The sequence below is a fragment of the Thalassococcus profundi genome (genome assembly GCF_003344785.1).
Classification (GTDB): domain Bacteria; phylum Pseudomonadota; class Alphaproteobacteria; order Rhodobacterales; family Rhodobacteraceae; genus Puniceibacterium; species Puniceibacterium profundi.
In genome coordinates this window covers 55,615-109,703 of the sequence record NZ_QPMK01000017.1, presented here as the reverse complement: position 1 = coordinate 109,703, position 54,089 = coordinate 55,615, and the positions used below count along the sequence as shown (strand labels likewise).

The window sequence follows — 54,089 nt, the reverse complement described above, 5'->3', positions numbered from 1 at the left end:
TGACGAGGCGGCCGAGGTGGCGGGGCTCAGCCGCGCCGAGGCGATCCGCACCCTGTCGGAATCGCGCGTGCGGGCGCTGGCCATCGGATTTGCCCCCGGTCAGCCCTACCTGGGCGAACTGCCCGAAGCCTGGGACATCCCGCGCCAGCAGAACCTGACCCCTACGGTACCCAAGGGCGCGCTGGTGGTGGCGATCCGGCAGCTGGTGCTGTTTTCCGTGACCACGCCCACCGGCTGGCGGCACGTGGGCCAGACCGCGTTCCGCCTGTTCCGTCCCGACAGCGACACGCCTTTCGTGCTGCGCCCCGGCGACGAGGTGCAATTCGTCGAAACGCCGCCCGAGCAGATGGCCAACATGGAGAAGGACCCCGATGGCGGCGCGGAATGGGAGAGAATCCCGTGAGCGCCGAGCTGATCGTCCAAGAGGCGGGACCGAGCCTTACCGTGCAGGACCGGGGCCGGACCGGATATCTCGCCATGGGTCTGTCCCGCGGCGGGGCGGCGGACACGCTGGCGCTGGCCGAGGGCGCGGCGCTGTTACGGCAGTCGCCCGATCTAGCGGTCATCGAGATGGCCGGGATGGGCGGGCGGTTCGAGGCAACCGAGGACATCCGCATCGCGCTCACCGGCGCGCCCATGCGGGCCAGCATCGACGGGGCGCCGCTGCGCTGGAACGCCAGCCACCTGTTGCCGCGCGGGGCGGAGCTGAAGATCGGCGCGGTGACACGGGGCGCTTACGGCTACCTGCATCTGGGCGGCGGCGTGGACCTGCCTGAACGGCTGGCCGCGCGGGCGACGCAGATGACCGCCGGGTTGGGGGAACCGCTGGACGCCGGCACGCGGCTGCCGGTGGGCGAGGACCCGCGCGACGACACCGGCTGGCTGCTGCCGGTGGACGACCGCTGCGCCGGCGGGCGGCTGCGCGTGGTGCCCAGCCTGCAGACCGAGCTTTTTCCGAAGGACCAGCTCGACCGCTTTGAAAACGTGGAATTTTCTCGCGATGCCCGCGCCAACCGCATGGGGGTGAAGGTCACGCAGGACGGCCCGGGATTTGCGGTGGACGGGGGTCTCAGCGTGCTGTCGGAGGTGATCCTCCCCGGTGATATCCAGGTCACCGGCGACGGCGCGCCCTTCATCCTGATGGCCGAATGCCAGACCACTGGCGGCTATCCCCGCATCGGCACCGTCATCCCCGCCGATCTACCGCGCGTGGCACAGGCGCCGCAGGGCGCGCCGCTGCGGTTCAGCTTCGTCACGTTGGACGAGGCGGTGGCGGCGCAACGGGCCTATCTGAAACATTGCGCGGCGCTGGGCAAACGCCTGCAGCCGCTGGTGCGCGATCCCGCCGACATCCCCGACCTGCTGTCCTACCAGCTGATCGGCGGCGTCACGGCAGGCCGCGATCTTGACACGGAAAAGGAGAGACCATGAGCGATACCGTCGATCTGAACGCCGACATGGGCGAAAGCTTCGGCCCCTGGGTGATGGGGCAGGACGCAGAGTTGCTCGAAGTCATCACCTCGGCGAATGTCGCCTGTGGCTTTCACGCCAGCGATCCGGACGTGATGGCGCGGACGATGCGGCTGGCGGTGGACCACGGCACCGGCATCGGCGCCCATCCCGGCTTTCCCGATCTGCAGGGGTTCGGCCGCCGCCGGATGGACCTGACCCGCGACAGCCTCCGCAACCTGGTGATGTACCAGCTGGGCGCGGCCCGGGCGATGGCGGCGGCGGCGGGCGGCACGGTACGGCACCTGAAACTGCACGGCGCGCTGGCCAACATGGCCTCTGAGGATGCGGAGATGGCGCGCGCCTGCTACGAGGGCGCGCTGGCGGTCGATCCCGAGATCATCGTCATGGTCCTTGCAGCCACCGCGCAGCAAGAGGCGGTCGAGGCACTGGGCTGCCGCTGGGCCGGAGAGATCTTCGCTGACCGCGCCTATAACGACGACGCGACGCTTGTGGACCGCAGCCTGCCGGGGGCGGTGATCCACGATCCGGAGCTGGCAGGCAAGCGCATGGTCGAGATGGTAAAGGCCGGGGCGATCATCACCGAAAGCGGACAGCACATTCCCGCCGCAGTAGACACGATCTGCCTGCATGGCGACGGCAAGACCGCGCTTGAAATCGCCCGGTCCGTGCGCGATGCGCTGACCGGCGCGGGCGTGGCGCTGAAACGGTTCGCGGGCCGTCAGGGCCGGATCAGCAGCACCTGAACGTCCGCCACGTTGGTGCCGGTCGCTTCGGTCAAGAGCAGGTCGCCGGCGGCCGCGAGCGCGGCATAGCTGTCGTTGTTCTCCAGCAACGCCTGCGCATCCTGCCCGGCGGCGGCGATGCGCGCGGCGGTGCCCGCGTCGACCACACCGCCCGCCGCGTCGGTCGGCCCGTCGCGCCCGTCGGTGCCACCTGAGAGGAACAGCCAGTCCTGTGCGGTTTCGGGCGCCCCGAGCGCCACGCGCAGCGCCATTTCCTGGTTCCGTCCGCCGCGGCCCGAGCCGCGGATGGTGACCGTGGTTTCGCCCCCGAAGAGCAGTGCTGCGGGCGCGTCCACGGGGCCCAGGTTGGCCAGCACCTCTGCCGCGGCCTCGGCCACGTCCCCGACAAGCCGGTCGCTGACGATCTCGGCCGCCCAGCCCGCATCTTCGGCCGCCTTCCGCATCGCTTCGAGGCTCTGGCCGTTCGATCCGATCAGCACATTGGTGGCCTCGGGCAGGGGGGCGCCGTCGGTGGCGGTCTCAAGGTGCCGGCGCGCGGCTTCGGGCAGACGATCCCAGAGACCATGCTCGCGCAGCAGGGCGCGGGCGTCCTCGACGCTGCCGATGGGACCGACCGTGGGGCCGGAGGCGATGGCGCGCAGGTCGTCGCCGATCACGTCCGAAAGGATGAAAGCGGTCACCGGGGCGGGGGCGGCATGATGCAGGAACCCGCCGCCCTTGAGCCGCGACAGGTGCTGGCGGACGAGGTTCATCCGCGTGATATCCAGCCCGCCGGCCAGCAGCAGGCGGTTGACTTCTGCCTTGTCCTCGAGCGTCAGCCCGTCCACCGGCGCAGGCACCAGCGCCGACCCGCCACCCGAAATGAGCGCGATCACCCGGTCCTGCGGCCCGGCCTCCTGCAGCAGCGCGATCACCGCCTCTGCCGCGCGCGCGCCCGCAGCGTCGGGCACCGGGTGCCCGGCGCGCAGGACCTCGGCGCCCTCCACGTCCATCGGGTTCTCGTGATGCGTCACCGCCAGCGCGCGCACCGGCTGGGGCAGGTGGCGCAAGGCTTCGGCCAGCATCCTGGGCGCGGCCTTGCCGATGGCGATGACGTAGGTTGTGCCGCCCTCCAGCGGTGCGAGCTCCGTCATGTGCGGGCGCAGCGCCAAGGCCGGGTCGGCGGCGGCCACGGCCGCATCGAAAAGTTGCCGCGCCGTGTTGCGCAGGCTGTTGGTTTCGGTCATCCGCCCCTCCGCTGTGCGTGCGCAAAGAAGGCACCCGGAAGGGATGGTGTCAAGCAGACCTTCGGCTGTGTGGCGCCCGCACTGGCGATCTATCTGTCGTCAAGATCGCGGTCCGGGCGGGGCACGAGCCCGACGCAGGTCGTGCCCTCGGCTCCGGGACCGATGTGACCGGGATAAGCATCTGACAGAAAAGGGGAAAGTGGTGGGCGACCTAGGAATCGAACCTAGCGTGCGTCTCCGCGAGGGAGTTACAGTCCCCTGCCACACCTTGCGGCCTGTCGCCCACTGGCTGCGCGGACGTCCCGCGCGGCGTGAGGGGGTGATTACAAGCGCCCTTTTGCCTCGTCAACCGGAAAATCCCTTGAAGCGGCGGGTCTGCGCGCGCATGGATAGGCGCGTCGCAAAGAGGGGCGGGACATGGTGAAAAAACCCAAATGGGTGGTCGAGAAAGAGCAGGCGCGCCGCGCCGCCGCCGCCGAAACCGTCTGGCTTTTCGGCCTGCACGCGGTGCGCGATGCGCTGGTCAATCCGCGCCGCGAAAAGCTGCGGCTGGTGGTGACGCAGAACGCCGAGGCAAAGTTGTCGGACGCCATCGCCGCCGCCGGGATCACGCCCGAGATCAGCGACCCGCGCAAGTTCGCTGCCCCTCTCGATCCGCAATCGGTGCACCAGGGCGCGGCGCTCGAAGTCAAGCCGCTGAACTGGGGGCGGCTCGAGGATGTGGCGCTGGGCGACGGCAGCGGTGCGCCGCGCATGGTGCTGCTGGACCGGGTGACCGACCCGCACAACGTCGGCGCCATCCTGCGCTCGGCCGAGGTCTTCGGCGCGCAGGCGGTCGTCGGCACGCTGCACCACTCCGCGCCCGAGACCGGCGCGCTGGCCAAGACCGCGAGCGGCGCGCTGGAGCGCCAACCGTACCTGCGCGAACGCAACCTTGCCGACACTATGGAACGGCTGCGGGCCATGGGCTACCTGCTGCTGGGCCTCGACGGCGAGGCTGAGCAGGACATCGAGGCGGCGCTGACAGGCCGCCGCGACCGGGCGGTGGCGCTGGTTCTGGGGGCCGAGGGGCCGGGCCTGCGGCAAAAGACCAAGGAGACCTGCGACGCGCTGGTGCGCATCGACTTTGCCCGCGATTTCGGCTCGCTCAACGTCAGCAACGCCGCCGCCGTAGCGCTTTACGCCGCGCGCGGGACCTAGACCTGACCCGGCGGCCCGGGATCGGCCAGCGACGGAAAGAACCGACCCTTGACCAGCCAGGCCAGCGCAAAGGCCCAGAGCGCCAGGGTCTCGACGATGAAAGTCGGATTCCAGTCGTCGATCGCGCAAGGGCCGAGGCCCTGGCAGAGCGCGAACTTGCCGCCGATGGCGAGGATCGCGGCAAAGATCGTCACCCCGCAGCACCGGTAGATCAGGTTGCGCAGGCGCTTGCGGCGGATGCGTTCGGGATCGGCGGCGGCGCTGCCGGGGGTGTCGGCATGGTCGCGCGTCTGGTCGCGGGTGAAGACGAAAAGCGCGAAATACCCCAGCGTGGCGAACATCACCGCCGCGCCCACCGCGTGCAGGTCCAGCCCGAAGGGCACCTGCCAGCCGGTCACGGCGATGAAGTCGAAGGCGACCTGCGCCTGCTCCAGCGTCTCGATCCCGCCGTCGGTATAGAAGGGCGTGTCGCCGATCAGGAGGTAGGCGCGCATCACGTCGTTCTGCAACACGCAACCGGACCGCGCGGTGGGCACGAAGGCGATCAGGAAGGCCGCGATCCCGGCAAAGCGGGTGAGCCAGATCTCCCACCATTTGAAATTTGCGTATTCCTCGACCTGGTTCACGGCTAGTTCGCGCCCGGACCCGTCCGGCACGTTGAAGAAGAAGGCCAGCAGCACTCCGATGACGCTGAGCGTCGCGATGAACAGGCTGCCGCTGAGCGGGGCGTAGAAATAGTGGCTGATGGAATCGAGAAACCAGTTCTGTTCGCAGGTCTGCAGGAACAGCCCGGTGCCTGCCACGAGGATCGGCAGCGAAAAGGCCGCTAGGCCCACGCCCAGGTTGACGCGGCGCAGGCTGACGGTAAAGGGCAGGTCGTCCAGGCGTGGACGGTCTCTGGAAGGGCGGGGGGGCTGCGCCATGGGAAATACCTCGTGATCAAAATATCTGGCACAACCATAGCAAGAACGCGGGCGACTGCCTACGGCGGATGCCTTGCCCCTCGCCGCCGCCATGCCAATATTGCGGCAAAGGAGAGCCGATGCACCCGACCAACAAGATCGCCACCTGCTGCTATTGCGGCACCCGCGCCGCGCTGGTTCTGACCGGCGAGGTGCGGCACGAACTGGCCTGCGCCTCTTGCGGCGCGCCGCTGCACGACATGAAGATGATGCCCGGGCCCGAGGCCAGCCATGGCCGCGCCAGCCGCGCCCCCGCCCGGCAGCCGCGGCCCGAGGTCCACGCGACGCCGCTGCCGCTTTGGGAACGCGAGCGCAGCCAGAAGAAAACCCGCAAGAAGAAGAAAAAGAGCAAGAGTCTCGGTCGGAAGTTCCTGAAAGAGGCGTTCGATGTGCTCGACGACATCTTTGACTGACGGCGCGCCAAGGCCGCGCGGGACAGAGTGTCGCGCCGCTACGCGCGTCACGTTCCTCTGGTCAATCGCCGTTGCGTCCTCTATCTGGCGGCCAACAGTCCAGGAGGCTTTATGGCGGAATATGAAACCCCCGGTCCGGTCGAGGATAACTGGAAAGATGCCATCTCTTCGGTCGAAGAGATCATCGAGGACGCGCGCAACGGGCGCATGTTCATCCTGGTCGATCACGAGGACCGAGAGAACGAGGGCGACCTGGTCATCCCCGCGCAATGGGCGACACCGGACGCGGTGAATTTCATGGCCATGTACGGCCGCGGCCTGATCTGCCTCGCGATGCCCGCCAAGCGGATCGAGCAGCTGGGCCTCAGCCTGATGTCGACCAACAATTCCTCGCGCCACGAGACCGCCTTCACCATCTCGATCGAGGCGCGTGAAGGCGTGACCACGGGCATTTCCGCCGCCGACCGGGCGCGGACCATCGCCGTGGCCATCGACGCCTCCAAGGGCGCGCAGGACATCGCCACGCCGGGCCATGTCTTTCCGCTGCGCGCCCGCGAGGGCGGCGTGCTGGTGCGCGCGGGCCATACCGAGGCGGCCGTGGACGTGAGCCGTCTGGCCGGGCTGAACCCCGCCGGGGTGATCTGCGAGATCATGAACGAGGACGGCACCATGGCCCGGCTGCCGGAACTGGTGGCCTTTGCCCAGCGACACGGGCTCAAGATCGGCACGATCAGCGACCTGATTTCCTACCGCCGCCGCAACGACAACCTCGTGCGCGTGCGCAAGGAAGAGGTGGTGGAAAGCGAATTCGGCGGCGACTGGAACATGCGGATCTACACCGACGAAACGCATGGGGACGAGCATATCGTGCTGACCAAGGGCGACCTCTCGGGCGACGACCCGGTGCTGGTGCGAATGCACGCCATGGACCCGATGCTCGACGTGGTGGGGACAGGCCCGAAGGGCCGTGCGGCGGAATTTCACAACGCCATGCTCGAGGTGGCCCGCGAAGGCCGCGGCGTGGTCGTGTTGCTGCGCGACACCTCGATGAAGCTCGACGTGCATGACGAGGTCAGCCCCAAGACCCTGCGCCAATACGGCCTTGGCGCGCAGATCCTGTCGTCGCTGGGCCTGTCGAAACTGGAACTACTGACGAATTCTCCGACGCCACGGATCGTCGGACTCGATGCCTACGGGCTCGAGATCGTCGGCACCCGCAAGATACCGGAGCATGACTGATGGCTTCCAACGAGACCCATTACACGCTGCCGCGGGCGGAATTCGACCGCCCCGTGAAGCTGCTGATCGTGGTGGCGCCCTATTACCGCGACATCGCGGACCAGCTGATCGCAGGCGCCCGCGCCGAGATCGAGGCGGCGGGCGGCACGCATGAGACCGTCGAGGTGCCCGGCGCGCTCGAAGTGCCCACGGCCATCGGCATCGCCGAACGGCTGAGCAATTTCGACGGCTACGTGGCACTGGGCTGCGTGATCCGGGGCGAGACGACCCATTACGAAACGGTGTGCAACGACAGTTCGCGCGGCATCACGTTGCTGGGGTTGCAGGGGCTCTGCATCGGCAACGGCATCCTCACGGTCGAAAACATGGCCCAGGCCCAGGCGCGGGCCGAGCTGGCAGGCCAGAACAAGGGCGGCGGCGCCGCTGCGGCGGCCTTGCATCTGATCGCTTTGGCCCGTAACTGGGGCGGTTCGCGCAAGGGGGTGGGATTCCAGCCCGCACGCGACGAATACCAGATCGCCGGCGGCGGCAAGGATCCAAGCACAGCATGACCGATGCACCCAATGCCCTGTCGGGCAACCAGAAACGCAAGATGAAATCCGCCTCGCGGCTCTATGCCGTGCAGGCGCTGTTCCAGATGGAGCATTCGTCGCACTCGCTCGACCAGGTGCGGCGCGAATTCCTCGATTTCCGCTTTGGCGCGGAGGTCGAAGAGGGCGAAGAGATGATCGACGGCGACATCGACCTCTTTGCCCGGCTGCTGGAAGAGGCGGTGCGCTGGCAGGCGAAGATCGACAAGATGACCGACCGCGCGCTGGTGGCGAAATGGCCCATCGACCGGATCGACCCGACCCTGCGCGCGCTCTTCCGCGCCGCCGGGGCGGAGCTCGTGGCCTTCGACACCCCGCCGAAGGTGGTGATCGTCGAATACGTCGATATCGCCCGGGCGTTCTTTCCCGAGACGAAAGAACCGAAATTCGTCAACGCCGTGCTCGACCACATGGCGCGCGAGGCCCGGCCCGAGGCGTTCTGAGCGGCATCTTTGCCGCTTTGCCGGGAGTCTGGGCTCGGCTTGGGACGCTGGGAAAGTGGGGGGCCAGCCCCCCACACCCCCCGGAGGTTTATTGGCAAGATGAAGCTGGGACGTGGCGCGCAGCGGGTGCCGCGTTTGGCGGATTGCGGTCGGCGCGGCGCTGGTTACAGCGGCGTGATCTCTCCGAGAGCCAGCACGTCACCCGTGGGTGCGCCGGTGGGCGAACCGCCGGTCGGTTCGTCCGAGATCGCCAGCGTCAGGCTGGTCGCCGGGTAGGCCAGCAGCGGGTCGGGCACCTGCACGGAGGCGGTCGGATCTTCGGGCAGCACGCCCAGCGAGACCGGTGCGCTGCCGTCGGGCGGAATGCCCCAGAGCTGGAAGACGCGGCCCGGCGCCGGGTCGCCCGCGGTGCGGGTCAGCTGGATCACATGGGTCGAGGGAATGACCACCGCGAGCACGCGCAAGCTGTCGTCCTCGGCGGCGATCTCGCTCACGAGGCCCGGGGCCAGCGAAGGCTGCATCGCCTGGAAGCCGAGGAAGCCGGCCAGCACCAGCGAGGCGAAGCTGACGCTCTGCCACAGGCCGGCGCGCTGCCAGAAGGAGGGCTTTGAGTCGGTGCCGAACAGACGCTGCATGAGTTCGCGGCGCACTGCGGACCGCGGCTTGACCGGATCGATGTGGATATTCAGCCCGGAGAGGCGGTTGGCCCAGTAGGTCACCCGCTCGGACAGCGTCGGGTCGCCGGCGGCGCGGGCCTCGAAGGCGCGCTCTTCGTCGGCGGGCAGAAGGCGCAGCACGTATTCGGCGGCGCGGATGTCGTCTTCGGGTCCGTCGGTTGTGGCGGTCATCGTTCCATGCACTCCCTCAGGCTGATCAGGCTGCGCCGCAGCCAGGTGCGCATCGTGTTGAGCGGCACGCTGAATATCTCGGCCAGTTCGGCGTAGGTCAGGCCCTGCAGGTAGGCGCCGCGCACGGCGCCGGCCTTGTCGGTGTCAAGTTCGTCGAGGCAGGCGGTGATCCGCGACGCCTCTCCCGCGGCGATGGCCGATTGCTCGGGCGTCGGACCGGTCGAGACCAGACGGTCGGCCATGTCATCCACATCCGCCGTGCTGTCGCGGGTCGCGCGCAGCCGGTCGATGGCGCTGTTGCGCGCGATGGTGATGAGCCATGTCATGGGAGACAATCCGTTCGATGTGTAGCGGTCGGCATGGCGCCAGATCTTCATGTAACTTTCCTGCAAGACGTCTTCGGCGCTGGCCCGGTTGTTCAACACACGCAGGATCACGCCGAAGAGTTTCGCCGATGTCGCATCGTAAAGCTGCGAGAAGGCCTTGCGGTCGCCCAGGGCCACGCGCGCAATCATCTCTTCGATCTCGGAAATCTGGGCCAAATCGTACTCCTCCGGCGTTGAAAGGCGCAGGTTCAGAGGCGCCTGCCGCCAGGAACATGTCCGTTGAAGCCCTTGATAGCGTCATTTTCCGTCAGTTTGAAAACAGATTGTCGCGAGGAGGATCGCAAGGCGCGACTGTCGCCAAGGTGCCGCAGTGGGCGCGCTTTGGGTTCGGCGGCGGCGCTGTCATGCGCCGGGACGGGCCGGAAAGATATGCGGCGGGAACCACCGCAACCGTGTGGTTCTCTCATTCCCGAGGACCTGTATGTACAGGTGGGCGTCAGGTAACCGGACCACGGCCCGGACAGAGCCAACTCCCTCGGAATTGCTTAAGGCCACCGGAATGCAACCGTTCACGAGAAGGGCAGAACCCGCCTGAGCGACAGATAAGACGGAGGTGATCGCCGGGCAAGGGGAGCGGTCGAAAATTGGTGCACGCGATTCATGATCGCGTGGGCGCGCGATACGAGAGACGTCGCCCATCGGGCTTGAACCGATGGCGCCGCAACGGGCAGATCTCTCGTGCTCTCTGAGGTATTTTCAAAAACCGAAGAAGAGGCGGGCCTTGCTTTTGTTCATCTTTTGTTCATAAGATCGGAGCATGAAGGACGTGTTGCAGCCTGGACAGCTTCTGGCCCGCGGGGTGTGCCGCCACCTTGCCAGCCATGGCTTTGCGGTGGTCGAGGAAATGGTGCCGGACCGTGGCAAGCGGGTCGACGTGATGGCCCTGGGTCCCAAGGGCGAGATCTGGGTGGTGGAGTGCAAGTCGAGCCGCGCCGATTTCCTGTCGGACGGGAAGTGGCAGGGATATCTCGACTGGTGCGACCGGTTTTTCTGGGCGGTTGACCAGGAGTTTCCGACCGACCTCTTGCCCGAGGGCACGGGGTTGATCATTGCCGATGCCTATGACGCGGAAATCCTGCGCATGGCACCCGAAGACAAGCTGGCGCCTGCACGGCGTACGGCGATGCTGCGCCGCTTCGCCTTTCACGCGGCCCGAAGGCTGCAGGGTTTGCGGGATCCGGAGGGTCTGATCGGGCTGATCTGAGGCGATCCGTTTCGGCGTCGTGCCGCGCGCGCAGGTGTTCAGTGCCGCAGGAGTATTGGCGAGGCTTTCGCGAGCTGCCCTTGTGGCCGCGGTCGTGCTGGCCGAGGCGGCGCGAAGATCGCTTTTGTCTTGCGTCACGTCGATGACTGGCGGTCGGCGCGATCTGTTGCGACGGCCGCGTCTGAGAAGGTGCGCTAGATTGCGTGTCGGGCGGACGGGCAGCGGCGGTTGGACACTGGGCGTCGGGCGACCGGCAGCCTCGGGAGCGGTGGTCGAGGAAGGAGGCGAAGGCCGGCACCCTGCGCCATTGTCATGCCCGCGCCGTGCCGATGACGGCGCTGCGTCAGCGCGGTTTGACCTTGCGCGCGGCGGCGGCGGCGGCGCGGATTTCCTCGGCGATGTCGTCGGCTTCTTCGGGGTCGAAATCCATCGGGATCTCGATCTTGTCCGCCAGCACGAAGAGCCGCACCATGCCCTGGTCGGTCGGGCCGATCTGGAGGTTGGCCTCGATGTCGCGTTCGGTGTTGATGCCCATGACGTCTCTCCGGCGTGGCTGGTGGATCGCTGCGGTCTACGCAAGGGGCAGGCGCTTTGCAAGCGGGCGCCGATCTGCTTGAGTGCGGCCATGGATATCGTGCTGCGCGACTTCATCCCCGAAGATGTGCCCTGGCTGGTCGACCAGCACGGGACGCATTATGCTCAGGCCGAGGGGTTCGACGCCAGTTTCGGCGCTTTGGTGGCGGAGATCCTCGCGGCCTACCGGCGCGACCGGGACCCGTCCTGCGAGCGGGCCTTCATCGCGCAGCGCGGCGACGAACGGCTGGGCAGCATCTTTTGCGTGCGCCAGGATGCCGAAACCGCCAAGCTGCGGCTGTTCCTGCTGGTGCCCGAGGCGCGCGGGCAGGGTCTGGGGCAGCGGCTGCTTGACGCCTGTATGGATTACGCGCGCGAGACAGGTTATTCGCGCATGGTGCTCTGGACTCACGAGAGCCATAGAGCAGCCTGCGCCCTCTATGCCAAGAACGGCTGGACGCTGGAGGGTGCCAGGCCGGTGCGGTCTTTCGGGGTCGACCTGGTCGAACAGCACTGGTCCATCGGGCTGCGCTAGGCGGGGATTCGGGCTTGCAATGGCCTTCAGACGGCGTTATTTCGCGCCAACGTGCCGACTTAGCTCAGTAGGTTAGAGCGCTTGATTGTGGATCAAGAGGTCCCCCGTTCGAGCCGGGGAGTCGGTACCACCTTTCCTCACATGCCACTCCGCTCACGGCAGGATGTCGATCTCCTGCCGCAGCGCGCCGGTCGCCCGGTCGAAGATCAGGATACGGTCGTCCGTAGTCACGACCGCGTACCAATCGCGGCCTTGCGTGTAGGCGGTGGCCACCGCGCCCGAGGGCAGGGTGATGCTGTCGGGCAGCGGTGCGCTCTGGTCGCGGTAGCGGATGACAATCAGTGTCACGATGACTACAAGCCCGATGATCATCGTGGCGGTCAGGATCGTGACCAGCAGCCGCAGGAATTTCAGGTTGGCCGGTTCTTCGGGGGGTTCCGGAGACGGCGGGGGAGTGTCGGCCATGGCATCCACAGTGTTGCAGGTGACGATCGGGGCGGCACCGCCGCCGCGCCTTGATAAGGCCTTGGCGCGGGATGTGCCAGACGCGGCGGCCCTGTCGCGTACGCGACTGGCCCGGCTCATTGCCGAGGGTCACGTGCTGCGCGGGTCGGAACCGCTGACCGACCCCAAGGCGCGGGTTGCCGAGGGCGAGGTGCTGCGGATCACCGTGCCTGAGGCCGAGGACAGCCATATCGGGCCTGAGGACATCCCGCTCGAAATCGTGTTCGAGGATGCGGATCTGGTGGTGGTCAACAAGCCCGCGGGCATGGTGGTGCATCCGGCGCCGGGCAGTCCGGGGGGCACGCTGGTCAACGCGCTGCTGCATCATTTCGGCGGCGATCTCTCCGGCGTCGGCGGGGCGAAGCGGCCGGGCATCGTGCACCGGATCGACAAGGACACCAGCGGGCTGCTGGTGGTGGCGAAATCCGACCGCGCGCATCACGGCCTTGCGGCGCAGTTCGAGAAACACACCGCGGCGCGGTCCTATCGGGCGCTGTGTTACGGCGTGCCGGACACCGGCGATCCGCGGCTGCGCGGTATCCGCGGTGTGTCGGCGGAGCCGGGAGCGGTGATCTGCGTGACCACGCAGCTGGCGCGGCACAAGACGGACCGGCAGCGGCAGGCGGTGTTCTTTGGCCCCGGGCGCCACGCGGTGACGCGGGCGCGGGTATTGGAGCGCTTCGGCACGCCGCCCGCGCTGGCGCTTCTGGAGTGCCGGCTGGAAACCGGGCGCACGCACCAGATCCGGGTGCACATGGCGCATATCGGCCACGGGCTGGTGGGTGATCCGGTCTATGGCGGGCGGCGCAAGCTCGCTGCGACGGCGGTGTCGACGGATGCGGCAGAGGCCGTTCGGGGTTTCGGCCGGCAGGCGCTGCACGCGGCGGAACTCGGCTTTGCACATCCCGTCAGCGGCGACTGGATGGCTTTCGAGGCCGATCTGCCCGGGGACATGGCCGCATTGCTGGACACCCTGCGCGCTTAGGCGTTCTTGGGGCGCCCGGATGGGACGCACTGCCTCTCCATTCAGCCACGAAACCGTGCGCGCCGCATCTCCGCAGAGCACATGCGCGTGAAAGCACTGACATAGGCAAACATTTCGCCGGCTCATGCGTTAATCTCTTGAGAAGGAATTGCGTCTTATGACGCTTGCAACCCCTCGGGCCTGACACCATATGAATGTTAAGCCCCTATACATTGGAGGGAGAGGGATGGCCAATTACGCGAATCTTCCGGCCCCGACGCCGGAAGGCGGCCTGAGCCGCTACTTGCAGGAAATCCGGAAGTTTCCGCTTCTGGAGCCGGAAGAAGAATACATGCTCGCCAAGCGCTGGGTCGAGGAGCAAGACACCGAGGCGGCGCACAAGATGGTCACGAGCCATCTGCGCCTGGCTGCGAAGATCGCCATGGGCTACCGCGGCTATGGTCTGCCCCAGGCCGAGGTGATTTCCGAGGCCAATGTCGGTCTGATGCAGGCGGTCAAGCGCTTCGATCCCGAAAAGGGCTTTCGCCTGGCGACCTATGCCATGTGGTGGATCCGCGCCTCGATCCAGGAATACATCCTGCGGTCCTGGAGCCTCGTGAAACTGGGCACGACCAGCGGTCAGAAGAAGTTGTTCTTCAACCTGCGCAAGGCCAAGAGCCGCATCGGCGCGCTCGAGGACGGCGATCTGCGGCCCGAACATGTCGAGAAGATCGCCACCGATCTCGGCGTAACCGAGGACGAGGTGATCAGCATGAACCGCCGGATGTCCGGCAGCGACGCCTCTCTCAATGCCACCGTCGGCAGCGAGGGCGAGGGCACGATGCAGTGGCAGGACTGGCTCGAGGACGAGGGTGCCGACCAGGCCGGCGACTACGCCGAGCGCGACGAGCTCGAAGCGCGCCGCGCGCTGTTGGCGGAGGCCATGGACGTGCTCAACGACCGCGAGAAGGACATTTTGAGCCAGCGGCGCTTGAGCGAACAGACCGTGACGCTGGAGGATCTGAGCGCTCAATACGATGTCAGCCGTGAACGCATCCGCCAGATCGAGGTGCGGGCCTTCGAGAAGCTGCAGAAGCGGATGCGCGATCTGGCGAAGGACCAGGGAATGCTGGCCAGCGCCTGATCGGGTGGTTACGGAAAGACAGGGCGGCTCCGGTTGGAGCCGCCTTTTTTCGTGATTTTCGGCTCTGAAATGCCTGCGGCATACGAGAGACGCTGTCTCTCGTGCTCTCTGGAGTTTATCGGCAAGATGAAGGAGTGGGTCACCGCTTTTGCGCTTGGACGGATTGGGTTAGCGTCGCGGCAAAACCGAAGGAGGCACAGATGAGCGCGCATTTGAACTGGGGTATTCTGGGGGCGTCGCATTTCGCGCTGAACCAGATGGGGCCGGCGATCCACCGGGCCACGGGCGGCCGGTTGGCGGCGCTGGCGACGTCGTCGGCGAAGAAGGCAGAGCCCTTCCAGGCCTGGGCGCCCGATCTGCGGGTGCATGAGAGTTACGACGCGCTGCTGGCCGATCCGGAGGTCGACGCGGTCTATATTCCGCTGCCGAATCACCTGCACGTCGAATGGACCAGGAAGGCGGCGCGGGCGGGAAAGCACGTGCTGTGCGAAAAGCCGATCGCGCTCGAGGCGCGGGAGATCGACGAGTTGATCGCGCTGCGCGACGAGACCGGGCTGCTGATCGCCGAGGCCTTCATGATCGTGCATCATCCGCAGTGGCAGAAGGCCAGGGAGATCTACGAAAGCGGCGTGCTGGGCACGCTCAAGCGGGTCGATTGCGATTTCAGCTACAACAATCCCGATCCCGGGAATGTCCGCAACATGCGCGGTATGGGCGGCGGCGGTCTGCGCGACATCGGTGTCTACATCTTCGGGTCGACACGGTTCGTCACCGGCGAGGAGCCTCAGGAGATACTGTCGGCGGACCTCGACTGGCTGGAGGATTTCGACACCACGGCGGTGATGACCGCGCGCTTTCCGTCCTTCCGGTATTCCGGAATGGTGTCGATGCGCATGGCGCCATGGCAGGAAGTGACATTCCACGGAGAGGAGGCGGTGATGCGGCTCACCGCGCCGTTCAATGCGCAGGTCTACGGCGAGGCGCGCGTCGGGCTGTACCGTCCGGGCGGGCAGATGCAGGAGTGGCGGTTTCCCGCGGACAATCACTATGTCCTGCAGGTCGAAGCCTTCAACCGCGCGGTGCAGACCGGCGCGGCCTATGCCTGCCCGCTGGAATTCTCGCAAGGCACGCAAGCCATGATCGACATGGTCTTCGATGCGGCACGGTAAGTCGGCGCGCATAGGGTCGCGGCGCACAGACAAACGCCCCAGCAGATGGCTGCGGGGGCGTTTTTCGTGGTGCTGCAGGACGTGTCAGGCGACGTTGCTGTTGGCGGCCTTTGCCGCGGTCTTGGCGCCGGCCTTGGCTGGGTTGCCATCCGTCGCCTTGCGCGTCGCGCCGGAGTTCTGGTCGATGAAGTCGAGCACCAGCGGCCGGATGTTGTTGCGCCAGCTCTTGCCCGCGAAGATACCGTAGTGACCGGCGCCCGGCTCCACGTGGCTGGCCTTCATGCTGTCGGGCAGGCCGGTGCACAGGTCGAGCGCCGCGATGCACTGTCCGGGGGCCGAGATGTCGTCGTTGGCACCTTCGACGGTCTTGACCGCGACCTTGGTGATCTTGCCGATGTCGACGGGCTTGCCTTCGACGGTAAAGGCGTTGCGGGCGATCTCGCCGTCCTTGAAGATGCGTTCGACCGTGGAGAGGTAGAATTCCGCCGGCATGTCCATCACCGCGAGATATTCGTCGTAGAAGCGGTTATGGGCATCGTGATCCGAGGCCTGGCCCTTGCTGACCTTGAGGATCTGCTCCTGGAACGCCTTGCTGTGCCGGTCGAGGTTCATCGACACGAAGGACGCAAGTTGCAGCAGGCCGGGATAGACCATGCGCCCGACGCCGGGATACTTGAATCCGACGCGCTGGATCATCGTCTCTTCGAGCTGGCCCATGGTCACGCGGTGACCGAAATCGGTCACCTCGGTCGCGTTGGCATTGGGGTCGATCGGGCCGCCGATGAGGGTCAGCGAGCGCGGCTGCGCATCCGGATCCTCGCCGGCGAGGTAGGCGGTGGCGGCGAGCGTCAGCGGCGCGGGCTGGCAGACGGCGATGACATGGGTGTCGGGGCCCAGGTGACGCATGAAGTCGACGAGGTAGAGGGTGTAATCCTCCACGTCGAACTTGCCGGCGCTGACCGGGATGTCGCGTGCATTGTGCCAGTCGGTCACGTAGACTTCGCAGTTGACCATGAGCGACTTCACGGTCGAGCGGAGGAGCGTCGCATAGTGACCGGACATCGGGGCCACCAGCAGGATCTTGCGGGGCTGTTCCTCGCGTTCCTGCACGTTGAAGTGCAACAGGTCGCCGAACGGTTTCTCGACGACGGTGTCGATGCTGACCAGGTGATCCTTGCCGTCCTCGCAGGTCAGGGTTCGGATGCCCCAGTCGGGTTTGACCACCATGCGCTCGAAAGTGCGTTCCGTCACTTCGCCCCAGGCCGCCATCCATTGCAGGCCCGGGTTGGTCATCAGGGAAAAAGCCGGGTAGGATGCCATCGTGCGCGCGGTTGCGCCGAGCCAGGCATTGGTGTTGCGAAGGGTCTCCATCAGGTCGTAAGTGGCCATGTAGCGCATGTCGCGTCTCCTTTCGCCGGGGCGCGAACGGCGCCTCGAACCGAATGCGTCGCTTTGCCTCCCGACGGTGGCGACGGTATTCTGCACAGCAGCAAATCTAGGGGGGAATTGCCGAGATGACAACCAGGACCATCGCAGAAGGTCACGATCTGAAACAGATGGAAGCGAATCTGGAACGGGTCGAGGAACTCACGCAGCGTCTCTTGTCGGCCATGGGTCAGAAGAAGCCGATCAACAATGCGCTGCACGGCCCCGACCAGGAGCTGTATGCCGAGGCGCTGACCGGCTACTGGCAGGAATGGCTCAAGAATCCCGCCAAGATCATCGAGCACCAGATCGGATACTGGGGCAAGTCGGTGACCCATTTCGTCGAAGCCCAGCAGGCGCTGGCGCGCGGCAAGCTGGAACCGCCCGAGGACACCGGGCCCAAGGACAAGCGGTTCTCGAACCCGCTTTGGGACAGCCATCCGTATTTCAACTTCATCAAGCAGCAGTATCTGATCAACGCCGAGGCGATCCGCACCGCCGTCGAGGACGTCGAGAACATGGATCCCAAGGAAAAGCGGCGGCTGCGCTACTTTGCCCAGCAGATCGTCGACATGATGGCGCCGACGAATTTCTTCTCGACCAACCCCGACGCGCTGCAGAAGGCGGTCGAGACCGAGGGCGCGAGCCTCGTCCAGGGTTTGGAAAACCTGGTCCGCGACCTCGAGGCCAACAACGGCGAACTGGTGGTACGGCTCGCGGATGAAGAGGCGTTCCAGATCGGCGAGAACATCGCCACCGCGAAGGGCGAGGTGGTTTACCGCAACCGGATGATGGAAATCATCCAGTACCATCCCACCACCGAGAAGGTGCGCGAGACCCCCATCGTGCTCTTCCCGCCCTGGATCAACAAGTTCTACATCCTCGACCTCAAGCCCGAGAATTCGCTGATCCGCTGGATCGTGGACCAGGGCTACACCCTGTTCGTTGTGTCCTGGGTGAACCCGGACGAAAGCTACCGCGACGTGGGCCTCGATACCTATATCGAAGAGGGTTACCTGACCGCGATCCGCGAGGTGAAGGCGATCGCCGGGGTCGAGAAGATCAACGCCGTGGGCTACTGCATCGCTGGCACCACGCTGAGCCTCACCCTGTCGCTGCTCAAGCAGCAGGGCGACAAGTCGATCAAGTCGGCGACCTTCTTTACAACCCTCACGGATTTCAGCGACCAAGGCGAATTCACGCCCTTCCTGCAGAACGATTTCATCGACGGGATCGAGGAGGAAATCGGCGACCGCGGGCTGCTCAAGTCCTTCATCATGGCGCGGACGTTTTCCTTCCTGCGCTCGAACGACCTGATCTACGGCCCGGCGATCAAGAGCTACATGATGGGTGAAACCCCGCCCGCCTTCGACCTGCTCTACTGGAACGGCGACGGCGCCAACCTGCCCGGGCGCATGGCGATGCAGTACCTGCGCAAGCTCTGCCAGGACAACCGGTTCGCCGAGGACGGTGTCGAGATGCTGGATCATACGCTCAACATCCGCGACGTGGATGTGCCGCTGATCTCGATCGCCTGCGAGACCGATCACATCGCCGCCTGGAAGGACTGCTATCGCGGCGTCCAGAAGATGGGATCGAAGCAGAAGACCTTCGTCGTTTCCGAGTCCGGCCACATCGCCGGGATCGTGAACCCGCCGACGAAAAAGAAGTACGGCCATTACGTGAACGACGAATTCGGCGAGGATGCGGACCACTGGCGCGAGGCCGCGACCTTCCACGAAGGGTCATGGTGGCCGCTGTGGGAAAAGTGGTTGGCCAAGCGGTCAGGCCGCTGGATCAAGGCCCGCGAACCCGGCGATTCGGACCATCCGTCGCTGGAGCCGGCGCCCGGAAGCTATGTGAAGATCAAAGCAAATCAGGCGGATCAATGAGTTAGGAATTTTTTGCTGCACCGCAGCGAAAACCCTTGAAATGCCGCGGTGCAGCATGCATATTCCTGACAGCTGCAATGAAACGGCGGGGTGGGCCCGCCAAGCAGAAAAAAGGATGATGACAATGGCTGCTAAAGCACAAGACATGACCGCAATGATGAAAGACATGATGGGCGCATTCCCCGTCGATACCAAGGCGATGGACGACGCGTTCAAGACCACCGCGACCCTGAACGAAAAGCTGTCGGGCGTGGCTCTGGAAGCGGCCGAGAAGTCGACCGAAATCTCCGCCAAGTGGACCAAGGACACCCTGACCAAGCTGGCAGAAATGTCCAAAGCCAAGGCAGAGCCGGCCGACTACGCCAAGTCGATGACCGAATTCGCCTCCGCTCAGGCCGAAGTGACCGCCGAGAACATGGCCGCTTTCGCCGAGATCGCGAAGAAGGTCCAGATGGACACCGTCGAGCTGATGATGGCCGCAGGCAAGGACTTCTCCGAAGACGCCACGGCCGCTGTCAAGAAGGCGACCAACGACGCGACCGCCGCTGCCAAGAAAGCATCGACCGCAGCTGCGAAGTAAGCGACCGGATTACGGCAGCTCTTTCCTCCCGAAGAGCGCTGAATCCTGGGCGGGCCCTGACGGGTCCGCCCTTTTTCGTGTCTGCATGGCGGTTTGCCGGCGCGCAGATGGCCGCCCCGGATCACTCTGCGTTGCGGCGAAAGGCCGGCGCGGCCGGGCAGGGCTTGCCGCGGCTGCATCTGAAAACGGACTTTCCTTTTGATCCGCAAGGCCATAGGCTTTTCTGCACCGCTGCATTTTCCGGAGGTTCCTCGTGGCCGACAAAGACAAGCCCCTTCTGATCAAGCGCTACGCCAGCCGCAGGCTCTACAACACCGAGACCAGCGACTACGTGACGCTCGAGGATATCGCGGGCTTCATCCGTGAGGGCCGCGAGGTCAAGATCGTCGACCTCAAGTCCGGCGACGACCTGACCCGGCAATACCTGCTGCAGATCGTGGCCGAGCATGAAAGCAAGGGCGAGTCGGTCCTGCCGATCAACGTGCTGACCGATCTCGTGCGCAGCTACACCACCCAGGCGACCAGCGTTGTGCCGCAGTTCCTCGCCGCCAGTTTCGAGATGTTCCGCGACAGCCAGTCGAAATGGGTGGAATCCATGGGCCAGGTCAACCCGATGGCGAAAATGCCCGGTTTCGAGGCGATGCAGGCGCAGCAAGAGGCGTTTCTCAAGGCAATGACCGGCAACATGCCAGCCGGCATGAGCGGCCCCGCCGCCGAAGCGGAGAATGACGGCGAAGACCTCGACGCGATCAAGAAAGAGCTGGCCGCCCTTCAGGCCAAGCTGAACAAGCTCAACAAGTGATCACGTGCCATAGGCGCGCTCTAGACCCATCACCGCGTGGATGGCCCCGAGCAGCGCGTCGGCAACCAGGTCGCAGTCGGCTTCGGTCAGCCGCGCGGGCAGCCGGGTGTCGCAGGCGCGCATGAGCATCGCGCGGGTCTGCGGCAGCTCAGGCAGGTCGGGCACGAATTGCCAGTTCCAGAAGGCGCGGGCATTGTCCGCACTCATCCCGAAGACCTGAACCTTGACGCCCGCCGCCTCGGCGGCGGCGGCGAAGGTGTGTACCTCTGAATCGCTGAGCCCCACGAGATTGAACTGCAGGCTGTCGGGCGCGCGAACCTCGCCGGGCAGGGGGGGGGGCACCTCGATCCACGGCGCGGCGCCAATGGCGGCGGCGACCCGGTCGTGGTTGCGCCGCCCGTCGGCCACGCGCCGGGGAAGCTCCGGCAGTTGCGCGCGGATCAGCGCCGCCGACAGGTTCGACAGGCGCAGATTGTAAAGCGGCAGGCGGTTCTGCCAGCGCGCGCAGGCCTCTCCGATGCCGGGATGCTTGCGCCAGGCATGCTCGTAAGCGCCCGACATCAGGATCGCGCGCGCCGCAAGGTCGGTGTCGTCGGTGATCAGGATGCCGCCTTCGCCGGCGTTGAGCATCTTGTAGCTCTGGAAGCTGAAGCAGCCGATGCGCCCCAGCGTACCGATGTTGCGCCCCTGCCAGGTGGTGCCCAGCGAATGCGCCGCATCCTCGATCACCGGCACCCCGCGCGCATCGCAAAGCGCCAGGATCGCGTCCATGTCCGAGGTGTGCCCGCGCATGTGGCTGACGATCACCGCTTGTACACCGTCCAGCTTGGCCTCGAAATCCGTCATGTCGATGCGGTAATCCGCGCCGACTTCGCACAGCACCGGCAGGCAATCCGCATGCACAACGGCCGAGGGCACGGCGGCGAAGGTGAAGCCCGGGATGAGCACCCGCGCATCCCGCGGCAGGTCCAGCGCCTTGAGCGACAGGAACAGCGCCGCCGAACAGCTGCTGACCGCCAGGGCGTAGCGCGCGCCCATGAGGTCCGCGAATTCCGTCTCCAGCAGGCTTACCGGCGCGTCCTTGGCAGCGGTGTAGCGGAACAGGTCGCCGCTCTGTATCAGCCGGTCGATCTCGGCCCTGGCGGCGGCGGGGATCGGTTCGGCGTCGTGCATGTTGGGCATCTCGGTCATTTTCAAAATCCTGAATCCGGCTTTTCGAAAATGTAAAACAATCCGCCGCGCGCGCCTAGTGACAATCCGGTGACGCCCGCGCGGTGTGTCCTGTCAGATCCCCAGCCGGTCGCGCATCGCAAACCAGGTCATCGCCAATGCCAGCAGCGGCGACCGCAGCCCGGCGCCGCCCGGAAACCGCGGCGCCGGGACCGAGGCCATGAGGTCGAAGCCCTCCGCCTGTCCCTGTATCGCCTGCGCCATCAGCTTGCCCGCATGCACCGCCGTGCCGACCCCGTGGCCGGAATAGCCCGAGGCCGACAGCATGTTGGGCGCCAGCCGCGCGAGGTAGGGCATCCGCTTCATGGTAATCGCCAGCGTGCCGCCCCAGGCATAGTCGAGCGGCACGTCCCGCAGGTGCGGAAACACCCGCAGCATCGGTTTCGAGACCACCGCCCGGATGTCGTCCGGGAAGCGGTAGCCGTAGCTTTCGCCGCCGCCGAAGAGCAGCCGCTTGTCGTGGCTGAGGCGGAAGTAGTTGACCACGAACCGGCCGTCCGCCACCGCCACGTCGCGGGTCAGCACCTCCGCCGCGCGATCGCCCAGCGGCTCGGTCGCGACGATGAAATTGTTGATCGGCATGACGCGGGACGCCACGCCGCCGTCCAGCCCGCCGAGGTAGCCGTTCGCGGCCAGGATCACGTGATCGGCCCGCACCCGCCCCGCGTCGGTCTGCACCACCGCCGGAGCGCCCCGTTCGATGTGATGCACATGGCTGGTCTCAAAAATCCGCGCCCCGGCCTTCTGCGCCGCCTGCGCCAGCCCCAGGGCAAAGCGCAGCGGATGCAGGTGACCCGCCCCCATGTCGAGCATTCCGCCCTTGTAGTCCGGCGAGGGGCAGAGCGCGTGGCAGGCCGCCGCATCCAGCGTTTCGATCTCGTCATAGCCGTAGCGGTCCGACAGATGCGCCGCGTAACGGTGCAACTCGTCGACCTCGCCGCGGCTCGATCCGGTCCAGGCCACGCCCGGTTTCAGATGGCAGTCGATGCCGTGCCGCGCCACCAGGTCACGCACCAGCGCCTTGGCCTCCTCGGCGAGGTCCCAGAGCTGTCGGGCGGTATCGTCGCCCATGAGCTTTTCCAGCCCGACCTGGTCCATGCGCTGGCCCGACCCCAGCTGCCCGCCGTTGCGCCCCGAGGCGCCGAAGCCCACGCGATGCGCCTCGAGCAGCACCACGTCCAGACCGGCCTCGGCAAGATGCAGCGCCGCCGACAGCCCCGTGTAGCCGCCGCCCACGACGCAGACATCCGCCCGCGTCTCGCCTTTGAGCGGCGCGAAGGGCGGCAGGGGATCGCAGGTCGCCGCGTACCAGCTCTCCGGATAAACCCCGCGTTTGTCGTTCGAGAACAGCAGGTCCATCGCAGATCCCCAGCTTCATCTTGCAAATTAAATCTCCGGGGTCCGGGGCAGAGCCCCGGTCCGGCATAAGCCCAACCGCGAGAACGTCGATCCACAAGTCGTCAACCTTCGCGGAGGGCGTCCCGCTCAGACGTTGAGCAGCAGGTGCTCGCGCTCCCAGGGCGAAATCACCTGCAGGAACTCCTCGTATTCAGTAGCCTTGACGATCGAATAGACCCGCGCGAATTCCGGCCCCAGCACCTCGTGCAGCTCGGTCGCCGCGTCGAACATGTCCAGCGCCTGGCCCAGGGTGCGGGGAATATCGCCGTCGCCTTCATAGGCATCGCCCTTGAACTGCTTGGTTGGCCGCAGCTCCTTCATCAGCCCGAGGTAGCCGCAGGCCAGCGACGCCGCGATGCCGAGGTAGGGGTTGCAGTCCATACCCGCCAGACGGTTCTCCACCCGCCGCGCCTCGGGTCCCGACAGGGGAATGCGGATGCCGGTGGTGCGGTTGTCGCGGCCCCATTCGAGGTTGATGGGCGCGGCATGGTCCTTGACGTAGCGCCGGTAGCTGTTGACGTAGGGCGCCAGCACCGCGATCGCCGCCGGCATGTGCTGCTGCAGCCCGCCGATGAAGTTGAAGAAGGCGTCGGTCTCACCGCCCGCAGGACCGGTGAAGATGTTCTTGCCGGTCTCCAGGTCCAGCACCGAATGGTGCACGTGCATGGCGCTGCCCGGCTCGTCGGCGATGGGCTTGGCCATGAAGGTGGCGAAGCAGTCGTGGCGCAGCGCCGCCTCGCGAATGAGCCGCTTGAAGTAGAACACCTCGTCGGCGAGCTTGATCGGGTCGCCGTGGCGCAGGTTGATCTCGAGTTGGCCCGCGCCGCCTTCCTGGGTGATGCCGTCGATCTCGAAGCCCTGGGCCTCGGCGAAATCGTAGATGTCGTCGATCACCGGGCCGAATTCGTCCACGGCGGTCATCGAATAGGCCTGCCGCGCGGCGGCGGGGCGACCCGAGCGGCCCATCATCGGCTCGATGTTCTTGGCCGGGTCGATGTTGCGCGCGACGAGGAAAAATTCCATCTCCGGCGCCACCACCGGTTTCCAGCCCTGCTTGCGATACAGCTCACAGACCCGCCGCAGGACATTGCGCGGGGCGTAAGGCACGGGTCGGTCCTTGCGGTCGAAGGCGTCGTGGATCACCTGCAGCGTCCAGTCGCCGGTCCAGGGCGCGGCGGTGGCGGTGGCCATGTCCGGGCGCAGGATCATGTCACGCTCGATGAAGCCTTCGCGCTCGTCCGCGGCTTCGCCCCAGTCGCCGGTGATGGTCTGGAAAAAGATCGAGTCGGGCAGGTGGAAATACTGCTGGCGGGCGAATTTCGAGGCGGGCACCGCCTTGCCGCGGGCGATGCCGGGCAGGTCCGAGATGATGCATTCGACCTCGTCGAGGCGGCGGTTCTCGAGAAACGCGCGGGCGGCCTCGGGCAGGCTGTCTGTCCAGTCGGTCATGCGAGTTCTTTCGTCTTGAAGAAATGGGCGAATTGCGCGGCCATGGCAGCGCGGTCGAGCGGCGTGCCAAGCGCGCCGGTCGCAGCGTTCAGCTGTTCGTCGGGCACGACGCCGCGGCCGCGAAAGTCGATCAGCCCCTTGATGAAGCCGTCGTCATATTCGGGATGCGGCTGCACGCTGATCGCGCGGCCGGGGTAATGCAGCGCGGCGAAGGGGCAGAAATCGCTGTGGCCGATGACCTTGGCGCCGGGCGGCAGTTCGGTCACCTGGTCCTGGTGCCAGGCATTGAGTGTCACGGTGTCGGTGCCGAACGTGTAGTGCGTCGGCCCCACGGACCAGCCGCCCTTGAACTTCTCGACCTTCCCGCCCAGGGCCTGCGCCATGATCTGGTGGCCGAAACAGACCCCGACCAGCGGGCGTTCCTGGGCGACGATGCCGCGGATCAGCTCTTCGAGCGGGGCGATCCACGGCAGATCGTCATAGGCGCCGTGGCGCGATCCGGTGATGAGCCAGCCGTCGGCGGCTTCGGGTCCGGAGGGAAAGTCGCCGTTGACCACGGCCCAGGAGGCAAAGTCGAAGCCGTGGCCCTTGAGCAGGTCCGCGAACATTTCAGGGTATTCACCGCTCTGCGCCGCAAGCTCTGCGGGCGCGAGGCCGGTTTGCAGGATACCGATTTTCATGGAGCACCGTTTTCGGGTTGTCTGGTCGCAAGGTAGAGGTCGGGGAGAGGGGCGGCAAGAGGCCGCCCCGTCAGACCGTGTCGAGGTAGATCTCGACCTGTTCGTTGGGGCTGAGCTCGGCCATGTAGTGCCGCTCCTGCTTCTTGGTCAGCAGCAGGTTGCGGATCATCTCAGGCGCGAAGATGCGCGGGATGACCTTGCTTTGCTCGAAGGCGTCGATGGCGTCGCCCCAGGTGTTCGGGACATGCGCGAGGTCGAGCGCATAGGCGTTTCCGGTGATCGGATCGGGGGGCAGGCGCTTGTCCTCGATGCCGTTGAGCGCGGCGCCCAGAATGGCCGCAAGCATGAGGTAGGGATTCACGTCGCCGCCCGCCAGCCGATGCTCGATCCGCCGCGCCGCCGGGTTGCCCGAGGGGATGCGGATCGCCGCCGTGCGGTTCTCGTAGGCCCAGCAAAGACCGGTAGGCGCATGCGCACCCGGCACCATCCGGTCGTAGGAATTGAGGTGCGGCGCGAAGATCAGCGTGGAGTCGTGCATCGCCTCGAGGCATCCCGCCACCGCGTGCAGCATCGCTTCGGTGCCGCGCGGGCCGCCGTCGTCGAAGATGTTGGTGCCGTTGCTGTCGAGCACCGAGAAATGCGTGTGCAGGCCGGACCCCGCGTAATCCTCGTAGGGCTTTGCCATGAAGCTCGCGGCAAAGCCGTGCCGCCGCGCCAGACCCTTGACCAGCATCTTGAAGAGCCAGGCATCGTCGGCGGCGCGCAGGGCGTCGTCGCCATGCATGAGGTTGATCTCGAACTGACCGAGGCCCGCTTCGGAGATGGCGGTGTCTGCGGGAATGTCCATCGCCTCGCAGGCGTCGTAGAGATCGGTGAAGAACTGGTCGAACTGGTCGAGCGCCCGGACCGACATGGTCTCGGCCGCCTTGCGGCGCTTGCCCGAGCGCGGCGACAGCGGCACCTGCAGGTTGCGGCCCGAATCGTCGATCAGGAAGAATTCGAGCTCGACCGCGACCACCGGGGTCAGGCCCTGCTTGCGGTAGCGGTCGACCACGGCGCGCAGCGCATGGCGCGGGTCGCCGTCATAGGGCCGCCCGTCTTCTCGGAACATCCAGATCGGCAGCAGGGCGGTGGGTGCCTCGAGCCAGGGCATCGGCATGAAGCCGCGTTCGGTGGGTTTGAGCACGCCGTCCGCGTCGCCGCTTTCGAAGACCAGCGGGCTGTCGTCGATATCCTCGCCCCAGATATCCAGGTTCAGGACCGAGAGCGGAAACCGCGTGCCGTCCTCGACCACCTTGTCGGCAAAGCGCGACGGCACGCGCTTGCCGCGCATCTGGCCGTTGAGATCGGCGGCGGCGACACGGATCGTGCGCACCTCGGGATGTTTGCGAAGGTAATTCTTCATCGCGGAAGACGACATGGGACACCGGCAGCAATAATTTGATCAAATTACCGATAGCCGCCCGGACGGGGGTTTGGCAAGGGCAAAGGCGGGTCGGCGGGTGCAGCGGCGTTTTCCTCGAGGAAAACGGCCCGGATTTCTGGAGAAATCCGGGTGCGGGCGGAAAGATTGGCGGGTCAGGTGCCGTTTTTCTCGAGAAAAACGGACTGGAATTCTCGAGATTTCCAGACTGGCCTAGCGCAGCAGGTTGGGCCGGAATTTCATCCGCGCGCGCTGTTCCTGCGGCAGGTGACGGTTCAGCCGGCGGTTGACCAGTCCGAAAAGGGCGAGGATTCCCAGCGTCACGAGGATGAAATAGATCGCGAGGATCGGGTAGGGCACGAAGGGGTTGAAGGTCTTGTCGGCGAAGTAGCTCGCGTAATAAAGCGCGTCGCCGCGCTGTTGCAGCGCCGGAAAGCCAGAGAAATAGACCAGCGTCGTGGCATGGAACAGAAAGATCGCCTCGTTCGTGTAGGCGGGCCAGGCCAGCCGCAGCATCGTGGGCCAGGTGATCCGCCGGAACCGCGCCCAGCCGGCGAGCCCGTAGGCATCCGCCGCTTCCATGTCGCCCTTGGGCACCGATTGCAGCGCGCCATAGAAGATCTCTCCGGAATAGGCGGCGGTGTTGAGAAACAGCACGATCAGCGCGCCGAGCCAGGCCGCCGAAAAGGCATCGAAAACCGGCGACACGCCCTTGAGCGCGACGAAGAGGAAATAGGCAAAGAAGAACTGGATGAAGAGCGGCGAACCGCGGAAGACAAAGATAAAGCCGTTGGAAAGCCGCTGCAGCACAGGGTTGGTCGACGCCTTGCCGACGGCCGCCGCGGTGGCCAGGAAAAATCCGCTCAAGAGCGCCAGCACGCCGAAGTAGATGTTCCAGATCATGCCCGATCCGATCAGCACCACCTGCTGGCAGAGCGTGAAATCCGAGCGCGGCAGCAGCCGTTCGCCGTAGCCCAGCGAACGCAGCCCGTAATCGGCGAGGGTTTCCCAGCAGCTCATGCGGCTTTCCTCGCCGCTTCGCCCGCGACCGTGGCCTGGCCGTGGGTCAGACGTGCCATCACCCGGGCGAGCACGCGCTCCGACACCCAGGTCAGGAACAGGTAAAAGACCAGCAGCGCGAGGAAATACCACATGCGCCAGTCGCCGTGCGGGTAATCGGTAAAGCGCGGCGTCTTGGCGCCCCCCAGTTCGCGCGCCCAGTAGACGATGTCCTCGACCCCCAGCAGGAACAGCAGCGGCGTGGCCTTGACCAGCACCATCCACAGGTTCGACAGGCCCGGCAGGGCAAAGACCCACATCTGCGGCACCAGGATGCGCCAGAAGCACTGGCGCCGGGTCAGGCCGTAGGCCTCGGCGGTTTCCATCTGCGCGCGCGGCACCGCCCGCATCGCGCCGTAAAGCACGTTCGCGGCAAAGGCGCCGAAGACCAAAGCGAAGGTCAGCACGGCGAGGAAGAAGCCGTAGGTTTCGTGCATCCATTGCGGCGCGTTGCCCAGCGGCAGCTTGGCCGCCGCGCAGACGACGAAATCGTTGCCCTGGCGGATCGGCTGATCCCAGTCGGGGCATTTGACCTTGTGCCGGACGTATTCAAAGGCCTGATCCAGCGCGATCACGAAGAAAAGGAAATAGGCGATGTCGGGAACGCCGCGGACCAGCGCGATATAGGTCTTGCCGAACCAGCGCAGCGGAGCGACCGACGACCGCGCCGCCGCCGCGCCGCCAAAGCCGAAGGCCAGCGACACCGGCGCCGTGATCGCCAGCAACAACAGCACCGTGCCCACCGACCAGTAGAGCGCCATGTGCTTGCCGGTGGTCAGGTAGCAGGCCATCCAGGCCGCGTCGCCCAGGGTGCCGGGGTCTGTGCAAAAGCTGAAAATGGCGGTGGTCCCGATTGAGGCATCCGTCGCGCGCGCGGCGCGATACAAGCGGGAGGACGCGCTGCGCCCTCCCGCCGATGTGCGATCAGAAGGTGGCCGAAGCGGGCAGCCACTTCTCGATCAGGGCGTTCAGCGACCCGTCTGCCTTCATCTCGTCGATGGCGGCCGAGAACTTCTCTTTCAGCTCGGTGTCGCTTTCGCGCACGCCCATGCCGATGCCGCCGCCCAGGAGCACGTCTTCCCCGACCAGCGCCAGGTCGGCGGAATCGGCGGCGATGGGTTCGAGGAAGGCCTTGTCGGCCAGCACCGCGTCGGCCTCGCCGCCGCGCACCGCCGCGATGGTTTCGTCGGGCGTTGCGAATTCCAGCAGCGTGGCGCCCGAAGAGGCGATGTGGCTGGCCTGGATCGTCCCGGCCTGGGCCGCGATCACGCCGCCTTCAAAGTCGACCTCGGCGCCGTCCATGGCCAGATAGGCCGACGGATCGGGCTGGGTGTAGGCCGAGGTGAAGTCGATCACCTCGTCGCGCTCGTCTGTGATCGACATGCCGGCGATGATGACGTCGTAGTTGCCCGACACGAGGTTGGGAATGATGCTGTCCCACTCGTTGGTGACCCATTCGCAGGTCAGTTCCGCGCGGGCGCAAAGCTCGTCGCCCAGTTCGCGTTCAAAGCCGTCGACCTCGCCCGCGTCGTTGATGAAGTTGTACGGAGGATAGGCGCCTTCGGTGCCCAGCCGCACGACCGAGCCCTGCGCGAGGGCCATGCTGGCGGACATCGCGAGTGCCGCGGTGCCGAGAAGGATCTTTTTCATTGTCGTCTCCCTGAGTGGTTCTTGAGTGGTTGTCGAATTATCCGTGCGTGGATTTCAGGAACCCGCGCAAGCGTTCGGATTTCGGAGCGCCGAAAAGCGTTTCTGGCGGGCCTTCCTCTTCGATCAGGCCCTGGTGCAGGAACACGACATGGCTGCTGACGTCATGTGCCATCTTCATGTCGTGGGTCACGATCAGCATGGTGCGGCCCTCGGCGGCGAGGTCCTTGATCACCTTGACCACTTCCTGCTCGAGCTCGGGATCGAGCGCCGAGGTCGGTTCGTCGAAGAGGATCGCCTCGGGTTCCATGCAGAGCGCCCGGGCGATGGCGGCGCGCTGCTGCTGGCCGCCCGACAGCTGCGCGGGGAAATTGTCGGCCTTGTCGCCGATTCCGACCTTTTCGAGGTAGCCGCGCGCGGCCTCCTCGACCGATTTCGGATCGCGTCCCAGCACCGTCACCGGCGCCTCCATCACGTTCTGCAGGATGGTGAGGTGGGACCAGAGGTTGAACTGTTGGAAAACCATGCTGAGGTTGGTGCGGATGCGCAGTACCTGCTTGGCATCGCCGGGGCGGCGGGCCATGCCGCTGCCCTTCCAGGCCACCGGTTCGCCCTTGAACAGGATCTCGCCCTGCTGGCTGTCCTCCAGCAGGTTGGCGCAGCGCAGCAGCGTCGACTTGCCCGACCCCGATGATCCGATCAGCGACACCACCGACCCGCGTGCGGCGGTGATGTCGACGCCTTTCAGCACCTCGAGGGCACCGTATTGCTTGTGCAGATTGCGGATGGCGATGACGGGCGGTGTGTCAGTCACGAGAGCCTGGCGCGGTTGAAATCGGTCATGCCGCCTAGCATGGAGCGAAAGAATTCCGATTTGCAACGCTCAAATCGCCGTCGTGGCGTCGGAACCGTGCCGGGTGACGAAAGGTCAATCGCTTTCGGCCGGTTCCGGCGGCAGCGGCAGCGCGGTGTACCGCTCTGCGGACAGGGCGACGATGCCGCGCAGGTCTAGCGTCGCGCGATGCTCGGGCGCCAGTGCCGCGAAGGCGGCGGCGGGGTCGGGGCGGTGTCCGGAATGCCGGCCCGCGGCGGTGATGTAGGGCAGGCCGGGGGTGGGTTCGGTATGCTCCGCCTCGCGCAGGCCCGCAGTCCAATCGTCCCAGCGGCGCATCATCCGCCACGTCTGCGCATCGAGTGCCGCGATATCGGCGGCGCCGTCCAGCACCGCCCGGGCCGAGGCACGATGCGCGCCGGTGACGTGATGTGTGCAGAAATGCACGCCCCTGGCCTGCGCATGGGCAAAGGGCGCGGCCCAGCCGGATTGACTGTCGAAACCGTTCAGCGCCAGCGTCATTACCGGCCAGTCGTCGGGACCGCGCGGATCGTCCCGGCGCATCACCAGTACCGAATTGTAATGACCGGGCGGGCATCCCGGCAGCCCGAAATCGGGCGTGCCGCAGAGCACGACCTGCGGATGCAGATACTTGCGGAAGGGCAGGCCGCAGGTCTGCGAAAAGATCAGCGCGGGGTCGCGCCAATGCGCCATCGCGTCTGTCGGGACCCGCAGGCGGTCGGGCAGCGCATCCAGGCCGGGGGCGCGTATTGCGAGGTCCGACCGGATCGCCCGCCAGAAGGCCGCGTTGGCTTCTCGCGTCTCGGGCCGATCGTACATCGGCAGGCTGACGGTCACCCGGCGGGGTCCACCCGCTGCCGGGCCATCGCGGAATCCCGGTCGGTGATGCCCAGCAGGTTGGCCACCAGCCGCAGCAGCGAATCCTCTTCGGCCTCGCGCCGCCCGTCGGCCAGCACGACCTGCCACAGCGCCTCGATCACCGCGATGCGGTCCTCGTAGGCCACCGCGTCCTTGATGGCGCGGGTAAAGCGCACGGTGTCCGGCGCCTGCGCCTCGAGCTCTTCGGCGTCGCTGCGCAGGGCGGTTGCGTCGTCCGGGCTGAGGCCGTAGCGTGTCTCGGCGATGCGCGCGATGCGCTGGCGTTCGGTCAGATCGTAGCTGCCATCGGACCGCGCGACACGGACCAGAAGCGCCGTCAGGGCCAGACGCGCATCGGAATCGGGCAGTTGCTCGGGCTCGGGCGCCGTCAGCTTCTTAAGGAAATCAGCAAACATGGGTCGGATATAGTCCGTTTTGGGGCCAGCGCAATTCGCGCGCGTCAGCGTTTCGCTTCGGCCGCGCGGCGGGCGGCATCGGAATCGGCGCGGCTGACACCGAGGCGGGTTTCGATCAGGTGAATCATCTCGGCCTCGCGGTCGTCGGTCATGTGATCCGACAGCGCGACGGACCACAGCGCCGCGACCGCGTCCAGCCGGTGCGCGTAATCGACGCTGTCATGCACGATCTGCGCCAGGTCCACGTCCTTGGGCAGTCGCCGCGCGGTATCTTCGCAGCGGGCGCGCATCTTGGCCGCCTCGAGCGGGCGCAGGTCGAAGGCGCGGGCCAAAACGCGGTCGATCTCTTCGACCTCTTCGAACAGGTAGGCGCGGTCGACCATCGCCAGCCGGACCAGCAGAATTCCCAGCGCCATGCGCGCGTCCGGCGTCGCCAGAGGCTCTTTCGGCGGCGTGTCGCGGTGGAGGCGGGCCATCAGGCGTTCGAACATGGCTGGGTCCGGGTCGGTCACGGGGCGGGATCGGCGCGGCGTCAGGCGCCCAGAAGCGCCTCCAGCGCGAACCGAAGGTTGTCCATGCCTATACCCTCGGGATCGGCGTTTTCAAGCAGAATGCCCGCGATATCCGCCTGTTGTCCCTGCCGCAGGAAGCTGACTTGGGCCTCGCCCAGGCCGTTGATCTCGATGCCGTGCAGAAGCGCGCCGTCGCGGGTGTAAAAGCGGATCGTGGCCGTTCCGCCCTCACCGCCGCGGATGTCGAGCGCCAGCGCCGCCTGACCTTCGTCGAAGAGCACGGCGATGCTGCCCTCGCCGATGGCCTCTGTCCGCGGGAACAGCGCCGGGCCGTGGCCGTGCAGGATGGTCGTGCCATAAAGCAGCATGGTCCCGAGGTTGCCGCGGTCGGGGCCGGGAACAATGCGCAGCGGGGCGTCGGGCGGGCCGGTGAAGCGGTCGTAGCTGCCGCTCTCGCCCCGGATCATGCCTGCGAAATGTTCTCCGAACCGGGCGCCGTCGGCGGTGACGATGCCGCTCAGGTCGCGGCCGATGCCCATGCTGGTGGGCAGCGTGTCGAAGGTGATCACCCGCGACAGGCTCAGGCTGTCGTTCGGCACGAGGCAGACCGGCGCCTCGCAGGCGAGGGCGGGACATGCAGTGACAAGCAGGGGGAGGCACCAGCGCATGCGGCGCAGGATACACCGCTTTGCCCCGCTGCGCGCGGGATTTTACGCGCGCCGGTCGAAGAGTTGCGCGATCCGTTTGGCCTCCGTTTCGAGGCCATAGGGCGGATTGACCACGAAAAGCCCTGATCCGATCATCCGGTGTCCCGGCCTGATCGGCGCGAACCGCACCTCGTGGCGCAGCGCGTCCGGAAAGGTGTCGGCCAGCCGGTCCAGCATCCCGGCATGGCTCTGGGACGTGAGGATCGGATACCAGAGCACAAGGACGCCGACGTTCCACTTGGCGTGAAGCTGCGCCAGCACCTTGGGCAGGACGTCGTAATCGGCCTTGATCTCGTAGCTGGGGTCGATCAGCAGCAGCCCCCGGCGCGGCGTCGGCGGGCAGAGGCTCTGCGCCAGCGCCAGCCCGTCCTGCCGGTGGACATGCGCGCCGCTGTGCTGCATCGCCTGCGACAGGGCGGCGTGCTCGCCGGGGTGCAGTTCGGCCAGGTGCAGGCTGTCTGCGGGCCGCAGCAAGGTCTGCGCGATCAGCGGAGAGCCGGGGTAGGCGTCGGGCCCGTGGTCCTTCGTGATCTGGTGCAGGGCGGTGATGTAGGGGTGATCTGCGGCAAAGGCCGCCCGTAATGTCGCGATCCCCGCCGCTGCCTCTCCGGTCTTCTGCGCCTCGGCGGCGGAGAGATCATAGAGCCCGCGCCCGGCATGGGTCTCGATATAGCTGAGCGGTTTGTCCTTCTGCGTGAGATAGGCCAGCATCCACGCCAGCAGGCTGTGCTTGTGCACATCCGCGAGGTTTCCGGCGTGGTAGAGATGTTGGTAGGACAGCATGGAGCGGGCAATAACGTTGCCGATCAGAACACGCAACGCTGATGCAAGGCCCCGCGCGGGTTCAAGGCCGCCTGCCGCCGGCGCGCGAGCGGTCGTTCATGGGAACGCCATTGCTCCGAGTGACAATGGACGGCGTTGCCCCTTCGCACCCAAGGTGCGCCGAGGAGTCTTGGCTCGCCTGTGGCGAGACAGTTGGCGCTTGTTTGCTGCAGGAAACGGTCGAGCGTTGAACCCCGCGCGGAAACAAGGCCGCTTGCGGCCGCCGCGCGAGCGCCTGCCCGCCCCACCGGGCTGGCGCTTTGGCGGGGCTTGGTGCGCAGCCGGGGCGGCGTGCGGATGTGGCGGGGATAAAGTGTTGTAGCGGAGAGGGTGATGCGCCATCCCGCGGGCAGGCTATTATGCAAAAGAAGAAATTTTCATAAATGCTTAAATCGCTCTAGGTATTCAGTCCCGGCATCTGGTGGATCGGGTTGACGATCTTTTCTTCGATTTGCTGCGCAAGTGAGTCCGGGAAGCCCCGCAACTCGTATGCTCTATCCTTCCAAGCAGTCTGTGCTGGATAAACTCGCTTCGGAACAACTTTTTTTAAGGTATTGAAAATTCAAATAAATTGCCATCCAATCCACACCAAGATCGCAAGTAAAATTGTGGAATATAGTGATGCTTGCGCGGTGGGTTTTTCTTAGACAAGTCTACTAACTTCCTTCGCCGCCCGCACGAAATCCTTGAACAGCGGATGCGGATCGAACGGTTTCGACTTCAGCTCCGGGTGGAACTGCACGCCGATGAACCACGGGTGGTCCTTCCATTCGACGATCTCGGGCAGCTTGCCGTCCGGCGACATGCCGGTGAAACAGAGACCCGCCTTTTCCAGCGCGTCGCGGTACTGGATGTCGACCTCGTAGCGGTGGCGGTGGCGTTCGTCGATGGCCGTCGCGCCGTAGACCTCCGCGACCTTCGACCCCGCGGTCAGCACCGCATCATAGGCGCCCAGCCGCATCGTGCCGCCCTTGTCGTCGGCCACCGAGCGGTTGACCTTCTCGTTGCCCTGCACCCATTCCTTGAGGTGATAAACCACCGGCTCGAACCGTTTTTTCCCGGCCTCGTGATCGAATTCCTCGGACCCGGCGGTCTTGACCCCGGCGACGTTGCGCGCCGCCTCGATCACCGCCATCTGCATGCCGAGGCAGATGCCGAGGTAGGGCACCTTGTGTTCGCGGGCGTATTGCGCGGCCTTGATCTTGCCTTCCGTCCCGCGCTCTCCGAACCCGCCGGGCACGAGGATCGCGTGGAAGCCCTGAAGGTAGGGGGCGGGGTCCTCGGCATCGAAGATCTCGGCATCGACCCACTGGATATTGACCTTGACGCGGTTGGCCATGCCGCCGTGGGTCAGCGCCTCGGCGATGGACTTGTAGGCGTCTTCCAGCTGCGTGTACTTGCCGACGATGGCGACGTTGACCTCGCCCTCGGGGTTGTAGATGCGGTCGGCCACGTCTTCCCAGCGGTCGAGCACGGGGCGCGGGGCAGGCGTGATCTGGAAGGCGTCGAGCACGGCCTGGTCCAGCCCCTCGCGGTGATAGGCCAGCGGCGCCTCGTAAATCGACTTGAGGTCCTGCGCGGCGATCACCGCGTCGGGGCGCACGTTGCAGAAGAGCGCCAGCTTCTCGCGCTCCTTGGCCGGGATCGGCCCTTCGGACCGGCAGACGAGGATATCGGGCGCGATGCCGATGCTGCGCAACTCCTTGACCGAGTGCTGCGTCGGCTTGGTCTTGAGCTCGCCACTGGCCTTGATCCAGGGCAGCAGCGTCAGGTGCATGAAGATGCACTGGCCGCGTGGCTTGTCCTGCGAAAACTGGCGGATCGCCTCGAAGAAGGGCAGGCCCTCGATATCGCCCACGGTGCCGCCGATCTCACACAGCATGAAATCGACCTCGTCCTCGCCGATAGCGATGAAATCCTTGATCTCGTTGGTGACGTGGGGAATGACCTGGATCGTCTTGCCGAGGTAGTCGCCGCGGCGCTCCTTTTCCAGCACGTTGGAATAGATGCGGCCCGAGGAGATCGAGTCGGTCTTGCGCGCGCTGACGCCGGTGAAGCGTTCGTAATGCCCGAGGTCGAGGTCGGTCTCGGCGCCGTCATCGGTGACGAAGACCTCGCCATGCTCGAAGGGGCTCATCGTGCCGGGATCGACGTTGAGATAGGGGTCGAGCTTTCGCAGCCGGACGGAAAAGCCGCGTGCCTGCAGCAGGGCGCCCAGGGCGGCCGAGGCCAAGCCCTTGCCAAGCGAAGAGACCACACCGCCGGTGATGAAGATGAAACGTGCCATGTGGCGGAATCCCCGTGCCTGAAGGTCTGTCAGAAGCTGTCACCCGCGGCATGAAAACCGCAGCATCACGGGATTTAAGGTATAGAGGATTCGCACGTGTCTGTCCAGCCGACCGCAAGATGCTGTTGCGGATGCGACGCGCGCCTCAAGCTATGGTGGTGTCTGCGCGGCCCGGGGAAGCTGGCCCGGGAGCGCGCAAGGTCGAAGGCGCCTGCGTCAGTCGGCGCGTGGCACCAGCGGCGCGTCGGCATCGCCCGAGCCCGAGCCCGAGGGCGGCGGCAGCAGCCCGTCCGCCGGCAGTCCTGGCACGGCCGGATCGGCGCTGTCCTCGACCGGGGCGGAGCCGCCGAGACGGTCCATGATCGAGCTGCCCGAAGCATTGGCCGCGGCAAAGATCGTCAGGGTCAGAGAGGTGCAGATGAAGGCGATGGCCAGCACCCAGGTCAGCTTGCCCAGCGGCGTCGCCGCGGAGCGGCCCGCCATGGCGCCGCTCCCGCCCCCGCCCATGCCGAGCCCGCCGCCCTCGGAGCGCTGCAGCAGCACGACGCCGATCAGGGACAGCGCGAGAAGAAGGTGGATGATAAGGACGACGTTTTCCATGGACGGGATGACCTGCGCTCTTGTTCGCGGGGTATCTATGCAAATCCGGTGCGTCCCGCAACCCGCCTTCTGCACTGCGGGATGGGTACGCAGGTGACGCGCGCCAGCCGTCGCCCCCGCCTCTACGCCCCTTTGTCGGGCGCGGGCGGCGGGTTGCCGATCCGCCAGGTACCGGGCGTGCGGCGCCAGAGCAAGAGGTTCGCCGCGATCCAAAGCGCCAGCGGGGCAAGGCAGGCGACGAAAAGTTCCGGATACAGGATGTAGAAGAGGTTCGTCAGGTCGCCTTTATACTGCAGCGTGATCCGCACGAAACCATAGGCTTCTTTCAGCGCATCAAAGAGCGGGATCGCCAGCGCCAGACCGGCCACGACGCGCAAGGTCAGCGACAGGTCCCGCCGCCAGCCCGGGGCGGCCCGCTGCCGTGGTCGGGTCAAAAGCGCCGCCCCGAGTAGCCCGAAAAACAGCCCCAGAACCAGCAGGCTGCGCCACTTAAAGAGTGTGATGCCAACGGCCCAGCCGAAGCCGTTGACGTCATTCCAGAACGTCGCGTAGTTGGCCAGGAAGCGCTGCGCGAATATGACCAGGAAGGCCGTCCCTAGGCCGCTCAGGCCCCATCCAGCAAGTCTGTTCATAGCGCAAGCTCCGTCTCGTGTCGGCTTGTTCGAAGGATAGGTCGGCAAATTGCGTCAAATGCGGCGCTGGCAGGGAAAGGTTGTGGACAGCGTCATTCGTCCACGTCGTCCACATCCGCCTGGCCGGACAGCTTGCGGCGGATGATGCTCCAGCTCAGGCCGATGCCCAGCACCAGCGACAGCGCGACGATGCCGATCCATTGCGTCAGCGCGCGATTCGTCAGATCCAGCAGGCCGTAGTCGATCAGCACCCAGATCAGCGCCGCCACCACGGCGAGGATCAGGACCATCCCCAGCGCCCCGATCGACCGCAGCGTCGCACGCAGGTAAATGATGTAGCCGATCGCCAGCAGCAGCCCCAGCAGCACCATCAGCGGCAGCTGGTCCGGGTAGGTCTGGCGCACCCAGCGCACATAGTTCAGATCGGTCGGGTTGTAGGTCGCCGTCACCAGAACCAGCGCGCAGACCCAGCGCAGCAGAAATCCCATGCCGCTCTCCTTTGTCCTCTGTCGCGCCAAATGACCCGAGCCGGGCCGCGCTGTCCAGTGCCGGCGCAAATTCGTGGTTTCACTGGCCGCGCCGCTCCGATAAGCAATGCACGGTTTGAAACCGGAATGCGAAAAGGTCGGATGACATGGCAAACGTGGTGGTCGTGGGCGCGCAATGGGGCGACGAGGGCAAGGGCAAGATCGTCGACTGGCTCAGCGAGCGGGCGGATGTGATCGCGCGCTTCCAGGGCGGGCACAATGCCGGCCACACGCTGGTGATCGACGGCAAGGTCTACAAGCTCAACGCGCTGCCCTCGGGCGTGGTGCGCGGCGGCAAGCTCAGCGTCATCGGCAATGGCGTGGTGCTGGACCCCTGGCACCTGGTCAAGGAGATTGCGCAGATCCGCGAGCAGGGGGTCGAGATCACCCCCGACACGCTGATGGTCGCCGAAAACACGCCGCTGATCCTGCCGATCCACGGCGAGCTCGACCGCGCCCGCGAAGAGGCCGCGAGCAAGGGGACCAAGATCGGCACGACGGGGCGCGGCATCGGCCCGGCCTACGAGGACAAGGTCGGCCGCCGGTCGGTGCGGGTGGCGGACCTTGCCGATGCCGCCACGCTCGAGGCGCGGGTGGACCGCGCGCTGCAGCACCACGACCCGCTGCGCCGCGGGCTGGGCATCGATCCGGTCGACCGCGACGCGCTGATCGCCGCCCTGACCGAGATCGCGCCGCAGGTCCTGCCCTTCGCGGCGCCGGTCTGGAAGGTGCTGAACGAACAGCGCAAGGCCGGGAGGCGCATCCTCTTCGAAGGCGCGCAAGGGGCGCTGCTGGACATCGACTTCGGCACCTATCCCTTCGTTACCTCTTCCAACGTGATCGCCGGGCAGGCGGCAACCGGTGTCGGCCTCGGCCCCGGCGCGATCGACTACGTGCTGGGCATCGTCAAGGCCTACACCACCCGCGTCGGCGAAGGCCCGTTCCCGAGCGAACTGCACGATGACGACGGCCAGCGGCTGGGCGAACGCGGTCGCGAATTCGGCACCGTGACCGGGCGCAAGCGCCGCTGCGGCTGGTTCGATGCCGCCCTGGTGCGCCAGACCTGCGCCACATCGGGCGTGAACGGCATTGCGCTGACGAAACTCGACGTGCTCGACGGCTTCGAGACGCTGAAGATCTGCGTCGGCTACGACCTCGACGGCACCCGCATGGACTACCTGCCCACCGCCGCCGACCAGCAGGCGCGTTGCACGCCGATCTACGAAGAGATGCCGGGCTGGGCGCAATCGACCGAAAGCGCGCGCAGCTGGGCCGACCTGCCAGCGGAGGCGATCAAATATGTGCGCCGGGTCGAGGAGTTGATCGGCTGCCCGGTGGCGCTACTCTCCACCTCACCCGAGCGCGAAGACACGATCCTGGTGACCGACCCCTTCGCCGACTGAAGACCGGAGACCGCATGGCCCTGCGCTACAGAACCCGCCGCCGCCTCGCGGCCCTGATCCTGCTTGTGGGGCTGCCGCTCTACATCGTCGTGGCGGTGTCGGTGGTGGCGCTCTTCGACCGCCCGCCGCTCCTGCTCGAACTGGCGGTCTACGTCGTGCTGGGCGTGCTCTGGGCGCTGCCGTTCAAATACATCTTCCTCGGCGTCGGTCAGTCGAAGCCCGAGGACGAGGCCTGACCGCGGCATCATTCCGGCGAGCCTTTCCGACAAGCACCATCGCCGGTGCGACCTATCGGCTTTTACGGCAAAGGCCGGTCCGAAGCACATGGTCCGTAAGCCAACCCGCCGCGCCAGCCGGCAAATCTGACGGCAGATCCGCAGGGCAAGGCCCGCCCGCGGCTTCATCTTGCCGATAAACCTCCAGAGAGCACGAGAGACAGCGTCTCTCGTTTGCCGCAGGCAACCGGAACCGCCCGGACAAGAAAAAACGGCGGACCCGGAGGCCCGCCGCTTTGCGTCTTCCGATCGCCTGTCTCAGCCCGCGGCGCGTTTGCCGGGCTTGAAGCTGATCCGGTCGGAGGCGGTGAAGCGCCCGCCGTGGGTCTTCTCGATCTTGCCCTCGCGCAGCAGCTGGCCGAAGCTGCGCAGCCGGTCCTCGCGGCTCGATTCCGACAGTTCCGCCTGCCGCACCTTGGTCATCAGCTGCGGGCGCGAGAACTGGTCGCGGCCCTCGACAAAGGACATGTAGGCGGCGGCGGCTTCCAGCAATTCGGGCAGCTCTGTTGCCCCCATGCTTTCGGCGAATTCGACGAAACCGGCGTCCGGCTCGCCCTTGGCGCCGGCCTCCGGCTCTTCGCTGCGGATCACGCGGCGCGGGCGCACCGGGGCGGGGGCAGCCTGCTGGACGGCCTCGGCGGCATCGACACGCTGCTCGGCCACCAGCTTGAGCGGCGCCGGCTTGACCTGCGGCCGTTCCGACCGGGGCTCTGCCTCGGCCGCGTCGGGGCGGCGCGGACGCACCGCGTTGGCCAGATCGGCGCGGTAGGGCTCGGTCTCCTTCTCGGGGTCCTTGCGGCGGCTCAGGATCCGGTCGGCGCGCGTGGCGGCGACGGCGGCACGCAGATGCGCGATGGCCGAGCGGCGGCGGTTGCCTTCGGGTTCCTCGAGCTGGGTATTGGTCTCGTCGAGGATGCGCGACACCGACGTGTCGTCCTCTTCGATCCGGTTCTCGGTCAGCATGACGCGGGCCGGGCTGGACATCTTGACCGCCTTGCGCGCGCCCTCGCGGGCCATGGCCTCGATCGCCTCGTCGACGTCGTCGCGCTCGTGCGAGCCGGAGGCCTCGTCGTCCTCGTCCTCGTCGTCGAAGGCCCGGTCGAGATCGTCCTCGTCGTCCCAGTCCTCGTCCGTAAGGTTGTCCTGCGACGCCGCGTCGCGGGCCGCGGTCAGGATCGACGCCTCGTCCCGGACGTCTTCGACATCCTCCTCGAGATCGTCTTCGGGCTGGGTCAGCACGGGTGCCGGGGCGCGGCGCAGCGGTTCGGTCACCGGCGGCGCGTCGCGGCGCAGGCGCAGACCAGTGTTGCTGCGCGGGGCGGGGGCCGTTTCGGCGGCGGGCGCATCCTCGAATTCGGCGCCGGCGGCCTCTTCGGCGTCGTCCGCGTCGTCCCAGTCGTCCTCGTCGTCCCAGGCGTCGTCCAGTTCGGCTTCGACTTCGGCCAGTTCCCGGGCCAGGTCCGCCTCTTCCTCGTCCGACAGGCTGGAGCGCGGCGCGACCTCGTCCTCTGCCACCTCTTCGAGCCGGCCGGAGGCCACCGCGGCCTCGAAATCGGCGCGCTTGACCTTGAGCACGCGGGCCCGCGGGCCGGCAGCCGGCGTTGCGGCCTGCATGTCCTCGGCCTCGTCGTCTTCGGCGGCCGCGTCACGCGCCTCTTCGGCGCTCTCGTCTTCCGCTTCGGACATCACGTCCTCCGCGTCGTCTTCAGCCTCCGCATCGGAGAGCGCGTCGTCGAACGCCTCTGCGCTGTTGTCCTCTGCGATTTGCTCACCATCCGACAGGACCGGCGCGGGGGTGTCGTCCTCCGTCTCGGCAGGGGTGTCGTCCTGCGACGCCACGAAGGCAGAGATCGTGTCGGCAAAGAGGTTGTCCTCGAGCGCCGCCTCGGCGATCGCGTCATCGGCGAAGGGTTCCTCGGACACCGGCGCGTCAAAGACCGTCTCTTCGGGGTCGGCCTCGTCGGAAACGGGTGCCGCGGCAGGGAGTCCTGTCGGCGCAGCATCGGCGCTGTCCGTTTCGGACAGGAAGAAATCGGCGTGCTGGTCTTCGGAATAGGCCGCGGCGGGGGTGCCGCTGGCCGATACCACGTCGCGGATGCGCTGCAGCTTTGCCGCCACGCTGTTGGGGTCGGAGGCGGGCGCGACGGGCGCGCTTTGCGCCGGGTCGATAACCTCGGGAAGGTCGTCTTCGAAATCCTCCCAGGCTTCCGCTTCGACGCTGTTGTCCTCCGCGTCGGCCAATCTGGCTTCGGCTTCCGCGGCTTCGGCCATGGCGCGCTGTGCGGCGAGGGCGAGCGCCATCGGGTCGGCGCGGGTTTCGGATGCCGCCCCTTCGGCGGCGGCGACTGCGGCTTGCACGGGAACACGCGACTCAGCGGGTGCCTCGGCTTGTGCAGGGGCGTCGGTTTTCGCGGGCGATTCGGCCTTCGCGGGGGCGTCCGTTTCGGCGGCGGTCGGCGCCGTCATGGCCTGCGGCGTCTCGGTCTCCGCGTCGTCCTGCGGCGCGGGGACTGCGGCGGAGGCAGGTTGCGGGGCCGGTGCGACCTCTGCGGCGGGGGCCTTGCTTTGAGCCGGTGCAGGCGCGGGGGCCGCTGCCGGGACCGGCGCAGACTGGTCGGCCGCGGCTCGGTCGGGCGCGGTCTGGGCGGCGGCAGGGCCGCTCAGTGACGGACGCAGCACGTACTGGCCGTTCTCCATACGGGCTTCGACCCGGCGCGCGATCTCGCGTTCGGCGATGCGGGCCAGCATCTCTGCATCCGGGGTCGGCGGTTCCGCCCCGAAGTACCGGTCGTCCTGCGCCAGATCGCGGAAATATTCTGCGATCGCCTTCATGGTATCGAAGGACTCGTCGAATCCCTCCAGGGTGCAGGAGAAGGTCCCGTATGATACCGTGAGAATCTTGCTCGAACTCACCATGTGCTGCTCACTTTCACATATTTTGCAACAGTGTGTTTAGCCGTGGCCCCTGACGAAAGCTGACCGAATCTGTGCCGTTAAGCGTATCATTTCATGACCAGATTGTGTCGGGTTTCCCGATGGGCCATTAATCCCGCATGGAAATTCCGATTGTGCACAGTTCAGGTCCAATACTGCTGGTTGGCGGGGCATTGGACAAGCCCGAGGCGATTTTGCCCTGGCTTGGCATGGTTAATGCCATCGTCGCGGCCGACGGGGGCGCCGATGCGGTAGTGGCAGCCGGGGTGCAGCCCGACGCGGTGATCGGCGACATGGATTCGGTGTCGGCGGTGGCGCGGTCGGTGATTCCCGATGCAAGGATGCATCCAATCACCGAGCAGGACAGCACCGATTTCGACAAGGCGCTGCGCCATGTCTCGGCCCCGCTGGTGATCGGGCTCGGGTTTCTGGGGGCGCGGGTCGATCACGAGCTGGCGGCGATGACGGTGCTCGCGCGACACGCGGACCGGCGCTGCATCCTGCTGGGATCGGAAGATCTGGTGATGCTCTGCCCGCCAAGGCTGGCGCTGAACCTGCCCGCAGGGACGCGGGTGTCGCTGTTTCCGCTGGGGCCGGTGACCGGGCGCTCGACGGGGCTGCGCTGGCCGCTGGACGGGCTGGAGTTCGCCCCGGCGCTGCGCGGCGGCACCTCGAACGAAGCGGTCGGCGGGCCGGTCGAGATCGCGACGGATCAGCCGCTGATGCTGCTTATTCTGCCGCTGTCTTGCCTGGGACCGGTGCGATCGGCGCTGGCGTCGCAGCCCGCATCATGGCCCGCTCGCGCATGACGATGTAAAGCCCGGCCGCCAGCGTCACGCAGATGCCCGCCATGGCCAGGCCGTTCGGCAGATCGCCGAACACCACCAGCCCGATGACCGTGGCGATGGGGATCTCGAGATACTGCATCGGCGCCAGGGTGGCGCCCGGTGCAAAGCGCAGTGACCAGGTCATCAGCAGGTGCGCCAGCGTGCCCAGAAGCCCGATGGACAGAAGCAGGGTCCAGGTGGTGCCGTTCGGCGCGATCCAGGTCAGCGCGCCGGTGCCGAGATCCGGCACGAAGAGCAGCAGCGGTGCGATGATCGCCACGGCCATTACGCCGCTCACCGCCTGCAGGCCGATGGGATCGGTGTCCCGGGCGATCTGGCGCGTGACCAGCATGAACATGGAAAAGTTCACCGCCACACCGAGCGGCAGCAGGGCCGGCCAGCCGACCTCCTGAAAGGCAGGCTGCACGACCATCAGCGTCCCGGCAAAGCCGACGGCACAAGCCAGCATGCGGCGCATCCCCACTTCTTCGCCCAGCACGAAATGCCCCAGCAGGAGCATCAGGAACGGCATGATGAAGGCGATGGCGATGGCATCGGCCAGCGGCAGGTACCGCAGGGCGGAGAACATCATGCCGATGCCGAGGATATGCAGGAGCGTGCGCAGCAGCGTGAGCCACAGGACCCGGCCGTGCATACGCCAGATCCGCCCGGTCAGGGCGACGATCGGAAGCAGCACCAGCGCCTGCACGCCGAAGCGCACGAACAAAAGCTGTCCGATGGGCACCCTGTCCCCCAGCAGCTTGGCCACCGCGTCACCCATGGGGGCCACGACACAGAAGCCCAACATCAGGAGGACGCCGAGAAGGGGATTGTCCTTGTGCATGGCGCTGACGCTAGTCAGAAGCGGCTGTCAAGGCAAGCGTGGCCCGCGGCCTATGCGTTTGTCGGCCGGGGGCACAGCCAGGGTCGGGGTCCGGCGGCCGTCGCGGGCGCCCCGGTTTCCTCGAGGAAACCGGTCCGGAATTCTCGAGAATTCCGGTTTGCACCCGTGGTATGGTGCGTCCGGGCCGCCGGCTTGCACAGCGGCAGCGCGCCCGCCGGAGACACGGACGAGCGGCGCCCGCTCAGCAGTTGGGAATATTGACGGCAAGCCCGCCCAGCGAGGTTTCCTTGTATTTTTCGGACATGTCCGATCCGGTCTGGCGCATGGTCTCGATGCAGGCATCGAGCGGCACCAGGTGCACCCCGTCGCCGCGCAGCGCGAGGCTGGCCGCCGACACCGCCTTGATCGCGCCCAGCCCGTTGCGCTCGATGCAGGGCACCTGCACCAGCCCGCGCACCGGGTCGCAGGTCATGCCCAGGTGATGCTCCAGCGCGATCTCGGCGGCGTTTTCGATCTGCGCGGTGGTCCCGCCCAGCACGGCGCACAGCCCGGCGGCGGCCATGGCGGCGGCGCTGCCGACCTCGGCCTGGCACCCGGCTTCGGCGCCGGAGATGGAGGCGTTGTACTTCACCAGCCCGCCGATCGCCGCGGCGGTGAGCAGGAACTCCGGCACCCGCGACCGGCTGGCCCCCGGCACGTGGTCCAGGTAGTAGCGGATCGTCGCGGGCACCACGCCGGCCGCACCGTTGGTGGGCGCCGTGACGACCTGGCCGCCGGCGGCGTTCTCCTCGTTGACGGCCATGGCATAGACCGACATCCAGTCGTTGATCGTGTGCGGCGCGCTCTGGTTGCGGCCGCGTTCGGCCTGCAGCGCGTCGTGGATCGCCTTGGCTCGGCGCCGCACCCTGAGTCCTCCGGGCAGGGTGCCATCTGTGGCCAGCCCCGCCTCGATACAGCCGTTCATCACGTCCCAAAGCCGCGCCAGCCCGCGGTCGAGCCGGTCCGCCCCGCCGCGCGAGATCTCGTTGGCGCGTTTCATCTCGGCCACGGTCAGACCGGTCGCGGCGGACATCTCGACCATCTCGGCGGCGGATTTGAACGGATGCGGCACCGGCGGTCCGTCGTCGGTGTCCTTGCCCGCGGCCAGCTCCGCCTCGGTCAGGACGAAGCCGCCGCCGACGGAGTAATAGGTCTCTTGCAGCAATACGTCGCCCTGCGCGTCGGTGGCCATCAGGATCATGCCGTTGGCATGGCCGGGCAGCTTGCGCTCGTAATCGAAAACAAGGTCGGCCTCGGGATCGAAGCGCAACTCGGGCAGGTCGTCTGGGCGCAGGCGCTTTTCCTCGCGCAGCCGCGCCAGTTCCGCGTCGGCCTCACCCCTGTCGTAGGTTTCGGGCACGAAGCCGGCGAGGCCGAGGATCGTGGCGCGGTCGGTGGCATGGCCGACACCGGTGAAGGCCAGGCTGCCGTGCAGCGACGCACGCACGCCGCCGGGCTTGAAGGGGGCGGCGCGCATCGCGTCAAGGAACCGCGCGGCGGCGACCATCGGCCCCATCGTGTGCGACGACGACGGGCCGACGCCCACCTTGAACATCTCGAAAACCGACAGAAACATCTAGAGCGCACTTCCTTCCGGAGGGTTTGCAGGTTGCGGGGCGGAAAAGGGCCGGGGGCCCAGCCCTTCGGCGGCGGCGGCGATCCGGGCACTGTCGCGCGCCTCGGTGCGGATCGCAAGAGCGCGCAGGCCGGGGAAATCGCCCAGGCGGAACCAGCCTGTGCCACCTTGGGGATAAAGCGCACACCAGCGCAGCATGGCGCAGAGGTAGAGGTCGAGCGGCGACGGGACGTCGCCGCCCAGCCACGGCGCGGCTTGCGCGACCTGCGCGTCGAGCAGGTTCAGGGACCGGGTGACCTGCGGTGCCAGGCTTGCGCGCAGGCCCGCGGCATCGGCGGTGTAGCGCTCGGCATAGAACATCAGCCGCAGATCGGCGTGCAGCGTGTTCGACAGGAAGAACAGCCACGACAGCGCCGCCCCGCGATCCGGCGCGTCCGGCGCGGGCAGCAGCCCGCCGAAGCGATCCGACAGCCAGAGCAGGATCGCCGCGGTCTCGAAGATCGGTCCGTCATTGGTCTCGAGAGCCGGGATGCGGCCGGCAGGGTTGATCCTGCGGTAGGTCTCGCTGTCCTGCGCGCGGCTGGTCCGGTCGACCAGAACCGTTTCGAACGGCAGACCGCGTTCGAGCAACGCCAGACGGATCACCAGGGAGGCGTTGTCGGGAGCGTAATGCAGGCGCAGGTCGCGGGACATGGGTCGGGTGATAGCGGATTCGGGGGCGCCGCGGTGTCGGAAAGCGACAGGTTTCGCGCGGAAAGGGAAGCGGTGCCGCCCCGACCGGGGTTCACGGAATCTTAGCACTCCCGGCGCAGGCTGTCCTCAGACGTTCTCAACCGCGAAAGGAACCGACATGGCGCTCTTGATCGACCGAATGGCTTTGGCGGCCGCCGGGGCGCTGGTCTTGTGGTGGATGCTGGGCATCGCGTGATCGGACCCGCGCGGTCCGCCCCGCCCGGACCTGCCGGACGGGGCGCTTTCGGCGACGGCCAGCTGGCGCGCCGCCACGGGTGTCAGCCCGCGGGGCCGAAATGGGCCGAGACGATGTTGGAATCGCCCTGGCTGCCGTTCGGTTCGAACGGCGTCAGCCTGACCCGGCCATAGACCTCGTCCTTGTTGCCGATGACCCAGCCGAAGATGATTGTGTCGGGGTCCTCGTCCAGTGTGCTGTTCGACACGATGCGCGTCAGTTCGCGGTCGATACAGCCGTTCTGGGCGCGGATGCACCCGTTGCGCAGGGTGATCAGGTGATCGTCCCAGACCGGATCGTCGCCGCGCAGGGTGACGTTCTCGATAAAGGTCGATCCCGCCATCGCCTCGCAATGGGAAAAGCAGATACGGTAGGTCAGGGTGACGCGGCTGCGGTTGCGGCCCGCGTCCTCGATGCGCAGGGTGATACGGCTCACGGTTGCCATGAGAAAGTCCTTTCTGAAAAATTATTTGCTTCGAAATGAAACGTGTGCCGCTGGCCGAAAAACGATGAACCAGCGCGAAGAGACTTAACCCGAATACAACTTAAGAGGTAGTGAGGTTTTCCTTACTGTCGCATTTATGCAATATTCCGCCGCGGCGGAGCCCGCCGGGCAGCCGACCTGTGCCGCGTCCAGGCGGACCCTTGCGCCCCGGCACGTGGCGATTGCCCGGACCTTGCGCCCGATTGGCCCTCGCGGTACGGCGCAGGCCGTCCTATAAGACCGGAATACCTGACGGAGACAGACGCCATGGCCGGAGAGCTTTCGCCCATCGACAAAGCCAAGTTCGTGGCCGCCAAGCGCGCGGCGGAATTCGTGGAGGACGGCATGCGTGTCGGGCTGGGTACCGGATCGACCGCCGCCTGGCTGGTGCGCTGCCTCGGCGAGATGGTGCGCGAGGAGGGGCTGAAGTTCCGCGGCGTGCCGACCTCGACCCGGACCGCCGAGCTGGCCCGCGAGGTCGGTATCGAGGTGGTGAGCCTCGACGAGGCGCGCTGGCTCGACCTCACCATAGACGGCGCCGACGAATTCGACGCCGAACTCAACCTCATCAAGGGCGGCGGCGGCGCGCTGCTGCAGGAAAAGATCGTGGCGACCGCGTCGGACCAGCTGCTGGTGATCGCCGATGCCGCGAAAGAGGTCGAACACCTGGGCGCCTTCCCGCTGCCAGTGGAGGTCATCCCCTTCGGCTGGCCCACCACCCAGGCGCTGATCGAGGAAACGCTGGTGGCGATGGATGTCATGGGCCGCGGCGCCACGCTGCGCATGACCGGCGACCGGCCCTTCATAACAGACGAGGGCAACCACATCCTCGACCTGCATCTGGGGCGCATCGGCAATGCGCGGCAGCTTGCCATGGTACTGAACCAGATCCCCGGCGTGGTGGAGAACGGGCTCTTCATCGACATCTGCGACATCGTGGTGATCGGCTATGGCGACGGCCGGATCGAGATGCGGGACATCAATTCCGGCACGGTCGAGAACGACCGGCTGGACTTCGTCGAGACCGACAATCTCTTCAGCGATCTGGGCGACTGATCGGGCATTGGCGCGTTTGACTCGCGCCGCAGTGACGGGCCAGCCCGCATGCGTCCCGGCGATCTTCCCGCAAGTTCCGCAGCGCAAAACGCGCGGTGCAAGATGAAGCCGGGGGCGCGGCGCCCTTGCTTCATCTTGCCGGTAAACTCCCGCCGGAGGCTTTGACCCGGCAGGGGCAGCGGACCCGCAGGTCGGCGCGGCTTTTTGACCGCCCGCTCTGGCCAAGGGGCGGGTCCTATGGGATACCTCTGCGCCGAGACGTCTGGAGGGCAGGCCATGAGCGATTTTGATTACGACCTTTTCGTCATCGGTGGCGGATCCGGCGGCGTGCGCGCGGCCCGGGTGGCCGCGGGCGAGGCCGGCGCCCGGGTCGGGCTGGCCGAGGAAAGCCGGTACGGCGGCACCTGCGTGATCCGCGGCTGCGTGCCGAAAAAGCTCATGGTCTTTGCCAGCGAATATGCCGAGACGGTCGCGGATGCGGGCGCATACGGCTGGGATCTGAAGGAAGGCGCGTTCGACTGGCCGACGTTCTCGAAGCGTCTGAACGGCGAACTCGACCGGCTCGAAGGCGTCTACCGCAAGCTGCTGCAGGGATCGGGGGTCGAGACATTCGACTGCCGCGCCACGATCAAGGACCCGCACACCGTGTCGCTGTCCAACGGCGCGGAAAAGACCGCAAAGCACATCCTCGTGGCTGCGGGCGGGCATCCGGTCCGGCCCGACATGGCCAATGCCGACCTGGGGATCGTGTCGGACGACATCTTTCACATGGACGCCTTGCCCAAATCGATCCTGATCGTCGGCGGCGGCTACATCGCCTGCGAATTCGCCTGCATCCTGCACGGGCTCGGGGTCGAGGTGACGCAGTATTATCGCGGCGCGCAGATCCTGCGCGGGTTCGACGAAGAGGCGCGCGGCCTCATTGCCGAAGAAATGAAGCAGCGCGGCATCGACCTGCACACCGGCACCAATATCGTCGACATGCGCTGCGCCGAAAAGGGTGAAGAGCCCGAAGGCATGGGCGTCTCGGTTCAGCAGGTGGGCGAGGTCGTCGGCGACAGCGCGATGATGGGCCAGGAGGACCACGGAGGCGGCACCCGGAAAGGGCCGATCTGGGTCAAGGCCACCAACGGCAATTCCCGCGTCTTCGACCGGGTGCTCTTTGCCACCGGGCGCAAGCCCAACACCGAGGGGCTGGGGCTGGAAGAGGTCGGGGTCAAGCTTGGCCGCAATGGCCAGATCGAGGTTGACGACTACAGCCAGACCGCGGTGCCCAGCATCTACGCGATCGGCGACGTCACCGACCGCGTGAACCTCACCCCCGTGGCGATCCGCGAGGGCATGGCCTTTGTCGAGACGGTGTTCAAGGGCAACCCAACGCCGGTCGACCATGACCTCATCCCCTCGGCGGTCTTCACCCAGCCCGAACTGGGCACAGTGGGCCTTACCGAGGAGGCGGCGCGCGACCAGGAAGAGATCGATGTCTATTGCACCAGCTTCCGGCCGATGCAGACCGCCTTCATCGGCCGGGCCGACCGGGTGCTGATGAAGCTGATCGTGTCCAAGGCCAGCCGCCGCGTGCTGGGGTGTCATATCGTAGCACCCAATGCCGGCGAGATGATCCAGATGGCCGGCATCGCGATCAAGATGGGCGCAACAAAAGAGGATTTCGACCGGACCGTGGCGGTGCATCCGACCATGTCCGAGGAGATCGTCACCATGCGCAATCCGGTGCGGAGCGCTTGAATTCGACGTCGAACTGCACAGGTATGAGGCAGTCCGAGACTTCCACGAGATATTGAGATTGACCGAGAGGGAACACTTTATGGCAGGCAACAGCGGCGGCCCCTGGGGCGGCGGAGGCGGTGGAGGCCAGAACGGCGGCGGACGCGGACCCGGAAACGACCGGGATCCTCGCGGCGGCGGCCGTCGGCCCGAGGACAACCAGCCTCAGATCCCCGAGATCGACGAGCTGATGAAAAAGGGTCAGGAACGCCTGCGGGTCCTGATGGGGGGGCGCGGCGGCGGCACCGGCGGCCCGTCGGGCGGATCCGGCGGCGACGGTCCCAAGATGACCCGCGGCACCGTGGGCATCGCGGCTCTGGTGGCCATCGGAGTCTGGGCCTTTGCCAGCTTCTACACCGTGAAACCCGAAGAACAGTCGGTCGAGCTGTTTCTGGGCGAATACTCCAGCACCGGCAACCCGGGTCTGAATTTTGCGCCTTGGCCGCTGGTCACCTACGAGGTCGTCAACGTCACCTCGGAACGGACCGAGAATATCGGTGCGCGCCGCGGCAACAACGGCGACGGGCTGATGCTGACCACGGATGCCAACATCGTCGATATCGAATTCCAGGTGGTCTGGAACATCAACGACCCCGCCAAGCTGCTGTTCAATATCCGCGACCCGCAGCTGACCGTGGGGGCGGTGTCGGAATCGGTCATGCGCGAGATCATCGCGGCCAGCAACCTGGCACCGATTCTCAACCGTGACCGGGGCCTGATCGCCGATACGGCGATGCAGAACATCCAGAACACGCTCGACGAATACGAAAGCGGCATCAACATCGTCCGGGTCAACCTCGACACCGCCGATCCGCCCGCTGAAGTGATCGACGCCTTCCGCGAGGTGCAGGCGGCCGAACAGGAACGCGACCGGCTGCAGCGTCAGGCCGATGCCTATGCCAATCGCGTCCTGGCCGAGGCGCGCGGTGCCGCGGCGCAGGTGCGCGAGGAGGCCGAGGGCTACCGCGCCCGCGAGGTCAACGGCGCGATCGGTGAGGCGAGCCGCTTCACCTCGGTTCTCGAGGAATACTCCAAGGCGCAGGACGTGACCCGCAAGCGTCTCTACATCGAGACGATGGAGCGCGTGCTGGGCAATGTGGACAAGATGATCCTGGACGAGTCGGTGACCGGCAGCGACGGACAGGGAGGCGGCATCGTGCCGTATCTTCCGCTGAACGAGCTGAACCGCAACCGCACGACCGGGGAGGGGAACTAAGCCATGCGCAAGACAACCTTTCTTTTGCCGATCCTGGTGATCGCCGTCATCGGCATCCTGTCGTCGATCTTTGTGGTGGACGAGCGTGAAAAGGCGCTGGTGCTGCAGTTCGGCCAGATCAAGTCCGTCAAGGAAGAGCCGGGACTGTCCTTCAAGATCCCGCTGATCCAGGAAGTCGTGCGCTACGACGACCGGATTCTCAGCCTCGACACCGAGACCATCGAGGTCACGCCATCGGACGACCGACGCCTCGTCGTCGACGCCTTCGCCCGGTACCGCATCGCGGATGTGGTGCAGTTTCGGCAGGCGGTCGGCGTCGGCGGTCTGCGGGCGGCCGAGGACCGGCTGAGCTCGGTTCTGAACGCCCAGATCCGCGAGGTGCTGGGTGCCGATCAGGTGACCTCGGACACGATCCTGTCCGAGGATCGCCGCGACCTGATGATCCGCATCCGCGACCAGGCGCGGCTCTCGGCCCGCGGGCTGGGGCTGGATGTCGTGGACGTGCGGCTCAAGCAGACCAACCTGCCGGCGCAGAACCTCGAGGCGACCTTTGCTCGTATGCGGGCGGAGCGGGAACGCGAGGCGGCGGACGAGATCGCCCGCGGTAACGAAGCCGCGCAGCGGGTGCGCGCGCTGGCCGACCGGACGGTGACCGAAACCCTGTCCGAGGCCGAGCGCGAGGCGCAGATCATCCGCGGTGAGGCCGATGCCGAACGCAACCGGATCTTTGCCGAAGCCTTTGGCGCGGACGAGGAGTTCTTTGCCTTCTACCGGTCGCTGCAGGCCTATGAGAACGCGCTTTCGGGCAACAACTCGCGGATGGTCATGACGCCGGACAGCCAGTTCTTCGAGTATTTCAAGAACGACAACACCTTTGCCCGCAGAACGACCGGCAACGGCGGCTCTTCCGCGGCGCCGGAGGCATCGGGGGCGGAGGCCGCGCCGGAACAGCAAGGCTCTGCCGCACCGGACGAAGGGTCCCCGACCGCGTCCGACGAGCAGGCCTCTGCCACGCCCGACGTGCCTGCCACTTCGGAGGCCGAGGTCTCTGCGGAGGATACGACGCTGACCGAGGGGCAGTGATGCAGGATCTCTTGACCGCCATCGGGTTGGTTCTGGTGATAGAGGGGCTGGTGTACGCACTGGCCCCTTCGCTTGTGGAGCAGCTGCTGGAAGCGCTGCGGCTGATGCCCGAAGAAACCCGCCGCATGGTCGGTCTTGCGGCGCTTGCCCTTGGGCTGTCGCTGGTCTGGCTGGCGAAGGCGGTGCTCTAGACCCGTCATCGCGGGCGTCCGGTTCGCCGCACGCGGTTTGCATGCAGAGTAGGGCGCAGGCCAAAACGCCGCTCGCTCCGATACGGTGCCGGGCGGACCGTGCTGCTACAGGGCCGAGGCTGCGCAAGGTGGCGTCAGGACCGTGGGCGTGTTGATTTGCGTTGGAAATTGTCCCGGGCAGGCCTTGTCTGCGGGCCCGGAGGACACGGCCAGAAGGGCGGAAAGCGGGTCGAACCCTATTGCGCCGCGCGCATCGGGATTTTTTCGTAAGCAGCGGGCGCCATCGCCGGTACGACTTCGGTGGCCACACCGGTCGCGTCGGCGATGTGAAAGGCGCCGACGTGCTGGATCAGCTGATTGCCGTATTCCGTCAGCGTCTGGCTTGCGGCGGTCGTCTGTTCGACCATCGCGGCATTCTGCTGGGTCATCAAGTCCAGCTGTGACACCCCGGTGTTGATCTCGACCAACGTCAGAGACTGTTCGGACACGCTTTGCGCGATGCCGCGGATGTTGTCGTAGATCAGGCTGACGCTGGGAACGATCTTTTCCAGTTCTTCCCCGGCGCGGGTGACAAGCGCCACCCCGGCGCCGACATGTTCGGAACTTTCCAGGATCAGATCCTTGATCTCGGACGCGGCATCGGAGGACCGCACGGCGAGGTTGCGCACTTCGGAGGCGACAACGGCGAAGCCGCGGCCGCTTTCCCCGGCGCGGGCGGCCTCGACCCCGGCATTGAGCGCCAGAAGGTTGGTTTGAAAGGCGATATCGTCGATCACGGTGATGATGTTCGAGATCCGGTCGGAGGATTTGGAGATCTTCGTCATGGCGGCGATGGCATCCTCGACCACCTCGCCGCCGTTGCCGGCGATCGACTTTGCCTGGCTGGCGGAGTGTTCCACCTCCCTGGCGCTTTCGGCAGAGGATTTCGCGGTCGAGGTCAGTTCCTCGATCGCGGCGGCGGTCTCTTCCAGCGTCGCGGCCTGGGTTTCGGTGCGTTTGGACAGGTCGGCGGAGGAATGGCCGACCTCGTTCGAGGTCTGGCGCACGGTTTCCGCCACCTCTTTGACCAGGCGGACGACATCGGCCAGTTGCGAGGCCGCGGTGTTGTACGCCTGTCTCAGCAACTCGATATCCGCCAGGCTGCATTCGGCCACGCGATGCGCGAGGTTGCCCTTGCTCAGCTCTGACAGCCCCTCGGCGACCCGGCCGAGTTCCTTGCGCCGTTGGGTGATGTCGGTTGCGATCTTGATGACCGTGTCGACCTCGCCCTGGCTGTTCAGGCAGGCCGCATAGGTCGCCTGAATCCACACCGTCGACCCGTCCTTGGTGATGCGCGGGAACTGATCGGTGAAGGACTCTCCGGCCTGGAGGCTGCGCCAGAAGTCCCGATACGCGTCACTTTCGACAAACTGCGCATCTACGAAGACCGAATGGTGCTGTCCCACCACCTCGTTCAGCGTGTAGCCCATGAGGTCCAGGAAATTCTTGTTGGCGGTCAGAACCTCTCCATCCGGCGTGAACTGGATGGTGGCCTGGGTCCGGTCGATCGTCTGCAGAAAGGCGTTTTGCGACCGATCGTCCTGTGCGGGCGTGCCGGCGCGGAGCTTGGCGAACATGGCGGGTTTCTTTCGATTGGGGCGTAACGGACGGACATTCGCAAACCCGGATATCGCCTTGCCCTTAAAAAAGAGTGTCTGCGGGCATTATGCCCGTGCCCCCGCCAGCCGCAGGGTCGTTTTCGGGGGCCGGGTCGAACAGCCGTGCCCGCCGCGGCATCCGATCCGAACGACGTCACGGGCGGCGGATCCCTGGCTTGCGCGGAATGGCCCCGGGCATCGCGGGATGCCACGCAGGCGCCTTGCGACCGGCGCTGGGCACCATCACGCGTGCGTGACTCTTCACAAGAGGCTTTGAGTGTCGTGCATCCGCGCCTATGTTCATGCACAAGCGTTCAACGCAGCGCCCGTGCAGCGCCGCACGGCCCTGTCACAGAG

56 protein-coding genes, 2 tRNA genes and 1 other RNA gene (1 of these 59 running past the window's edge) are annotated in these 54,089 nt (G+C 66.4%); 25 read left to right on the top strand and 34 right to left on the bottom strand.

Annotation, left to right across the window (positions count from 1 at the left end; all coding sequences use genetic code 11):
- The 3 genes in view from DU478_RS18225 to DU478_RS18215 are tightly spaced (each overlapping or abutting the next) and all read left to right on the top strand, a layout consistent with a single transcriptional unit that may run on beyond the window.
- On the top strand, positions 1 to 403 hold the 3' portion of the coding sequence (locus DU478_RS18225; protein ID WP_114512395.1) for a 5-oxoprolinase subunit B family protein. 332 nt of this gene lie to the left of the window's left edge; only the last 403 of its 735 coding nucleotides appear in the window; its start codon lies beyond the left edge, outside the window; its stop codon occupies positions 401 to 403.
- Positions 400 to 1,431, top strand: coding sequence for a 5-oxoprolinase subunit C family protein (locus DU478_RS18220; RefSeq protein WP_114512420.1), 1,032 nt, complete (start codon positions 400 to 402; stop codon positions 1,429 to 1,431). The genes DU478_RS18225 and DU478_RS18220 overlap by 4 nt, the downstream gene beginning before the upstream one ends.
- On the top strand, positions 1,428 to 2,216 hold the full coding sequence (locus DU478_RS18215; protein ID WP_114512394.1) for a LamB/YcsF family protein: 789 nt from the start codon (positions 1,428 to 1,430) through the stop codon (positions 2,214 to 2,216). The genes DU478_RS18220 and DU478_RS18215 overlap by 4 nt, the downstream gene beginning before the upstream one ends.
- Here DU478_RS18215 and DU478_RS18210 read toward each other — a convergent pair.
- Positions 2,192 to 3,442, bottom strand: a complete 1,251-nt coding sequence (locus DU478_RS18210) for a glycerate kinase type-2 family protein (RefSeq protein WP_114512393.1) — start codon at positions 3,440 to 3,442, stop codon at positions 2,192 to 2,194. The genes DU478_RS18215 and DU478_RS18210 overlap by 25 nt on opposite strands.
- A 200-nt stretch (positions 3,443 to 3,642) precedes the next feature.
- Positions 3,643 to 3,726: transfer RNA gene (locus tag DU478_RS22980), tRNA-Tyr, on the bottom strand.
- Between the two features lie 133 nt (positions 3,727 to 3,859).
- On the opposite strand from DU478_RS22980, the gene rlmB reads away from it, so the two are divergent.
- Positions 3,860 to 4,642 carry a 23S rRNA (guanosine(2251)-2'-O)-methyltransferase RlmB gene (gene rlmB, locus DU478_RS18205; RefSeq protein ID WP_114512392.1) on the top strand — a complete coding sequence of 261 codons (783 nt, stop codon included), beginning with the start codon at positions 3,860 to 3,862 and terminating at the stop codon, positions 4,640 to 4,642.
- On the opposite strand, the gene DU478_RS18200 is transcribed toward rlmB, so the two are convergent.
- Entirely contained in the window at positions 4,639 to 5,565 is a 927-nt protein-coding gene (locus DU478_RS18200) for a hypothetical protein (protein WP_114512391.1), read from the bottom strand. The two genes, rlmB and DU478_RS18200, sit on opposite strands and share 4 nt — an antisense overlap.
- Positions 5,566 to 5,684: 119 nt before the next feature.
- Between DU478_RS18200 and DU478_RS18195 the strand changes: the two genes are divergently transcribed.
- From DU478_RS18195 to nusB, 4 genes are all read left to right on the top strand, one after another.
- Positions 5,685 to 6,017 (top strand): hypothetical protein, encoded by a 333-nt coding sequence (locus DU478_RS18195; RefSeq protein ID WP_114512390.1) that lies wholly within the window; start codon positions 5,685 to 5,687, stop codon positions 6,015 to 6,017.
- A 111-nt stretch (positions 6,018 to 6,128) separates the two neighbouring features.
- Entirely contained in the window at positions 6,129 to 7,256 is a 1,128-nt protein-coding gene (gene ribB / locus DU478_RS18190) for a 3,4-dihydroxy-2-butanone-4-phosphate synthase (RefSeq protein WP_114512389.1), read from the top strand.
- The gene (locus tag DU478_RS18185; protein WP_114512388.1) at positions 7,256 to 7,807 is read left to right on the top strand and encodes a 6,7-dimethyl-8-ribityllumazine synthase; all 552 of its coding nucleotides are present in this window, start codon (positions 7,256 to 7,258) and stop codon (positions 7,805 to 7,807) included. Before ribB ends, DU478_RS18185 begins: the two co-directional genes overlap by 1 nt.
- Positions 7,804 to 8,289 carry a transcription antitermination factor NusB gene (nusB, locus tag DU478_RS18180; protein ID WP_114512387.1) on the top strand — a complete coding sequence of 162 codons (486 nt, stop codon included), beginning with the start codon at positions 7,804 to 7,806 and terminating at the stop codon, positions 8,287 to 8,289. The genes DU478_RS18185 and nusB overlap by 4 nt, the downstream gene beginning before the upstream one ends.
- A gap of 164 nt (positions 8,290 to 8,453) precedes the next feature.
- On the opposite strand, the gene DU478_RS18175 is transcribed toward nusB, so the two are convergent.
- The 3 genes from DU478_RS18175 to ssrS form a co-directional block, all read right to left on the bottom strand.
- Complete coding sequence (locus DU478_RS18175; RefSeq protein ID WP_114512386.1) at positions 8,454 to 9,137, bottom strand: anti-sigma factor; 684 nt, start codon at positions 9,135 to 9,137, stop codon at positions 8,454 to 8,456.
- Positions 9,134 to 9,679 (bottom strand): sigma-70 family RNA polymerase sigma factor, encoded by a 546-nt coding sequence (locus DU478_RS18170; RefSeq protein ID WP_233501410.1) that lies wholly within the window; start codon positions 9,677 to 9,679, stop codon positions 9,134 to 9,136. The genes DU478_RS18175 and DU478_RS18170 overlap by 4 nt, the downstream gene beginning before the upstream one ends.
- Positions 9,680 to 9,897: 218 nt before the next feature.
- A non-coding RNA gene (gene ssrS, locus DU478_RS23800) (6S RNA) lies at positions 9,898 to 10,053 on the bottom strand.
- Between the two features lie 227 nt (positions 10,054 to 10,280).
- Between ssrS and DU478_RS18165 the strand changes: the two genes are divergently transcribed.
- Entirely contained in the window at positions 10,281 to 10,727 is a 447-nt protein-coding gene (locus tag DU478_RS18165) for an MmcB family DNA repair protein (protein WP_114512385.1), read from the top strand.
- A 343-nt stretch (positions 10,728 to 11,070) separates the two neighbouring features.
- Here the strand turns inward: DU478_RS18165 and DU478_RS18160 are convergent, their stop codons facing one another.
- Positions 11,071 to 11,262: a DUF6324 family protein gene (locus tag DU478_RS18160; RefSeq protein WP_114512384.1), complete on the bottom strand. Its 192-nt coding sequence runs from the start codon at positions 11,260 to 11,262 to the stop codon at positions 11,071 to 11,073.
- Between the two features lie 90 nt (positions 11,263 to 11,352).
- Here DU478_RS18160 and DU478_RS18155 point away from each other — a divergent pair, with 90 nt between their 5' ends.
- Together DU478_RS18155 and DU478_RS18150 are read left to right on the top strand one after the other, a co-directional pair.
- Positions 11,353 to 11,835, top strand: coding sequence for a GNAT family N-acetyltransferase (locus DU478_RS18155; RefSeq protein ID WP_114512383.1), 483 nt, complete (start codon positions 11,353 to 11,355; stop codon positions 11,833 to 11,835).
- Between the two features lie 53 nt (positions 11,836 to 11,888).
- Positions 11,889 to 11,965: transfer RNA gene (locus DU478_RS18150), tRNA-His, on the top strand.
- 23 nt (positions 11,966 to 11,988) lie between these two features.
- Here DU478_RS18150 and DU478_RS18145 read toward each other — a convergent pair.
- Positions 11,989 to 12,300, bottom strand: coding sequence for a DUF6476 family protein (locus DU478_RS18145; protein WP_114512382.1), 312 nt, complete (start codon positions 12,298 to 12,300; stop codon positions 11,989 to 11,991).
- Between DU478_RS18145 and DU478_RS18140 the strand changes: the two genes are divergently transcribed.
- The 3 genes from DU478_RS18140 to DU478_RS18130 all read left to right on the top strand — a co-directional run bounded on the left by DU478_RS18140 (position 12,299) and on the right by DU478_RS18130 (position 15,616).
- A complete protein-coding gene (locus DU478_RS18140; RefSeq protein ID WP_114512381.1) occupies positions 12,299 to 13,324 on the top strand; it encodes an RluA family pseudouridine synthase in 1,026 nt (341 codons plus the stop codon). The genes DU478_RS18145 and DU478_RS18140 overlap by 2 nt on opposite strands.
- A 226-nt stretch (positions 13,325 to 13,550) precedes the next feature.
- Complete coding sequence (rpoH, locus tag DU478_RS18135) at positions 13,551 to 14,447, top strand: RNA polymerase sigma factor RpoH (protein WP_114512380.1); 897 nt, start codon at positions 13,551 to 13,553, stop codon at positions 14,445 to 14,447.
- A 200-nt stretch (positions 14,448 to 14,647) separates the two neighbouring features.
- A complete protein-coding gene (locus tag DU478_RS18130; protein ID WP_114512379.1) occupies positions 14,648 to 15,616 on the top strand; it encodes a Gfo/Idh/MocA family protein in 969 nt (322 codons plus the stop codon).
- Positions 15,617 to 15,700: 84 nt separating this feature from the next.
- Here DU478_RS18130 and phaZ read toward each other — a convergent pair whose 3' ends face one another.
- Positions 15,701 to 17,014, bottom strand: coding sequence for a polyhydroxyalkanoate depolymerase (gene phaZ / locus DU478_RS18125; protein ID WP_114512378.1), 1,314 nt, complete (start codon positions 17,012 to 17,014; stop codon positions 15,701 to 15,703).
- A 116-nt stretch (positions 17,015 to 17,130) separates the two neighbouring features.
- Here phaZ and DU478_RS18120 point away from each other — a divergent pair, with 116 nt between their 5' ends.
- The 3 genes from DU478_RS18120 to phaR all read left to right on the top strand — a co-directional run bounded on the left by DU478_RS18120 (position 17,131) and on the right by phaR (position 20,315).
- Positions 17,131 to 18,933 (top strand): PHA/PHB synthase family protein, encoded by a 1,803-nt coding sequence (locus DU478_RS18120; protein WP_114512377.1) that lies wholly within the window; start codon positions 17,131 to 17,133, stop codon positions 18,931 to 18,933.
- Between the two features lie 124 nt (positions 18,934 to 19,057).
- A complete protein-coding gene (locus tag DU478_RS18115; RefSeq protein ID WP_114512376.1) occupies positions 19,058 to 19,513 on the top strand; it encodes a phasin, PhaP in 456 nt (151 codons plus the stop codon).
- A 253-nt stretch (positions 19,514 to 19,766) separates the two neighbouring features.
- Complete coding sequence (phaR, locus tag DU478_RS18110) at positions 19,767 to 20,315, top strand: polyhydroxyalkanoate synthesis repressor PhaR (RefSeq protein WP_114512375.1); 549 nt, start codon at positions 19,767 to 19,769, stop codon at positions 20,313 to 20,315.
- Here the strand turns inward: phaR and DU478_RS18105 are convergent, their stop codons facing one another.
- From DU478_RS18105 to DU478_RS18020, 19 genes are all read right to left on the bottom strand, one after another.
- A complete protein-coding gene (locus DU478_RS18105; RefSeq protein ID WP_114512374.1) occupies positions 20,316 to 21,506 on the bottom strand; it encodes a DegT/DnrJ/EryC1/StrS family aminotransferase in 1,191 nt (396 codons plus the stop codon).
- A gap of 93 nt (positions 21,507 to 21,599) precedes the next feature.
- Positions 21,600 to 22,904: an NAD(P)/FAD-dependent oxidoreductase gene (locus DU478_RS18100; RefSeq protein WP_114512373.1), complete on the bottom strand. Its 1,305-nt coding sequence runs from the start codon at positions 22,902 to 22,904 to the stop codon at positions 21,600 to 21,602.
- 126 nt (positions 22,905 to 23,030) lie between these two features.
- Positions 23,031 to 24,392, bottom strand: a complete 1,362-nt coding sequence (locus tag DU478_RS18095; protein ID WP_114512372.1) for a glutamine synthetase family protein — start codon at positions 24,390 to 24,392, stop codon at positions 23,031 to 23,033.
- Positions 24,389 to 25,072, bottom strand: coding sequence for a type 1 glutamine amidotransferase (locus DU478_RS18090; RefSeq protein ID WP_114512371.1), 684 nt, complete (start codon positions 25,070 to 25,072; stop codon positions 24,389 to 24,391). The genes DU478_RS18095 and DU478_RS18090 overlap by 4 nt, the downstream gene beginning before the upstream one ends.
- A 70-nt stretch (positions 25,073 to 25,142) precedes the next feature.
- A complete protein-coding gene (locus DU478_RS18085; protein ID WP_114512418.1) occupies positions 25,143 to 26,477 on the bottom strand; it encodes a glutamine synthetase family protein in 1,335 nt (444 codons plus the stop codon).
- A gap of 231 nt (positions 26,478 to 26,708) precedes the next feature.
- Positions 26,709 to 27,515, bottom strand: coding sequence for an ABC transporter permease (locus tag DU478_RS18080; RefSeq protein WP_114512370.1), 807 nt, complete (start codon positions 27,513 to 27,515; stop codon positions 26,709 to 26,711).
- Positions 27,512 to 28,393 (bottom strand): ABC transporter permease, encoded by an 882-nt coding sequence (locus tag DU478_RS18075; RefSeq protein ID WP_199488373.1) that lies wholly within the window; start codon positions 28,391 to 28,393, stop codon positions 27,512 to 27,514. Before DU478_RS18075 ends, DU478_RS18080 begins: the two co-directional genes overlap by 4 nt.
- Before the next feature lie 85 nt (positions 28,394 to 28,478).
- Positions 28,479 to 29,204: a transporter substrate-binding domain-containing protein gene (locus tag DU478_RS18070; protein ID WP_114512369.1), complete on the bottom strand. Its 726-nt coding sequence runs from the start codon at positions 29,202 to 29,204 to the stop codon at positions 28,479 to 28,481.
- Between the two features lie 37 nt (positions 29,205 to 29,241).
- The gene (locus DU478_RS18065; protein WP_114512368.1) at positions 29,242 to 30,015 is read right to left on the bottom strand and encodes an ABC transporter ATP-binding protein; all 774 of its coding nucleotides are present in this window, start codon (positions 30,013 to 30,015) and stop codon (positions 29,242 to 29,244) included.
- A 114-nt stretch (positions 30,016 to 30,129) separates the two neighbouring features.
- On the bottom strand, positions 30,130 to 30,891 hold the full coding sequence (locus tag DU478_RS18060) for a phosphate/phosphite/phosphonate ABC transporter substrate-binding protein (protein WP_114512367.1): 762 nt from the start codon (positions 30,889 to 30,891) through the stop codon (positions 30,130 to 30,132).
- Entirely contained in the window at positions 30,888 to 31,328 is a 441-nt protein-coding gene (locus DU478_RS18055) for a tellurite resistance TerB family protein (RefSeq protein WP_114512366.1), read from the bottom strand. The genes DU478_RS18060 and DU478_RS18055 overlap by 4 nt, the downstream gene beginning before the upstream one ends.
- A 44-nt stretch (positions 31,329 to 31,372) precedes the next feature.
- Positions 31,373 to 31,819 (bottom strand): tellurite resistance TerB family protein, encoded by a 447-nt coding sequence (locus DU478_RS18050; RefSeq protein ID WP_114512365.1) that lies wholly within the window; start codon positions 31,817 to 31,819, stop codon positions 31,373 to 31,375.
- Positions 31,820 to 31,860: 41 nt separating this feature from the next.
- Positions 31,861 to 32,439, bottom strand: a complete 579-nt coding sequence (locus tag DU478_RS18045; RefSeq protein ID WP_233501408.1) for a hypothetical protein — start codon at positions 32,437 to 32,439, stop codon at positions 31,861 to 31,863.
- A gap of 111 nt (positions 32,440 to 32,550) precedes the next feature.
- The gene (locus DU478_RS18040) at positions 32,551 to 33,330 is read right to left on the bottom strand and encodes a 23S rRNA (adenine(2030)-N(6))-methyltransferase RlmJ (protein ID WP_114512416.1); all 780 of its coding nucleotides are present in this window, start codon (positions 33,328 to 33,330) and stop codon (positions 32,551 to 32,553) included.
- Positions 33,331 to 33,915: 585 nt separating this feature from the next.
- A complete protein-coding gene (locus DU478_RS23735) occupies positions 33,916 to 34,020 on the bottom strand; it encodes a DUF4238 domain-containing protein (RefSeq protein WP_407703172.1) in 105 nt (34 codons plus the stop codon).
- On the bottom strand, positions 34,013 to 35,656 hold the full coding sequence (locus DU478_RS18035) for a CTP synthase (RefSeq protein WP_114512363.1): 1,644 nt from the start codon (positions 35,654 to 35,656) through the stop codon (positions 34,013 to 34,015). Before DU478_RS18035 ends, DU478_RS23735 begins: the two co-directional genes overlap by 8 nt.
- 216 nt (positions 35,657 to 35,872) lie before the next feature.
- A complete protein-coding gene (gene secG, locus DU478_RS18030) occupies positions 35,873 to 36,256 on the bottom strand; it encodes a preprotein translocase subunit SecG (protein WP_114512362.1) in 384 nt (127 codons plus the stop codon).
- Positions 36,257 to 36,378: 122 nt separating this feature from the next.
- Positions 36,379 to 36,888 carry a hypothetical protein gene (locus DU478_RS18025; protein ID WP_114512361.1) on the bottom strand — a complete coding sequence of 170 codons (510 nt, stop codon included), beginning with the start codon at positions 36,886 to 36,888 and terminating at the stop codon, positions 36,379 to 36,381.
- A gap of 92 nt (positions 36,889 to 36,980) precedes the next feature.
- Positions 36,981 to 37,376, bottom strand: a complete 396-nt coding sequence (locus tag DU478_RS18020) for a DUF6524 family protein (RefSeq protein ID WP_114512360.1) — start codon at positions 37,374 to 37,376, stop codon at positions 36,981 to 36,983.
- A gap of 146 nt (positions 37,377 to 37,522) precedes the next feature.
- Here DU478_RS18020 and DU478_RS18015 point away from each other — a divergent pair, with 146 nt between their 5' ends.
- On the top strand, positions 37,523 to 38,818 hold the full coding sequence (locus DU478_RS18015; RefSeq protein WP_114512359.1) for an adenylosuccinate synthase: 1,296 nt from the start codon (positions 37,523 to 37,525) through the stop codon (positions 38,816 to 38,818).
- Positions 38,819 to 38,832: 14 nt separating this feature from the next.
- Positions 38,833 to 39,054, top strand: coding sequence for a DUF2842 domain-containing protein (locus DU478_RS18010; protein WP_114512358.1), 222 nt, complete (start codon positions 38,833 to 38,835; stop codon positions 39,052 to 39,054).
- Positions 39,055 to 39,351: 297 nt separating this feature from the next.
- Here DU478_RS18010 and DU478_RS18005 read toward each other — a convergent pair whose 3' ends face one another.
- Positions 39,352 to 42,009, bottom strand: a complete 2,658-nt coding sequence (locus tag DU478_RS18005) for a hypothetical protein (RefSeq protein WP_114512357.1) — start codon at positions 42,007 to 42,009, stop codon at positions 39,352 to 39,354.
- A gap of 137 nt (positions 42,010 to 42,146) precedes the next feature.
- Between DU478_RS18005 and DU478_RS18000 the strand changes: the two genes are divergently transcribed.
- Positions 42,147 to 42,836: a thiamine diphosphokinase gene (locus tag DU478_RS18000; protein WP_114512356.1), complete on the top strand. Its 690-nt coding sequence runs from the start codon at positions 42,147 to 42,149 to the stop codon at positions 42,834 to 42,836.
- Here DU478_RS18000 and DU478_RS17995 read toward each other — a convergent pair.
- The 4 genes from DU478_RS17995 to DU478_RS17975 all read right to left on the bottom strand — a co-directional run bounded on the left by DU478_RS17995 (position 42,757) and on the right by DU478_RS17975 (position 46,725).
- Positions 42,757 to 43,698 carry a DMT family transporter gene (locus tag DU478_RS17995; protein WP_114512355.1) on the bottom strand — a complete coding sequence of 314 codons (942 nt, stop codon included), beginning with the start codon at positions 43,696 to 43,698 and terminating at the stop codon, positions 42,757 to 42,759. The two genes, DU478_RS18000 and DU478_RS17995, sit on opposite strands and share 80 nt — an antisense overlap.
- A 241-nt stretch (positions 43,699 to 43,939) precedes the next feature.
- Positions 43,940 to 45,313 carry an L-serine ammonia-lyase gene (locus DU478_RS17990; RefSeq protein ID WP_114512354.1) on the bottom strand — a complete coding sequence of 458 codons (1,374 nt, stop codon included), beginning with the start codon at positions 45,311 to 45,313 and terminating at the stop codon, positions 43,940 to 43,942.
- Positions 45,314 to 46,006: a glutathione S-transferase family protein gene (locus DU478_RS17985; RefSeq protein WP_114512353.1), complete on the bottom strand. Its 693-nt coding sequence runs from the start codon at positions 46,004 to 46,006 to the stop codon at positions 45,314 to 45,316.
- Positions 46,007 to 46,323: 317 nt separating this feature from the next.
- On the bottom strand, positions 46,324 to 46,725 hold the full coding sequence (locus DU478_RS17975; protein ID WP_114512351.1) for a hypothetical protein: 402 nt from the start codon (positions 46,723 to 46,725) through the stop codon (positions 46,324 to 46,326).
- Positions 46,726 to 47,031: 306 nt separating this feature from the next.
- Here DU478_RS17975 and rpiA point away from each other — a divergent pair, with 306 nt between their 5' ends.
- From rpiA to DU478_RS17950, 5 genes are all read left to right on the top strand, one after another.
- Complete coding sequence (gene rpiA, locus DU478_RS17970; RefSeq protein WP_114512350.1) at positions 47,032 to 47,820, top strand: ribose-5-phosphate isomerase RpiA; 789 nt, start codon at positions 47,032 to 47,034, stop codon at positions 47,818 to 47,820.
- Positions 47,821 to 48,096: 276 nt separating this feature from the next.
- Positions 48,097 to 49,566, top strand: coding sequence for an FAD-dependent oxidoreductase (locus DU478_RS17965; RefSeq protein ID WP_114512415.1), 1,470 nt, complete (start codon positions 48,097 to 48,099; stop codon positions 49,564 to 49,566).
- A gap of 79 nt (positions 49,567 to 49,645) precedes the next feature.
- Positions 49,646 to 50,821, top strand: a complete 1,176-nt coding sequence (hflK, locus tag DU478_RS17960) for an FtsH protease activity modulator HflK (RefSeq protein ID WP_114512349.1) — start codon at positions 49,646 to 49,648, stop codon at positions 50,819 to 50,821.
- A 3-nt stretch (positions 50,822 to 50,824) separates the two neighbouring features.
- Positions 50,825 to 51,904, top strand: coding sequence for a protease modulator HflC (gene hflC, locus DU478_RS17955; RefSeq protein ID WP_114512348.1), 1,080 nt, complete (start codon positions 50,825 to 50,827; stop codon positions 51,902 to 51,904).
- Positions 51,904 to 52,095, top strand: a complete 192-nt coding sequence (locus tag DU478_RS17950; protein ID WP_114512347.1) for a DUF2065 domain-containing protein — start codon at positions 51,904 to 51,906, stop codon at positions 52,093 to 52,095. Before hflC ends, DU478_RS17950 begins: the two co-directional genes overlap by 1 nt.
- Before the next feature lie 236 nt (positions 52,096 to 52,331).
- On the opposite strand, the gene DU478_RS17945 is transcribed toward DU478_RS17950, so the two are convergent.
- Positions 52,332 to 53,711 carry a methyl-accepting chemotaxis protein gene (locus DU478_RS17945; protein ID WP_114512346.1) on the bottom strand — a complete coding sequence of 460 codons (1,380 nt, stop codon included), beginning with the start codon at positions 53,709 to 53,711 and terminating at the stop codon, positions 52,332 to 52,334.
- Between the last annotated feature and the right edge of the window lie 378 nt (positions 53,712 to 54,089).

What these genes read in the sequence shown, in the direction of transcription:
- DU478_RS18215 (WP_114512394.1), top strand. Translation starts at nt 1,428, where the DNA reads ATGAGCGATACCGTCGATCTGAACGCCGACATGGGCGAAAGCTTCGGC.
- DU478_RS18210 (WP_114512393.1), bottom strand. Translation starts at nt 3,442, where the DNA reads ATGACCGAAACCAACAGCCTGCGCAACACGGCGCGGCAACTTTTCGAT.
- rlmB (WP_114512392.1), top strand. Translation starts at nt 3,860, where the DNA reads ATGGTGAAAAAACCCAAATGGGTGGTCGAGAAAGAGCAGGCGCGCCGC.
- DU478_RS18200 (WP_114512391.1), bottom strand. Translation starts at nt 5,565, where the DNA reads ATGGCGCAGCCCCCCCGCCCTTCCAGAGACCGTCCACGCCTGGACGAC.
- DU478_RS18195 (WP_114512390.1), top strand. Translation starts at nt 5,685, where the DNA reads ATGCACCCGACCAACAAGATCGCCACCTGCTGCTATTGCGGCACCCGC.
- ribB (WP_114512389.1), top strand. Translation starts at nt 6,129, where the DNA reads ATGGCGGAATATGAAACCCCCGGTCCGGTCGAGGATAACTGGAAAGAT.
- DU478_RS18185 (WP_114512388.1), top strand. Translation starts at nt 7,256, where the DNA reads ATGGCTTCCAACGAGACCCATTACACGCTGCCGCGGGCGGAATTCGAC.
- nusB (WP_114512387.1), top strand. Translation starts at nt 7,804, where the DNA reads ATGACCGATGCACCCAATGCCCTGTCGGGCAACCAGAAACGCAAGATG.
- DU478_RS18175 (WP_114512386.1), bottom strand. Translation starts at nt 9,137, where the DNA reads ATGACCGCCACAACCGACGGACCCGAAGACGACATCCGCGCCGCCGAA.
- DU478_RS18165 (WP_114512385.1), top strand. Translation starts at nt 10,281, where the DNA reads ATGAAGGACGTGTTGCAGCCTGGACAGCTTCTGGCCCGCGGGGTGTGC.
- DU478_RS18160 (WP_114512384.1), bottom strand. Translation starts at nt 11,262, where the DNA reads ATGGGCATCAACACCGAACGCGACATCGAGGCCAACCTCCAGATCGGC.
- DU478_RS18155 (WP_114512383.1), top strand. Translation starts at nt 11,353, where the DNA reads ATGGATATCGTGCTGCGCGACTTCATCCCCGAAGATGTGCCCTGGCTG.
- DU478_RS18140 (WP_114512381.1), top strand. Translation starts at nt 12,299, where the DNA reads ATGGCATCCACAGTGTTGCAGGTGACGATCGGGGCGGCACCGCCGCCG.
- DU478_RS18145 (WP_114512382.1), bottom strand. Translation starts at nt 12,300, where the DNA reads ATGGCCGACACTCCCCCGCCGTCTCCGGAACCCCCCGAAGAACCGGCC.
- rpoH (WP_114512380.1), top strand. Translation starts at nt 13,551, where the DNA reads ATGGCCAATTACGCGAATCTTCCGGCCCCGACGCCGGAAGGCGGCCTG.
- DU478_RS18130 (WP_114512379.1), top strand. Translation starts at nt 14,648, where the DNA reads ATGAGCGCGCATTTGAACTGGGGTATTCTGGGGGCGTCGCATTTCGCG.
- phaZ (WP_114512378.1), bottom strand. Translation starts at nt 17,014, where the DNA reads ATGCGCTACATGGCCACTTACGACCTGATGGAGACCCTTCGCAACACC.
- DU478_RS18120 (WP_114512377.1), top strand. Translation starts at nt 17,131, where the DNA reads ATGACAACCAGGACCATCGCAGAAGGTCACGATCTGAAACAGATGGAA.
- DU478_RS18115 (WP_114512376.1), top strand. Translation starts at nt 19,058, where the DNA reads ATGGCTGCTAAAGCACAAGACATGACCGCAATGATGAAAGACATGATG.
- DU478_RS18105 (WP_114512374.1), bottom strand. Translation starts at nt 21,506, where the DNA reads ATGACCGAGATGCCCAACATGCACGACGCCGAACCGATCCCCGCCGCC.
- DU478_RS18100 (WP_114512373.1), bottom strand. Translation starts at nt 22,904, where the DNA reads ATGGACCTGCTGTTCTCGAACGACAAACGCGGGGTTTATCCGGAGAGC.
- DU478_RS18095 (WP_114512372.1), bottom strand. Translation starts at nt 24,392, where the DNA reads ATGACCGACTGGACAGACAGCCTGCCCGAGGCCGCCCGCGCGTTTCTC.
- DU478_RS18090 (WP_114512371.1), bottom strand. Translation starts at nt 25,072, where the DNA reads ATGAAAATCGGTATCCTGCAAACCGGCCTCGCGCCCGCAGAGCTTGCG.
- DU478_RS18085 (WP_114512418.1), bottom strand. Translation starts at nt 26,477, where the DNA reads ATGAAGAATTACCTTCGCAAACATCCCGAGGTGCGCACGATCCGTGTC.
- DU478_RS18080 (WP_114512370.1), bottom strand. Translation starts at nt 27,515, where the DNA reads ATGAGCTGCTGGGAAACCCTCGCCGATTACGGGCTGCGTTCGCTGGGC.
- DU478_RS18070 (WP_114512369.1), bottom strand. Translation starts at nt 29,204, where the DNA reads ATGAAAAAGATCCTTCTCGGCACCGCGGCACTCGCGATGTCCGCCAGC.
- DU478_RS18055 (WP_114512366.1), bottom strand. Translation starts at nt 31,328, where the DNA reads ATGTTTGCTGATTTCCTTAAGAAGCTGACGGCGCCCGAGCCCGAGCAA.
- DU478_RS18050 (WP_114512365.1), bottom strand. Translation starts at nt 31,819, where the DNA reads ATGTTCGAACGCCTGATGGCCCGCCTCCACCGCGACACGCCGCCGAAA.
- DU478_RS18040 (WP_114512416.1), bottom strand. Translation starts at nt 33,330, where the DNA reads ATGCTGTCCTACCAACATCTCTACCACGCCGGAAACCTCGCGGATGTG.
- DU478_RS18035 (WP_114512363.1), bottom strand. Translation starts at nt 35,656, where the DNA reads ATGGCACGTTTCATCTTCATCACCGGCGGTGTGGTCTCTTCGCTTGGC.
- secG (WP_114512362.1), bottom strand. Translation starts at nt 36,256, where the DNA reads ATGGAAAACGTCGTCCTTATCATCCACCTTCTTCTCGCGCTGTCCCTG.
- DU478_RS18025 (WP_114512361.1), bottom strand. Translation starts at nt 36,888, where the DNA reads ATGAACAGACTTGCTGGATGGGGCCTGAGCGGCCTAGGGACGGCCTTC.
- DU478_RS18020 (WP_114512360.1), bottom strand. Translation starts at nt 37,376, where the DNA reads ATGGGATTTCTGCTGCGCTGGGTCTGCGCGCTGGTTCTGGTGACGGCG.
- DU478_RS18015 (WP_114512359.1), top strand. Translation starts at nt 37,523, where the DNA reads ATGGCAAACGTGGTGGTCGTGGGCGCGCAATGGGGCGACGAGGGCAAG.
- DU478_RS18010 (WP_114512358.1), top strand. Translation starts at nt 38,833, where the DNA reads ATGGCCCTGCGCTACAGAACCCGCCGCCGCCTCGCGGCCCTGATCCTG.
- DU478_RS18005 (WP_114512357.1), bottom strand. Translation starts at nt 42,009, where the DNA reads ATGGTGAGTTCGAGCAAGATTCTCACGGTATCATACGGGACCTTCTCC.
- DU478_RS18000 (WP_114512356.1), top strand. Translation starts at nt 42,147, where the DNA reads ATGGAAATTCCGATTGTGCACAGTTCAGGTCCAATACTGCTGGTTGGC.
- DU478_RS17995 (WP_114512355.1), bottom strand. Translation starts at nt 43,698, where the DNA reads ATGCACAAGGACAATCCCCTTCTCGGCGTCCTCCTGATGTTGGGCTTC.
- DU478_RS17990 (WP_114512354.1), bottom strand. Translation starts at nt 45,313, where the DNA reads ATGTTTCTGTCGGTTTTCGAGATGTTCAAGGTGGGCGTCGGCCCGTCG.
- DU478_RS17985 (WP_114512353.1), bottom strand. Translation starts at nt 46,006, where the DNA reads ATGTCCCGCGACCTGCGCCTGCATTACGCTCCCGACAACGCCTCCCTG.
- DU478_RS17975 (WP_114512351.1), bottom strand. Translation starts at nt 46,725, where the DNA reads ATGGCAACCGTGAGCCGTATCACCCTGCGCATCGAGGACGCGGGCCGC.
- rpiA (WP_114512350.1), top strand. Translation starts at nt 47,032, where the DNA reads ATGGCCGGAGAGCTTTCGCCCATCGACAAAGCCAAGTTCGTGGCCGCC.
- DU478_RS17965 (WP_114512415.1), top strand. Translation starts at nt 48,097, where the DNA reads ATGAGCGATTTTGATTACGACCTTTTCGTCATCGGTGGCGGATCCGGC.
- hflK (WP_114512349.1), top strand. Translation starts at nt 49,646, where the DNA reads ATGGCAGGCAACAGCGGCGGCCCCTGGGGCGGCGGAGGCGGTGGAGGC.
- hflC (WP_114512348.1), top strand. Translation starts at nt 50,825, where the DNA reads ATGCGCAAGACAACCTTTCTTTTGCCGATCCTGGTGATCGCCGTCATC.
- DU478_RS17950 (WP_114512347.1), top strand. Translation starts at nt 51,904, where the DNA reads ATGCAGGATCTCTTGACCGCCATCGGGTTGGTTCTGGTGATAGAGGGG.
- DU478_RS17945 (WP_114512346.1), bottom strand. Translation starts at nt 53,711, where the DNA reads ATGTTCGCCAAGCTCCGCGCCGGCACGCCCGCACAGGACGATCGGTCG.